56 protein-coding genes (1 of these 56 cut by a window edge) are annotated in these 55523 nt (G+C 62.7%); 18 read left to right on the top strand and 38 right to left on the bottom strand.

The features are described 5' to 3' along the window. A protein-coding gene (locus NKJ09_RS13880) for a multidrug effflux MFS transporter (RefSeq protein WP_023676705.1) crosses the window boundary here: on the bottom strand, positions 1-1145 show its 5' portion. Its footprint begins 61 nt before the window's first position; the window shows 1145 of its 1206 coding nt (coding positions 1-1145); the start codon lies at positions 1143-1145; its stop codon lies off the left edge, out of view. A gap of 167 nt (positions 1146-1312) precedes the next feature. On the opposite strand from NKJ09_RS13880, the gene NKJ09_RS13885 reads away from it, so the two are divergent. The 4 genes from NKJ09_RS13885 (at position 1313) to NKJ09_RS13900 (ending at position 3128) form a co-directional block, all read left to right on the top strand. Then, positions 1313-1996: a TetR/AcrR family transcriptional regulator gene (locus NKJ09_RS13885; RefSeq protein ID WP_352495172.1), complete on the top strand. Its 684-nt coding sequence runs from the start codon at positions 1313-1315 to the stop codon at positions 1994-1996. A gap of 134 nt (positions 1997-2130) precedes the next feature. Next, a complete protein-coding gene (locus NKJ09_RS13890; RefSeq protein ID WP_023676707.1) occupies positions 2131-2667 on the top strand; it encodes an SspB family protein in 537 nt (178 codons plus the stop codon). A gap of 18 nt (positions 2668-2685) precedes the next feature. Then, positions 2686-2889, top strand: coding sequence for a DUF4169 family protein (locus tag NKJ09_RS13895; protein WP_023720822.1), 204 nt, complete (start codon positions 2686-2688; stop codon positions 2887-2889). A 17-nt stretch (positions 2890-2906) separates the two neighbouring features. Further along, positions 2907-3128, top strand: a complete 222-nt coding sequence (locus tag NKJ09_RS13900; protein WP_023720823.1) for a ribbon-helix-helix domain-containing protein — start codon at positions 2907-2909, stop codon at positions 3126-3128. 3 nt (positions 3129-3131) lie between these two features. On the opposite strand, the gene NKJ09_RS13905 is transcribed toward NKJ09_RS13900, so the two are convergent. Continuing rightward, positions 3132-3404: a CBS domain-containing protein gene (locus NKJ09_RS13905; RefSeq protein WP_245278655.1), complete on the bottom strand. Its 273-nt coding sequence runs from the start codon at positions 3402-3404 to the stop codon at positions 3132-3134. Here NKJ09_RS13905 and NKJ09_RS13910 point away from each other — a divergent pair. After that, on the top strand, positions 3288-3533 hold the full coding sequence (locus NKJ09_RS13910; RefSeq protein ID WP_023720825.1) for a winged helix DNA-binding protein: 246 nt from the start codon (positions 3288-3290) through the stop codon (positions 3531-3533). The genes NKJ09_RS13905 and NKJ09_RS13910 overlap by 117 nt on opposite strands. 11 nt (positions 3534-3544) lie before the next feature. On the opposite strand, the gene NKJ09_RS13915 is transcribed toward NKJ09_RS13910, so the two are convergent. The 3 genes from NKJ09_RS13915 to NKJ09_RS13925 form a co-directional block, all read right to left on the bottom strand. Further along, positions 3545-7699, bottom strand: coding sequence for an AsmA family protein (locus tag NKJ09_RS13915; RefSeq protein WP_352515710.1), 4155 nt, complete (start codon positions 7697-7699; stop codon positions 3545-3547). 115 nt (positions 7700-7814) lie between these two features. Then, complete coding sequence (locus NKJ09_RS13920) at positions 7815-8336, bottom strand: hypothetical protein (protein WP_352515711.1); 522 nt, start codon at positions 8334-8336, stop codon at positions 7815-7817. Between the two features lie 104 nt (positions 8337-8440). Beyond that, positions 8441-9853, bottom strand: a complete 1413-nt coding sequence (locus NKJ09_RS13925; RefSeq protein WP_352495169.1) for an FAD-binding oxidoreductase — start codon at positions 9851-9853, stop codon at positions 8441-8443. A 119-nt stretch (positions 9854-9972) separates the two neighbouring features. On the opposite strand from NKJ09_RS13925, the gene NKJ09_RS13930 reads away from it, so the two are divergent. Further along, positions 9973-10458 (top strand): thioesterase family protein, encoded by a 486-nt coding sequence (locus NKJ09_RS13930; protein WP_352495168.1) that lies wholly within the window; start codon positions 9973-9975, stop codon positions 10456-10458. A gap of 147 nt (positions 10459-10605) precedes the next feature. After that, positions 10606-10803 (top strand): hypothetical protein, encoded by a 198-nt coding sequence (locus NKJ09_RS13935; protein ID WP_023676715.1) that lies wholly within the window; start codon positions 10606-10608, stop codon positions 10801-10803. A gap of 226 nt (positions 10804-11029) precedes the next feature. Here NKJ09_RS13935 and NKJ09_RS13940 read toward each other — a convergent pair whose 3' ends face one another. The 6 genes from NKJ09_RS13940 to ettA form a co-directional block, all read right to left on the bottom strand. Beyond that, entirely contained in the window at positions 11030-11647 is a 618-nt protein-coding gene (locus NKJ09_RS13940) for an MOSC domain-containing protein (protein WP_352495167.1), read from the bottom strand. A 141-nt stretch (positions 11648-11788) separates the two neighbouring features. Continuing rightward, complete coding sequence (locus NKJ09_RS13945) at positions 11789-12910, bottom strand: beta-ketoacyl-ACP synthase III (RefSeq protein ID WP_352495166.1); 1122 nt, start codon at positions 12908-12910, stop codon at positions 11789-11791. 121 nt (positions 12911-13031) lie between these two features. Then, on the bottom strand, positions 13032-13367 hold the full coding sequence (locus NKJ09_RS13950; protein ID WP_352495165.1) for a hypothetical protein: 336 nt from the start codon (positions 13365-13367) through the stop codon (positions 13032-13034). Positions 13368-13482: 115 nt separating this feature from the next. After that, entirely contained in the window at positions 13483-14280 is a 798-nt protein-coding gene (tam, locus tag NKJ09_RS13955) for a trans-aconitate 2-methyltransferase (protein ID WP_352495164.1), read from the bottom strand. A gap of 252 nt (positions 14281-14532) precedes the next feature. Next, positions 14533-14781 (bottom strand): DUF6290 family protein, encoded by a 249-nt coding sequence (locus NKJ09_RS13960; protein ID WP_352495163.1) that lies wholly within the window; start codon positions 14779-14781, stop codon positions 14533-14535. 59 nt (positions 14782-14840) lie between these two features. After that, the gene (ettA, locus tag NKJ09_RS13965; protein WP_023720834.1) at positions 14841-16490 is read right to left on the bottom strand and encodes an energy-dependent translational throttle protein EttA; all 1650 of its coding nucleotides are present in this window, start codon (positions 16488-16490) and stop codon (positions 14841-14843) included. A gap of 241 nt (positions 16491-16731) precedes the next feature. Between ettA and NKJ09_RS13970 the strand changes: the two genes are divergently transcribed. Beyond that, positions 16732-18027: a GGDEF domain-containing protein gene (locus NKJ09_RS13970; RefSeq protein ID WP_352515712.1), complete on the top strand. Its 1296-nt coding sequence runs from the start codon at positions 16732-16734 to the stop codon at positions 18025-18027. Positions 18028-18055: 28 nt separating this feature from the next. Here the strand turns inward: NKJ09_RS13970 and NKJ09_RS13975 are convergent, their stop codons facing one another. The 4 genes from NKJ09_RS13975 to NKJ09_RS13990 form a co-directional block, all read right to left on the bottom strand. Further along, on the bottom strand, positions 18056-18670 hold the full coding sequence (locus tag NKJ09_RS13975; protein ID WP_352495161.1) for a hypothetical protein: 615 nt from the start codon (positions 18668-18670) through the stop codon (positions 18056-18058). A 74-nt stretch (positions 18671-18744) separates the two neighbouring features. After that, the gene (locus tag NKJ09_RS13980) at positions 18745-19758 is read right to left on the bottom strand and encodes a ribonuclease T2 family protein (protein WP_352495160.1); all 1014 of its coding nucleotides are present in this window, start codon (positions 19756-19758) and stop codon (positions 18745-18747) included. Positions 19759-19876: 118 nt separating this feature from the next. Next, entirely contained in the window at positions 19877-20326 is a 450-nt protein-coding gene (locus NKJ09_RS13985) for a MarR family winged helix-turn-helix transcriptional regulator (protein WP_352482959.1), read from the bottom strand. After that, positions 20323-21108: an alpha/beta fold hydrolase gene (locus tag NKJ09_RS13990; RefSeq protein ID WP_023720840.1), complete on the bottom strand. Its 786-nt coding sequence runs from the start codon at positions 21106-21108 to the stop codon at positions 20323-20325. The genes NKJ09_RS13985 and NKJ09_RS13990 overlap by 4 nt, the downstream gene beginning before the upstream one ends. Before the next feature lie 265 nt (positions 21109-21373). On the opposite strand from NKJ09_RS13990, the gene NKJ09_RS13995 reads away from it, so the two are divergent. The 3 genes from NKJ09_RS13995 to NKJ09_RS14005 all read left to right on the top strand — a co-directional run bounded on the left by NKJ09_RS13995 (position 21374) and on the right by NKJ09_RS14005 (position 25209). Beyond that, positions 21374-22309, top strand: coding sequence for an alpha/beta fold hydrolase (locus NKJ09_RS13995; RefSeq protein WP_352495159.1), 936 nt, complete (start codon positions 21374-21376; stop codon positions 22307-22309). 78 nt (positions 22310-22387) lie between these two features. Continuing rightward, positions 22388-23563: a CaiB/BaiF CoA transferase family protein gene (locus NKJ09_RS14000; protein WP_352495158.1), complete on the top strand. Its 1176-nt coding sequence runs from the start codon at positions 22388-22390 to the stop codon at positions 23561-23563. Next, on the top strand, positions 23560-25209 hold the full coding sequence (locus tag NKJ09_RS14005; RefSeq protein WP_023720843.1) for a thiamine pyrophosphate-binding protein: 1650 nt from the start codon (positions 23560-23562) through the stop codon (positions 25207-25209). Before NKJ09_RS14000 ends, NKJ09_RS14005 begins: the two co-directional genes overlap by 4 nt. A gap of 40 nt (positions 25210-25249) precedes the next feature. Here NKJ09_RS14005 and NKJ09_RS14010 read toward each other — a convergent pair whose 3' ends face one another. From NKJ09_RS14010 to NKJ09_RS14035, 6 genes are all read right to left on the bottom strand, one after another. Next, positions 25250-25693, bottom strand: coding sequence for a CHRD domain-containing protein (locus NKJ09_RS14010; RefSeq protein WP_352495157.1), 444 nt, complete (start codon positions 25691-25693; stop codon positions 25250-25252). A 152-nt stretch (positions 25694-25845) separates the two neighbouring features. Beyond that, a complete protein-coding gene (locus NKJ09_RS14015; RefSeq protein WP_023675876.1) occupies positions 25846-26817 on the bottom strand; it encodes an ABC transporter substrate-binding protein in 972 nt (323 codons plus the stop codon). 40 nt (positions 26818-26857) lie between these two features. Then, positions 26858-27994 carry an ABC transporter permease gene (locus NKJ09_RS14020; protein ID WP_031194513.1) on the bottom strand — a complete coding sequence of 379 codons (1137 nt, stop codon included), beginning with the start codon at positions 27992-27994 and terminating at the stop codon, positions 26858-26860. Further along, a complete protein-coding gene (locus NKJ09_RS14025; RefSeq protein WP_352495156.1) occupies positions 27991-28869 on the bottom strand; it encodes an ABC transporter permease in 879 nt (292 codons plus the stop codon). Before NKJ09_RS14025 ends, NKJ09_RS14020 begins: the two co-directional genes overlap by 4 nt. Beyond that, the gene (locus tag NKJ09_RS14030) at positions 28870-29400 is read right to left on the bottom strand and encodes a DUF559 domain-containing protein (protein ID WP_156948160.1); all 531 of its coding nucleotides are present in this window, start codon (positions 29398-29400) and stop codon (positions 28870-28872) included. After that, positions 29390-30181 (bottom strand): ABC transporter ATP-binding protein, encoded by a 792-nt coding sequence (locus NKJ09_RS14035; protein ID WP_023720849.1) that lies wholly within the window; start codon positions 30179-30181, stop codon positions 29390-29392. The genes NKJ09_RS14030 and NKJ09_RS14035 overlap by 11 nt, the downstream gene beginning before the upstream one ends. 161 nt (positions 30182-30342) lie before the next feature. Between NKJ09_RS14035 and NKJ09_RS14040 the strand changes: the two genes are divergently transcribed. Next, complete coding sequence (locus NKJ09_RS14040; protein WP_023720850.1) at positions 30343-30747, top strand: cupin domain-containing protein; 405 nt, start codon at positions 30343-30345, stop codon at positions 30745-30747. Positions 30748-30782: 35 nt separating this feature from the next. Here NKJ09_RS14040 and NKJ09_RS14045 read toward each other — a convergent pair whose 3' ends face one another. The 5 genes from NKJ09_RS14045 to aptA all read right to left on the bottom strand — a co-directional run bounded on the left by NKJ09_RS14045 (position 30783) and on the right by aptA (position 35730). Further along, entirely contained in the window at positions 30783-31121 is a 339-nt protein-coding gene (locus tag NKJ09_RS14045) for a hypothetical protein (RefSeq protein ID WP_031194515.1), read from the bottom strand. A 29-nt stretch (positions 31122-31150) separates the two neighbouring features. After that, positions 31151-32602 carry a dihydropyrimidinase gene (hydA, locus tag NKJ09_RS14050; RefSeq protein ID WP_352495155.1) on the bottom strand — a complete coding sequence of 484 codons (1452 nt, stop codon included), beginning with the start codon at positions 32600-32602 and terminating at the stop codon, positions 31151-31153. Positions 32603-32636: 34 nt separating this feature from the next. Continuing rightward, entirely contained in the window at positions 32637-33086 is a 450-nt protein-coding gene (locus tag NKJ09_RS14055; RefSeq protein WP_352495154.1) for a contact-dependent growth inhibition system immunity protein, read from the bottom strand. Beyond that, on the bottom strand, positions 33083-34333 hold the full coding sequence (locus tag NKJ09_RS14060) for a Zn-dependent hydrolase (protein WP_352482945.1): 1251 nt from the start codon (positions 34331-34333) through the stop codon (positions 33083-33085). The genes NKJ09_RS14055 and NKJ09_RS14060 overlap by 4 nt, the downstream gene beginning before the upstream one ends. Before the next feature lie 68 nt (positions 34334-34401). Then, complete coding sequence (aptA, locus tag NKJ09_RS14065) at positions 34402-35730, bottom strand: omega-aminotransferase AptA (RefSeq protein ID WP_352495153.1); 1329 nt, start codon at positions 35728-35730, stop codon at positions 34402-34404. Between the two features lie 243 nt (positions 35731-35973). Here aptA and NKJ09_RS14070 point away from each other — a divergent pair, with 243 nt between their 5' ends. Next, positions 35974-36615, top strand: a complete 642-nt coding sequence (locus tag NKJ09_RS14070) for a TetR family transcriptional regulator C-terminal domain-containing protein (RefSeq protein ID WP_352482943.1) — start codon at positions 35974-35976, stop codon at positions 36613-36615. Positions 36616-36625: 10 nt separating this feature from the next. Here NKJ09_RS14070 and NKJ09_RS14075 read toward each other — a convergent pair whose 3' ends face one another. Next, positions 36626-37498, bottom strand: coding sequence for a helix-turn-helix transcriptional regulator (locus NKJ09_RS14075; RefSeq protein WP_023720857.1), 873 nt, complete (start codon positions 37496-37498; stop codon positions 36626-36628). A 105-nt stretch (positions 37499-37603) separates the two neighbouring features. Here NKJ09_RS14075 and NKJ09_RS14080 point away from each other — a divergent pair, with 105 nt between their 5' ends. Both NKJ09_RS14080 and NKJ09_RS14085 read left to right on the top strand, forming a co-directional pair. After that, positions 37604-38455, top strand: a complete 852-nt coding sequence (locus NKJ09_RS14080; protein ID WP_352495152.1) for an SDR family NAD(P)-dependent oxidoreductase — start codon at positions 37604-37606, stop codon at positions 38453-38455. Further along, positions 38452-39174, top strand: a complete 723-nt coding sequence (locus NKJ09_RS14085; RefSeq protein WP_352495151.1) for an SDR family oxidoreductase — start codon at positions 38452-38454, stop codon at positions 39172-39174. Before NKJ09_RS14080 ends, NKJ09_RS14085 begins: the two co-directional genes overlap by 4 nt. A 28-nt stretch (positions 39175-39202) precedes the next feature. On the opposite strand, the gene NKJ09_RS14090 is transcribed toward NKJ09_RS14085, so the two are convergent. The 5 genes from NKJ09_RS14090 to NKJ09_RS14110 form a co-directional block, all read right to left on the bottom strand. Continuing rightward, positions 39203-39580 (bottom strand): DoxX family protein, encoded by a 378-nt coding sequence (locus NKJ09_RS14090; protein ID WP_023720860.1) that lies wholly within the window; start codon positions 39578-39580, stop codon positions 39203-39205. A gap of 59 nt (positions 39581-39639) precedes the next feature. Next, positions 39640-40098, bottom strand: coding sequence for a carboxymuconolactone decarboxylase family protein (locus NKJ09_RS14095; protein WP_352495150.1), 459 nt, complete (start codon positions 40096-40098; stop codon positions 39640-39642). Between the two features lie 13 nt (positions 40099-40111). Further along, entirely contained in the window at positions 40112-40630 is a 519-nt protein-coding gene (locus NKJ09_RS14100) for an RrF2 family transcriptional regulator (protein WP_352495149.1), read from the bottom strand. Positions 40631-40733: 103 nt separating this feature from the next. After that, on the bottom strand, positions 40734-42047 hold the full coding sequence (gene preA, locus NKJ09_RS14105) for an NAD-dependent dihydropyrimidine dehydrogenase subunit PreA (protein ID WP_352495148.1): 1314 nt from the start codon (positions 42045-42047) through the stop codon (positions 40734-40736). Positions 42048-42049: 2 nt separating this feature from the next. Next, a complete protein-coding gene (locus tag NKJ09_RS14110) occupies positions 42050-43414 on the bottom strand; it encodes an NAD(P)-dependent oxidoreductase (RefSeq protein ID WP_352495147.1) in 1365 nt (454 codons plus the stop codon). Positions 43415-43825: 411 nt separating this feature from the next. On the opposite strand from NKJ09_RS14110, the gene NKJ09_RS14115 reads away from it, so the two are divergent. Beyond that, positions 43826-44602, top strand: coding sequence for a VOC family protein (locus tag NKJ09_RS14115; protein WP_352495146.1), 777 nt, complete (start codon positions 43826-43828; stop codon positions 44600-44602). 117 nt (positions 44603-44719) lie between these two features. Here NKJ09_RS14115 and NKJ09_RS14120 read toward each other — a convergent pair whose 3' ends face one another. Beyond that, a complete protein-coding gene (locus NKJ09_RS14120; protein ID WP_023720866.1) occupies positions 44720-45208 on the bottom strand; it encodes a hypothetical protein in 489 nt (162 codons plus the stop codon). Between the two features lie 194 nt (positions 45209-45402). Between NKJ09_RS14120 and NKJ09_RS14125 the strand changes: the two genes are divergently transcribed. Continuing rightward, positions 45403-45795 (top strand): DoxX family protein, encoded by a 393-nt coding sequence (locus NKJ09_RS14125; RefSeq protein ID WP_023720867.1) that lies wholly within the window; start codon positions 45403-45405, stop codon positions 45793-45795. A 4-nt stretch (positions 45796-45799) separates the two neighbouring features. On the opposite strand, the gene NKJ09_RS14130 is transcribed toward NKJ09_RS14125, so the two are convergent. Both NKJ09_RS14130 and NKJ09_RS14135 read right to left on the bottom strand, forming a co-directional pair. Then, positions 45800-48241, bottom strand: a complete 2442-nt coding sequence (locus NKJ09_RS14130; RefSeq protein ID WP_352495145.1) for a GcvT family protein — start codon at positions 48239-48241, stop codon at positions 45800-45802. 79 nt (positions 48242-48320) lie between these two features. Next, on the bottom strand, positions 48321-49859 hold the full coding sequence (locus NKJ09_RS14135; protein ID WP_352495144.1) for a trimethylamine methyltransferase family protein: 1539 nt from the start codon (positions 49857-49859) through the stop codon (positions 48321-48323). A gap of 218 nt (positions 49860-50077) precedes the next feature. On the opposite strand from NKJ09_RS14135, the gene NKJ09_RS14140 reads away from it, so the two are divergent. Continuing rightward, the gene (locus tag NKJ09_RS14140; RefSeq protein WP_352495143.1) at positions 50078-50668 is read left to right on the top strand and encodes a transglycosylase SLT domain-containing protein; all 591 of its coding nucleotides are present in this window, start codon (positions 50078-50080) and stop codon (positions 50666-50668) included. A gap of 15 nt (positions 50669-50683) precedes the next feature. Here NKJ09_RS14140 and NKJ09_RS14145 read toward each other — a convergent pair whose 3' ends face one another. The 3 genes from NKJ09_RS14145 to NKJ09_RS14155 all read right to left on the bottom strand — a co-directional run bounded on the left by NKJ09_RS14145 (position 50684) and on the right by NKJ09_RS14155 (position 55391). Then, positions 50684-53107 (bottom strand): dipeptide ABC transporter ATP-binding protein, encoded by a 2424-nt coding sequence (locus NKJ09_RS14145; protein WP_352495142.1) that lies wholly within the window; start codon positions 53105-53107, stop codon positions 50684-50686. A 79-nt stretch (positions 53108-53186) separates the two neighbouring features. Then, the gene (locus NKJ09_RS14150; RefSeq protein ID WP_352482929.1) at positions 53187-54344 is read right to left on the bottom strand and encodes an ABC transporter permease; all 1158 of its coding nucleotides are present in this window, start codon (positions 54342-54344) and stop codon (positions 53187-53189) included. Between the two features lie 12 nt (positions 54345-54356). Then, positions 54357-55391, bottom strand: coding sequence for an ABC transporter permease (locus tag NKJ09_RS14155; RefSeq protein WP_023720873.1), 1035 nt, complete (start codon positions 55389-55391; stop codon positions 54357-54359). Positions 55392-55523: the final 132 nt, after the last annotated feature.

The raw sequence follows: 55523 nt of genomic DNA on the forward strand, positions 1-55523 counted from the left end.
AAGGAGATCGCCGCGCACAGCGTGATGCCCGCCACCATTGGCAGCGGCGTGCCGTCAAAGAACACGCCGGCGACACCCATGGCGACCGCGCCGATGGCGAAGTGCAGCGTGCCCATCAGCGCCGACGCCGTGCCGGCGATCTCACCATGCTCTTCCATGGCCAGCACCGACGTCGTCGGGATAACCAGGCCGAGGAAACCGTAGCCGATGAACAGCAGCGCCGCCATTACGTCGAGCCGGTCGACACCCGATGCCATCACCGCAAACAGCACCACCATCGTCGTCGCATAGCCGGTCACGGCGACGCGCACCACGCGCTGCAGCCCGAACCGCTCCGATAGCAACCCGGTCAGCTGCGACATGCCGATGAAGGCAACCGCATTGATCGAGAAGAACACGCTGTAAACCGAAGGGGACAGGCCATAATGGTCGATCAGGATGAAGGACGAGCTCGACAGATAGACAAAGAAGCTCGCAATGCCGAAGCCGGCGATGGCCGTCAGGCCAAGGAAGTTGCGGTCGCCCATCAGGAAGCGGTAGCCGGAAAGTGCCGTCCCGAAGGACGAACCGGCGCGCTCTTCGACCGGCCGCGTCTCCTTGAGAGAGGTCGCCAGCAGGATGGTGGCGAGCACGGCCGCGCCCGTCACCGTCCAGAACACGGCGCGCCAGCCGAAGTTCTCGATGATCTGGCTACCGGTCAGCGGCGCCAGGATCGGCGACACCGAAAACACCAGCATCAGCAGCGACATCAACTTGGCGGCCTCGGTGCCGGTATGCAGGTCGCGAACGATCGCGCGCGGCACGGCCATGCCGGCGCTGGCGCCGAGCCCTTGCAGGAAACGGAAGGCGATCAGCCATTCGATCGAGGGAGCCAGCGCCGAGCCGACGCCGCCGACCATGAACAGCGCCAGGCCGCCGTAGAGCGGCAGCTTGCGGCCGACCATGTCGGAGATCGGTCCGACGACGATCTGGCCGAAGCCCATGGAAAGAAAGAAGATCAGCAGGCTCATCTGCACCGCGGCAGTGCCGGCATGCAGATCCTCGCCTATTGACGGCAGGGCCGGAAGATACATGTCGATGGCAAACGGGCCGATCGCGGACAATAGGCCGAGCACGACCGCAATGCGGAGGAATTTGGCGTTCATGATAGCAGGCTCTTTCGAATTCTGGTTGCCGCCGAGGACCGGCGCGTAACCCTAGGACGTTCCATCCCATGGAGTTCCGACTCTTCTGCGGAACGAAACTCCCTTCGTGCAGTCCACAAATTTAGACAGGCTTGTCTAATTCGTCAACCACCTCTATATAGTTTTGCATGAAGGCCAACGTTTCTCCTGACATTTTCCCGCCACGGGGCCATGAGGCCAAGCGGATGTCGATTGTCGATGCCGCCACCTCGGTCTTCTGCCGCGAAAGCTTCGCCGGTGCCAATATCGACATGATTGCCGCCGAGGCCGGCGTCTCCCGCCAGACCATCTACAATCATCACGGCGACAAGGAAAAACTCTTCGTTGCCATCGTCCGCGACCTCACCGAACGTTGCAACGCCGGCATCTTTGCCACGATTTCCACTTTTCCCGATCAGCCGAAGGATCTCGAAGCCGACCTCATCGCCTTTGCTGTGCGGATGAATCACAACTGCATCTGCAACCGCGACGGCAAATTCCTGCGCAAGCTGATCCAGACCGAGGGCGGGCGCTATCCCGAGTTGTTCGCCGAATGGCGCGAAGAAGGACCGGGCAGGACATGGCCGGCGATCGCCGCCCGTTTCGCCCGCCTCGCTCATGCCGGCTTCCTTGATATCGACGATCCCGATGTCGCAGCGCGCCAGTTCATGGCGCTTGCCAATGCCGAGTTGCAGACGACGTTCATGCTCGGCGGCGCACCAACCGAGGACGAGGTGGTGCAGTCAGCGACAAATGGCGTGCGCACCTTCCTGCGCGCCTTCGGCAAGCGGCAGCCTGTGGCTCGTAAGCAGGGCGCGCTCGCCAGCGCTTGACGGTCAAAGCCGTTTGACGATCAAATCGTCGCCAATGGGCTTCGCTTCCGCACGCAGGCGATCTATATCCGGTTTACGCCGCGCTCAAGCTTGATTACAGCTATCAGGACGATTCAACGGAAGCCGACAGCCACATGGCCGACGACCACATCCGCTACGACATTTTGGCCCAGGAGGCGTTGCGCGGCGTCATGCGCAAGGTCCTGGCCGAGGTCGCGCGCACCGGTCTCCCAGGCAACCATCACTTCTTCATCACATTTCTCACCGGCGCGCCGGGCGTGCGCGTATCTTCGCGGCTGCGCGAACGCTATCCCGAACAGATGACCATCGTTATTCAGTTCCAATATTGGGACCTGAAGGTGAGCGACACCGGCTTCGAGGTCGGGCTGTCGTTTTCCGACGTGCCGGAGAAACTGGAAATCCCGTTCTCGGCCGTACGCGGCTTTTACGATCCGTCCGTCAACTTCGAGCTCGAATTCGACGTCAAGACGGATACCCCGGCTGAACAGGAGACAAAGGCCAAGCCTGCTCCCGAGCCGCTGGCCATCGTCGCCGAGAAAAAGCCTGAGACGAAGAAGAAAACCGCTGAGGCGGAAAAGAAGCCTGCCGCGGCCGACGCCGGCGCCAAGGGGGCCGACGTGGTGTCGCTCGACGCCTTCCGCAAGAAGTGACCCGACGGGCGGCGTGACATGGCCGAGATCGTCAATCTCCGTCAGGCACGCAAGCAGAAGGCGCGAGCCGAGAAGGAGCGCCTGGCCGAACAGAACCGGGCGCTGCATGGCCGTTCCAAAACCAGCCGGGATCGCGACCGCCTGATCGCCGACAAGGCCGACAAATTCGTCGCCAGTCATCGCCGGGAAAAATCGGGCGATTCGGACAAATCCGATGCTTGAAGTGTGAGGGCGGTCGCGTGAGCCCGGTCGAAAAGCGCTCGGTCACCATTCGCGGCCACCGCACCAGCTATTCGCTCGAAAAGCCTTTTTACGACGACCTGGTCGCCATCGCGGCCGCGCGAAAATTGACGCTCGCCGCGCTTGTCGCCGAAATCGACGAGAGCCGCCCGCGCGATGCGAACCTCTCCTCGGCGCTCAGGCTCTATGTGCTGGACTGGGCCAAGCGCCGCAAGTTGTAGCCTTCAGGCAACGCTATTTTGTTTCCTGCGCCGGATACGGAAGCCCAGCAAAGCCGAGCGGTCGCGTTCTTCGGCCTGCTTCTTCGATCTGACACGCATCAGGTCCTTCCAGCCGACATAGCCCACCAGCCGCGCATTTTCTCGCGTGACGACGGGCAAATGGGACACGTTCGCCATCAGCAGCTTGTCGGAGGGGCCCTCGAGATACTCATCCGGATAGGCAACCGTCTTTGCGAAGCCGGGCTCGTCGCGAGGGACCACTACGAGGAGGACCACCGCCGCGTGCTGCTGCGGCTGACCGACCGCGCCGACGACAGTCTCGCCGATCTGTCAGCCGCTCATCTCGACGAACTCGGGCGGATCGAGCCGATGCTGAAGCGCTTGCTTGCTGGACGCGGCGCATAAGGGATGCGCCGTCACCCGCCATTCAGCGATTTTAGCAGATCGTCGATCGACGAGGGATCGAACTTGAGCTTTGGCGGGGGCGGCACTGAGGGTGGCACGTTATTTGCGGCCGGTGGCGCACGTTCTGCTTTCTGCGCTTGCTCCGCCGCGGCCTTGCGTTCGGCGTCGAGCTTTGCCTTCTCTTCCGAGGCGATCCGCAACGCCTCTTCCGCCCTCTGGCGTTGCTGTTCTTCGGCCTGCGCTGCTTCCTCGGCAGCCTGTTGCGCCGCCTCGGCTTTGGCTTCGGCATCCGCTTTGGCCTTTGCAGCCGCCTCGGCTTTCGCCCTGGCCTCGGCTTCGGCCTTCGCCGCTGCATCCGCTTTCGCCTTGGCTACAGCCTGCGCCCTGGCCTCCGCTTCGGCTTGGGCCTGCGCCTCAGCTTCGGCCTTTGCCTTGGCGTCCGCTTCAGCCTTCGCCTTGGCTTCAGCCTGCGCCCTGGCCTCCGCTTCGGCTTGGGCCTGAGCCTCGGCTTCGGCCTGTGCCTTAGCGTCCGCTTCAGCCTTCGCCTTGGCTTCAGCCTGCGCCCTCGCCTCCGCTTCGGCTTGGGCCTGCGCCTCAGCTTCGGCCTTTGCCTTGGCGTCGGCCTCGGCCTTCAGCCGCGCTGCTTCCTGTTGCCTGCGCAGTTCCTCCGCCGCTCTTTCACGCTCGGTTTGCAGGGCAGCGTAGTAGCGCACCTCACGCCGCAGCCTTTGTTTCTCGAGCAGCGCGGCTTGCATGGCTTCGACCCGCTGCTGCTCCTTTTCCAGCGCACGCTGGGTCAGGAACTGTGCCAGTGGCTCGCTGTCGAACTGCCGTTTGATGGCGCCGAACGGACCGTCGACGCTGAAATTCAAAATTGGTTCGGAGCCGACCAGCGCCTCGTCGCCGGGTCGGTAGGCGATCTCGCCCTTGGCATCGACGGTGCTGGTATTCAGATCGGCGGTGATGTCGGCGGACAGCGTCGCGCCCGGGCTTTCGAATTTGACCGGTGGCGCCCTCAGCGTGCCGCCGGCGATGGTGAAGGCAATATCGGTGTCCTGCGCCGGAAAACTTCCCGCCGCGGCGATCTGCGGCACGAAGCCGGCAGTCTTCGACGCGTCGATATCGCGCCCTATCGCGTCGGCCTTGGCGATGAATGCGCCAAAGGCATCGGGATTGAAGCCGGCAATAGTCATGCCCTTCAGCGTCGCCGTGCCGGAACCGGACAGCGCCGCGACCATCGCGTCGACCGATTTGCCGCTGGTCGAAAGCGCCGTCGAGAAATCGCCGCTTCCGCTGAAACCGGCCTCCGGCAGCACGGCTGCCAGATCGGAGCCGGCGAGTTTCATCTGACCGGAGAAAAGCCCGGTGCCGTCATTGTTCTTGAGCTCGAACAGGCCACTCAACTCGCCGCCGAGGAATTTTGCCTTGAGGTCGGAAACACGAATGCCCTCCTGGTCGAGCTGCAGCGAAAGCGCAGCGTCATAGGCGGTGGCAAGCGGGCCGGCGGCAAGCGACGCCGCCGTCAGATCGAGATCGGCGGTAAATGGCAAACTGGATTTCTGGCTGAACGGTGCCGTCGGCCAGGCCCCGTCATTGACGAGGAAGGCCTGGTCGCCGAACAGCATCATCGCCATCGGATCGAGGTCCAGCTCGTCCAGCGACAGCGCGCCGGCAAGATGCGGCAGCCCCTCCTTGACGTCGATATTTACGTCACCGGAAACCGCCGCTTCGTTGACGGCGCCGTTGAGGCCGCTCAGCACCAAAAGACCATTGCCGTAGTCGGCATCGGCAGCAAGCGACGTCGACATGCCGGTCCCCATGCCAGGCAGGCCGACGCCGGTCGTCATCAGCCATGGCTCGATGTCGGCCGTTTCCAGGCTGACCTTGCCCTTGGCGGCCGCGCCCTGAGGCGTGTCGGCAACTGTCCCGTCGAAACCAGCTTTGAAGTCGTTGCCGGCCAGGCTGAAGCGTGTCGCCAGGCCGCCGCCAAGTGTGCCTTTGGCCGAGACGTCGGTGGTCGCCTCGCCGAGCATGCCGAGTGGCAGCGCCGGCAACCCGTAAAGCGCCAGAAGTGCGGTGGCGTCGGCGTTCCGGGCATTGAAGGTCAACGTCACCGGCGCTTCGAGGGGCCGGTCGAGCGCCCCTTTGCCGGACAGCGACGCCGAAAAGGCCGAACCACCGGCCCTGCCCTGTGCGCTCATTGCCAGTCCAGTCGTACCGTCGCCATTGTCTGCGGCACTCGTGACGGCGTCGATACGCGCATCCTGGAACAGCTCCGGATAGGCAGCGGCGCGCGCCGCCAGCCCCTTCAGCACCGCATTGTCCGGATAATGCCGGACGGCGACGTCGATCAGCGGCTTGAGGTCGACGGCGACCACCGAGGCGTCGAGCTTGCCGGTCGGGCTCGCTGGGAAGTCCTTGATCCGGCCGGTGGCGCTGATAGAGGCGCCGGCAAGTCCGCCGACCGACAGGCGGTCGATCTCAAGCAGCCCGTCGCGCAATCTAAGCGCGGTGTCGACGCTATCGGCGGTCAACCCACCTGCGCTGACCGGCCCGGCCTTGATCTGGAAATCGAGGTCGCGGTCGGAAAAGCGGTTGGCGCCCTTGTCGCTGACGAAGATCGAGGCGAAGGCGGCGAGCCCATCGACGTCGAGTTCGCCACCTTCCAGTTGCATCAGCACCGATGGCCTTGTGTCTTCGGGCTGGGTGGAATCGATGCGGCCGGAGAACTTCGCCTTGCCGAGGATGAGTTCGAGATCGCTGAAGGCCTGGTGTTTTTCACTCAAATCTACTTTTGCCTTGAAGCCAGCGGCCGGCAAGCGGCGGATCGCCTCGTCGACGTCCTTCGACAGCCAGGCGGCAAAGCCGGAGGGCTGCGCCACGGCCAGAAGCAGCGATCCGGTGAATCCAAAATGATCCTCGACGCTGACCATGCCATTGGCTTCCAGCTTGGCGCGGCCGGGCAGCGTGGCGGCCAGCGATTTTACCGCCCAGCCGCCCTCGGCCGGTTCGGCGGACAGATGCACGTCGCGAATCGTCGTGTCGCCTGCCACCACCGCCGGCAGTTTCACCTCGACCGTGCCCGGTATGGTCGGCTTCGGCAGATCGAGCAGCGCCTGCTCCAGCGCCGCCACCCGCTCGGACAGCGTCAATCCGGCACTGGCCGCCGCCCCCACTGCCTCGTCGAACTGCACCTGCGCGCCATTGGCCTCGATCGAGAAATGCGGCTTCAGCCCAAGGTCGACCGCAGCCTTGCCATCGGCGGTGTAGGGATTGTCGAGCGGTCCGGTCTCGAAGCGGAATTCGTCGACGCCGAGCTCCTGGTGGTCGAGCGAAAACTTGCCGTTCAGCCTGAACCCCGGATCCGGCTTGCCGGCGCTGACTTTCACTGCCTCGCCGTCGGTGCCGCGCAACTGCGCTACAGTCTGGTCTGCGCCCGATATCTTGAACTGGCCCGAATAGACCGCGGCGCCCTCGACGAGGCCCACATTGCCGTCGGTCTCGATGACCAGCGGATAGTCATCCGGACCGGCTTTGAGCCTGAGCCGCATTTGCCCGTCCGGTTCGGCCTTGCCGGTGGAAGCGGCGATCGTGGTCCGCAACCCGTCCAGCGACAGCGAACCGTCCAGCCGCCAGGGTCCGGCCAGAGACTTGGCCGAGATCGTCGAGTTGATCTCGGAAATAAGATGGCTACGGCCGCCGGCGGCGTGGCTGAGCGCGATCTGTCCTTCCGTCACCGTCAGCTTCTCGATGGAGATCTGGCCGGGATCGAACGGCGAGGACGGCCGTATCGTCCAGTCGACCGTGCCGTCGGCGGCGATGTCGATCGTCGCCTTCGGCCGCACCAGGCGCATGTCGAAGATCAGCACCTCGCCGCGCAGGAATGGCGCGAGTTCTGCATCCATCGAAAAGGTTTCGACGGTCATCGCCGGCTGGCCGTTGGGGCCACCGGCGACGGCGACGTTGGAAAAGGTCACCGAGGGAAACGGCAGCAGCCTTGCCGTTGCATCGCCTCGCACGGTCACCTTGCGGCCAAGAACGGCGCTCGCCTCGCGTTCGAAATCGGCACGGTAACCCGTCCAGTCGACAAAGTACGGCACCACCAGCGCCGCACACAGCACCAGCACGAGAAGCCCACCGAAGATCACGAACAGGCGTGCGAGCATGAACTCCGAAGCGGTTGATTGAAAATCAGCCGCACTCTACCCGCATCAGCGTGTCGATAAAGAGGCAATTCCCGCCAGACAGGCGTCCAGGGCAAAAGAAGGCGGCCAAGAAAACTCAGCGCGCGTCGCGCTTTGCCTGCGCCACCTTTGCCGCCTGCCGCTGCCGGCCGAGTTCCATCGGCCGGATCAGATTCTCGGGCCGCCGGCTCACGATCGCGCGCATGCCTTTGTGCGCGGTGCGCGTGTTGAACTCGGGACCGTCTGCCGCAGCGCCCTGCTTCATGGACAGCGCCTTGCGTGCATTCTCGACCAGCGAAACACGCGCTGCCAACTGGCGGCGGCGTTCGGCCTCGCCATTGAGCCGCCGCATGGTCATCGCCAGAACCGCCAGCTTCAACTGCGAACCTTCATCGGCCTTCGAGGCGCCGGCGCCCTTTGGCGCACCCTTGCCGCGCATTTCGCGGCGGCGGCGATGCGCCTCGGTCTGGGCCTTGTCGCGCCGTTCCCTTAGGAGCTTGACCAGGTTGGCGAGTTCGGCGTCGGCAAGATGCTGTACCGCTGGATGGTGCGACTTCTCGACGAGAGCATGTTCGTCGGCGCTCAGCGCCCGAGCCTCTTCCTTGCGTGAAATCGCCATGACACCATTCCTCCGTCTGTGACGCCTGCCTGCCTCTCAGGTCCTTGGAGTCTCGGTCCAAATGGTGGTGCGGTCAAGCCAGGGACCATCTGGATCTTCTTCCACTATTCGGCCGGCAATATCTTGCCCGGGTTCATGATATTCAGCGGGTCGAGCGCCTGCTTGATCGTGCGCATGATGTCGACGCCATGACCGAGCTCATGCCGCAGGAAGCCGATCTTGCCCTGCCCTATGCCATGCTCACCAGTGCAGGTGCCGTCCATGGCGATGGCGCGCATATTGAGCCGCGCCACGAATTTTTCCGCCAATGCGATCTCCTTCGGGTCGTCCACGTCCATCAGCACCAATACATGGAAATTGCCGTCGCCGGCATGGCCGACGATCGGTGCGATCAGGCCCATCTCGGCGATATCCGCCTCGGTCTCGGTGACACATTCGGCAAAGCGCGAGATCGGCACGCAGACATCGGTCGACAGGCCCTTGGCGCCCGGCCGCAGCGTCAGCGATGACCAGTAGGCATCGTGCCTGGCTTTCCACAATTTTGTCCGCTCTTCGGCGATGCTGGTCCACAGGAACGGGCCGCCGCCATTTTCCTCGGCGATCATGCCGAAAGCCTCGGCCTGTTCGGCAACGCCGGCATCGCTGCCGTGGAACTCGACGAACAGGCAGGGGCTCTCCGGATAGTCGAGCTTCGAATAGGTCTTCATCGCTCGCATCTGCAGCGCATTGACCAATTCGATGCGCGCCACCGGAATGCCCATCTGGATGGTCGCGATCACCGCGTTGCAGGCCGCCTCGACGCTGGGAAACGGGCAGACGCCGCCCGAAATCGCCTGCGGAATGCCCTGCAGCTTCAAGGTCAGCTGGGTGATGATGCCAAGCGTACCTTCCGAGCCGATCAGCAGCCGCGTCAGATCATAGCCGGCCGAGCTTTTCTTGGCGCGCTTTCCGGTCGTAACCGCTTCGCCGTCGGCCATCACCGCCGTCAGTGACAGGACGTTGTCGCGCATCGTGCCGTAGCGCACGGCGTTGGTGCCCGACGCCCGTGTCGCCGCCATGCCGCCGAGCGAAGCGTTGGCGCCCGGGTCGATCGGAAAGAACAGGCCGGTGTCGCGCAGATGCCGGTTGAGGTCCTCGCGCGTCACGCCGGGCTCGACGGTGCAATCGAGGTCCTGCGGATTGACTGCAACGATACGGTTCATGCGTGACGTATCGAGCGAGATGCCGCCGCCCGGCGCATTGGTATGGCCTTCCAGCGAAGAGCCGACGCCAAAGGCGATCACCGGCACGCGATGTGCAGCGCACGCACGCACGATCTCCTGCACCTCCTCCGTCGTCTCGGCAAAGGCGACACCGTCCGGCGCCTGCGTCGGGATATAGGTCGTGGTGTGCGCGTGCTGGGCGCGGATCGCCTGGCCGGTCTGGAAGCGCTCGCCGAGCCGCTGCTTGAGGATGCCGAGCACGGCGGCAATGCCTTCCTCGTTGCGTTCGACCGGGTTGAGGTCGCTTAGAGCCATCGATTCCTCCGCGAATGGACCAGCGTCCACCCTTGTTCTGCATCTAGGGATGCGTAGTCTCACCGACCACGCTCTGTCCAGTCCACGCTCATCCCGGCATGACGAGAAGGAAGTTTCCGATGCCCATCCCCGCCCCTTTCGTCTCTCGCGCCATGGACATCGAGAAGGCCTGGATCGACTACAACGGCCATCTGAACATGGCCTATTACAACGTGCTGTTCGACCGTTGCTCCGACGAAGCCTTCGAGATGATGGGAATGGGGATGGACTATGTGAGGGAACGGCGGCTGACCATCTACACCGCGGAAGTCCATGTCTGCTACGTCCAGGAGCTGCATCTCGACCACAAGGTCACGGTCTCGTTCCAGCTCCTCGACCATGACGACAAGCGGCTGAGGGCCTATCAGGAAATCCGCCATGTCGACGGCTGGCTTGCCGCCACGTCCGAAACGCTGTCGCTGCATGTCGACATGGCTGGCCCGAAGGTGGCGCCCTTCCCCGCCGACGTCCTTGCCAGGGTGGAAGCGATGCGCGCCGCCCATGCCGCCCTGCCGATGCCGGAGCGCGCCGGCCGCTCGATCGGTATTCGTCGTAAGCCGGCTTGAACCGCAACCCAACCGCCGTTAACCTTACCGAGGTTTTAACGTGAACAAGCCGAATTGAGACGTTGAACGACTCAGCGCGGCGTTGGAAAACCATCCGCATCGAGTTGCGATACGGGCGGCGGAGCAGCAGCGGTTCGGGGAACGTGCATGAAAACCGACATCAAGGTCGAGGCGGACAGGCTGGCGGCTGACCCACGCATCACCGACTATGATTTCTGGCGCTCGCTGAAGAACCTCAACAACGAGATCTTCCACATCGCCAACAACAACGAGCCGATCCCCTTCGCCATGATCCGCTGGCGCGCCATCCTTAAGCAGGCGCGGATGAAACGCGGCCACGCCTGAAACTGTTATGATAACACCGAGCTTGCGGCACAAGAATACAGCGTTGCTTACGACAACGAATGGTCGCCAGGCAGCAAGCCACCGAATTCCGGCATCTATCGTTGCAAGAATTGCGGTGAAGAAATTGCGGCGAACAAAGAAAACGGCCAAACAAGGCGATGGATTGGAAGCTGTTTCAGCAGCCAACTACAAACAGACAATCCCTGATCCTCTAAGATTTTAGTCTTCAGGCCCGGTAAATCCACTGTTCTGGCACGCGCACCGAAATCTCCTCGCCGGCCGTGATCGTGCCGGGCTTCTCGACCCAGGCGACGAGGCCGCGCAAACGCTTCGCCGCTTTCGCGAACAGCAGCGCGCCGGCCTCGTGATCGGCCATCCCGGCATTTTCGGCGACCGATCGCCCGGCGATGCGGCAAGGCCCGTTCTGCGCGTCGATCTTGACAGTCGCGCCGCCTTTGAAGAACAGCAGCGCGCCGGACGGCAGCATCGAGAGGTGCGGCAGGCCTTCGATCAGGAGATTGGCGCCGATCCATTCCGGCTTGATCTCGGCGATGCCCATCCGTTCGGCAACGATTGCCAGTTCGTCCGCCGCGACGATCGACAATTGCCGTTCGTTGCGCATTTCGGTGCCGCGCGGATACCAGGGTTCCCGTCCGCCGGAGCGCCGCGTCGTGCCGGCGTGGAAATCGCCTTCAATGCCGTCGAAGCCAAGCTGCAACTTATCCACCGCCCGTGTCTCGAAATGATCGAATGGTGCGAGATAGAGCGAGGCCACCCTGGCGGTGAGCTTTCGCGCCGGGACGATCTCGACCGGAGTTTCGGCTTCGGGAAAAAGATCCAGCATGGGTTCGTTCCTCGCGTGATACGCGCAATTAGCCGCGGTCAGCTCATCGGGTCCAGTCGAAAGCGCTGATGCTCCGATCAAGCGGACTGATGCGACTCTGCTCGGCGCGTTCCGATGCTGGTTCCGTTCGCGCCGAAATGGTCAAAGCATGCGCAATAGCGCGCCGCCGATCGAGTAGCCGGCGCCGAAGGCGCAGAGCAGGCCGTAGTCGCCGGCCTTCATGTCGGCATGGTTCTCCGACAGGGCGATGATGGCACCGGCGGCGGCAGTATTACCGAGGCGCTCCAGCACCATCGGCGCGCGGTCATGGTCGACGTCATGGCCGAACGACAATTTCAGGATCATGGCATTCATCCGCGCATTCGCCTGATGCAGCCAGAAGCGCCGGATCGCTTGCGGTGTCAGCCCGTGTTCGGCCAGGAATTCGACGATGAACTTGTGGCCGGCGACGGTGACTTCCTTGAACACCTTGTTGCCGATCTGCTTGATCAGATTGCCTTCCAGATCGATCATGTACGGATCGTCCTGGGTGGCGCGGGTATAGTAACCGAGATTGGTGCGGATGCTGTTCGACATCTGCGTCCAGGCACGCGTGTCGAGCACCTCGAAACGCCCCGACCGCTTCTCGCCCTGGGCGAGCCCTTCGACGATCATCGACACGGACGCGTCGCCGAAGATGAAATGCGTCTGCCGGTCGCGAAAATTGAGGTGGCCCGTGATGATCTCCGGCGTCGTCACCAGTACGCGTTTATGCGCCCCTGCCCGCACCAGATTGACCGCAATGTGCAATGCGACCGCCGCCGAAGAGCAGCCAAGCCCCATGTCGAAGCCGGCGCCTCTCGTGCCCAGCGCCTGCTGCATTTCGATGGCGATAGCCGGATAGGGCCGCTGATGGTGCGAGGCCGAGCAGATCACCAGGTCGATGTCCCCAGGCTTCAGCCCGGCATGATCGAGCGCCTTGCTGGCCGAGGCGATGCCGAACTCGGCCTCCAGCGACAGCGCATCGTCGGGCCGCGCCGGGAAGCGCGGCGCCATGCGGGTCGGGTCGAGGATGCCTTCCCGTTCGATGACATGGCGGGTCTGGACGCCCGAGGCGTGGACGATGAAGGCACTGTCCGATTTCTGCAGCAGCGGCTCGCCCGAGACCTCGCGCCGGACGTTCTCCATGTCCACCCAAGTGTTGAAGCTGGCGACGAGCTCCTCATTGGTGATCGACGCGTCGGGGATTTCAACGCCGATGCCGCTGATGATGACGCGATGCATTTCCAGTTCGTCCCGTGCGCAGGCGTTGCGGCTTCATGTCGACGCCGCAAAAGCTCGGCGCAACCTCTTTTTGCACCTAGCCAGTTTATGCCGGCTTAAATCAAGTCCCTGGAACGGGTCTTTACCAGGCGCAGAGCTTGGTATTGGTCTGCGGGTTGTTCCAGCAGGCACCGTCATCATTGCTGCGCACGAATTGTCCGGGCAGCGGCACGTTGCGCTGGCCGAGATTGACATAGCCGTAGGCAAAACCCGGGTCGTCGATCTCCAGGACGTAAGTCGGATAGCCCGGCGCCGAGATGCGAAAGCTGCCGGCATCATCCAGCGCCCGATAGCTGCAGGAGAAATACCCGTCATCGCTGGTGAAGCAGCGCGCTCGCTTGGCCTGCGCCGATATCGAAAAGGCAAGCACAGCGGCCGCACAAATGCTGCCGCCGAAAATGAGCGTTTTCAGTGTCATCATCCACCCCCCATGGCCCATGAGGGCCGCCGTCCCTGCCCCAGCGAGATGCGCATGACGGCGAAAGCCGGTCAAGCATCCGCTGCTGGCTGTTTTTGGGTGTAGCTAAGAGTTTCTAAGCAGAACGCCGCGCCACGATGAAGACACGGGGAAAGCGCAGCAACACCTTGCCGCTTGCCGTTTTCGGATAGGCTTCGGCGATCCTGGCCGTGTAGCGCTTCAGGAAAAGCTGCCGCTCGCCTTCGTCGAGCGGATCGAGGAACGGCTTCAGCCCCGTCGACTTCACCCATTCGACGATCGCCTCGGCATCGGCCAGCGGATGGTTGTAGATCGTGTGCCAGATATCGAGCCGATCCGAGAATGGCGACAAAAGGTCGTAATAGAACGCGACAGGCGGCAGCGGCGCGCGGGCCGCACGCTCGAACTTTTCAGTGAACGGCATCTCGGCCGCGGTCTCCCGCATCAGCCGGTGCGAAGGCTCGCCCATATTGTCCGGCATCTGCACGGCAAGCGCGCCGCCGGGCGCCAAAAATCCTATCAGCCGCTGGAAGACAGCCGGATGCTCCGGTAGCCACTGAAACACTGCATTGGCGAAGATCACGTCGACCGGTTCGGCCGGCTGCCACGTCGCCGCGTCCGCCAAGGCAAAGGTGACGCCGGGCAGGCGCGCCTTCGCCTTCTCGATCATGTCGGGCGAGGTATCGAAGCCGCTGATCTGTGCCTGCGGCCAGCGCTCGACCAGCAATTCGGTCGAATTGCCCGGCCCACAGCCAATGTCCACCACCCGGCGCGGTTCCGGCACTGGCACCTGCGCTAGGAGGTCGCGCGCCGGCCGCGTGCGCTCATCCTCGAATTTCAGGTAGAGTGCGGCGGACCAGTCGGGTTTTGCCTTTGCCGCTATGCTGTTATTCATCGATAGATCTCGCGACGGTTGCCTATCTCCCGATCAGCACGACGAGCCGGCTGTCCTGAAACTGGGCAATGATTCTGTAGTCGCCGAGGCGAAACCGCCAAGCTTCCTTGGTCCCAGTCAGCCGTTTGGCGAGTGCTCTTGGATTGGGGTGCACAGAAACTCTTTGATACAGGAATTCTAGGACACGGCGCTAGTCCTTCGGTGAAAGCCCTTCAATGTCTTTTTCGGCTCGCGTAAACTCGACCTGCCAACTCATTCAGCGGCAGGTTTCTTGTGCCGCTCCTCGACTTCGCGAAGTTCAAGCTTCCGGATCACCTCTTCCAACGGAATGCGTACGCCGTCGTCATCCCTCAGGCGTTCCTCCGCAATCCTGGCATCCTGCCAATCCTCAATGGTTTCGAGGATCGCTTCAACTGCGACCTGATCGATCGTACGGCCGCTGGCCCTGGCAATATCGGCCAGCAGCTTCTCGGCTTTTTGCGGCAATTTGACCGTGATCATGGGCAACTCCATCCGATCAATTTAGGCCAAACGACGATCGCCCGCAACGGATCGAGACCCTACCTCGTCAGCCGCTTATACGTCATGCGGTGCGGATTGACGGCATCGGGCCCAAGCCGGCGGATCTTGTCCTGCTCGTAGTCCTCGAAATTGCCTTCGAACCATTCGACATGGCTGTCGCCCTCGAAGGCGAGGATGTGCGTCGCCAGACGATCGAGGAACATGCGATCGTGCGAGATGATGACGGCGCAGCCGGCGAAGCTCTCGAGCGCGTCTTCAAGTGCGGCCAGCGTTTCGGTATCGAGATCGTTGGTCGGCTCGTCGAGCAGCAGCACATTGCCGCCGGTCTTCAGCATCTTTGCCAGATGCACGCGGTTGCGCTGTCCGCCGGACAGGTTGCCGACCTTCTGCTGCTGATCGCCGCCGCGGAAATTGAACGACGCGCAATAGGCGCGGGTGTTGGCTTCGAACTTGCCGAGCTTGACCACTTCGGCGCCGCCCGAGATCTCTTCCCAGACGGTCTTGGTCGGGTCGAGTGCGTCGCGGCTCTGGTCGACATAACCGAGCTTGACCGTCTCGCCGACGCGGATGGTGCCGGCATCGGGCTTTTCCTGGCCGGTGATCATGCGGAACAGCGTCGTCTTGCCGGCGCCGTTCGGGCCAATGACGCCGACGATGCCGCCGGGCGGCAGCTTGAATTCGAGATCGTCGATCAAAAGCGTGTCGCCAAAGCCCTTCGACAGGTCCTCGACCTCGATCACCACATTGCCGAGCCGCTCGCCATGCGGAATGACGATCTGCGTATCGCTCGGACGCCGCTTGTCGGCCGCATCCAGCAGATCCTGGAACGCCTGGATACGGGCCTTCGACTTGGTCTGCCGGGCTTTCGGGCTGGACTGGATCCACTCGCGCTCGCGGCCGATTGCCCGCTGGCGCGCATCGTCCTCGCGGCCTTCCTGCTTGAGCCGCTTGGCCTTGGCTTCGAGATATTTGGTGTAGTTGCCTTCGTACGGGATACCGCGGCCGCGATCGAGCTCGAGGATCCAGCCGGTGACATTGTCGAGGAAGTAGCGGTCGTGGGTGATGATCATCACCGCGCCCGGATAGGCGCGCAGATGCTTTTCCAGCCACGCCGTCGTCTCGGCGTCGAGATGGTTGGTCGGCTCGTCGAGCAGCAGAAGGTCGGGCTGGCGCAGCAAGAGCTGGCAGAGCGCGACGCGACGGCGTTCGCCGCCCGACAGCTTGGTGACATCGGCCTCCTTGGGCGGGCAGCCGAGTGCCTCCATCGCCATCTCGACCTGCTGCTCGAGATCCCACAGATTGAGCCGGTCCATCTCGTCTTGCAGCTTGGCCGACTCGTCCGCCGTCTCGTCGGAATAGTTCATCATCAATTCGTTGTAGCGCTCGATGATCGCGGTCTTGGCGGCAACGCCTTCCATGACGTTTTCGAACACATTCTTGTTCGGATCGAGCGCCGGCTCCTGCGCCAGGTAACCGACGGTCGCGCCTTCGGCCAGCCAGGCCTCGCCGCTCCACTCCTTGTCGATGCCGGCCATGATCTTGAGAATCGTCGACTTGCCGGCGCCGTTGGGGCCGAGGATGCCGATCTTGGCGTCCGGGTAGAAGGACAGATGAATGTTCTCGAGCACCTTCTTGGTGCCGTAGGCCTTGTTGAGGCCGGCCATGTGATAGATGAACTGGCGTGCCACGCGCGCTTTCCCTGAAAAGTCGACTGATGTCGGATTGAATGGAAGTTGGGGGCTATGTAAGCGATGCGGCCCCGAACGGCAAACAGTTTTGGCCCCAGGCGGATTTGGTCGCACCGTAATCGCTTAGCCGCTTCATTTCGTGCCGGCGCCCGGGCGAAAGCTCGGGTTAACCATTCCGCGTCAAAACAGTGTTGGATGGGAAATCGCTGGCAGCCGCGATTTCGGGGAGAGAGATCGGGCCGTGCTGAACAGTTTCCTGCTTTTTGCCGAAGCGGTTCTCTATTTCGGCATCATGGTCACGCTTTTCCGGTTCAGGGGCCGCATCGGCCTCGGCGTCTTTGTCTGCACGCTTGGCGTTATGCATTTCCTGGAAACCTACCTCGCCAGCGTCTTCTACGTCGCGCTGCCGTTCGGCATGGTGTCGCCGGGTTCGGCTGTGCTGTTTTCCGGCAAGCTGGTCATGCTTCTCCTGCTCTACATCAAAGAGGACGCGGCAACCGTCCGCCAGCCCATCTACGGCCTGCTGCTCGGCAATGCCCTGATGATCGGGCTCGTGCTGATCCTGCGCTTGCACGACATCGCACCGCTGCCCGACGGCAAGCTTCCCGACATCGGCTTCATCGACGAGATGGGCTGGCTGATGGTGTGGGGCACTTCGCTGCTGTTCGTCGACGCCATCCTGATCATCCTGCTCTATGAAAAGCTCGGCAAATATCTGCGCAAGGCGCTTTTCACGCGCATCCTGGTCTCCGTCGCGTGCGTGCTCACCTTCGACCAGGCAGGCTTTTTCACGGCGCTGCATTTCGTCACCGGGGCGCCGGTCGCGGTGTTCTTCGGCGGCTGGTTCGCCAAGGTGGCAGCGGCCTTGGTCTACAGCACCATGCTGGTCGCCTACATCAGATGGTTCGAGGCGCGGCAGGTGCCGGCGCCGCGCGGGCTTTCCGACATTTTCGACACGCTGACCTATCGCGAGCGCTATGAGGCGCTGATCGAGCACGTCGGTCGCGACGGCCTCACCGGCCTACTGCACAGGGGTCGCTTCGACAGCGATGGCGAGGCCTCCGTGGCAACCAGCCTACGGACCGCCAAGCCGCTCAGCCTGCTGATCATCGATGTCGACCACTTCAAATCGATCAATGACCGCTTCGGCCACGCCGAGGGGGACAAGGTGCTGAAAGCCCTGGCGATTTTGCTTGGCGAACTTGTCGGGACCGAAGATCAATTGTTCAGGATCGGCGGTGAGGAATTCGCCATCCTCTGCTGGCGTCCACAGCCGCTCGCCAGACTGCTGGGCGAAACCGTCAGGCAAGCGGTCAAGACGTCTGCGAGCACCAGCCGGTTCGACATCACCGTCAGCGCCGGCATCTCGACGGTCAGCGAGACGACGCGTTGCCTTGCCGATCTCTTTGCGCTGGCCGACCAGCGTCTCTACAAGGCCAAATCGACCGGACGCGATCGCGTTGTCGGCGAACCGGGTGGCAACGAAGCAGACGGGCGCAACACATGGAACAGGCCGGAGCGCAGCGCCGGCGCGTAACTCTCACTCTGGTCTCGGATTGGCGCAATCAGGATTGTTTGCGCCGCTGCCATGCGCCGATCGCAACCGAAACCGCCATCAACCCGATCGCCAGCCATTTCATTGCCGCGATGACCGGGCCGGCATCGATGTCGTAGGCGATGAACAGAAGAATGCCCGGCACCAGCAGGCCGCAAAGCACGAGCGTGATCCGGTTGATCTGCCATGACACTTTTGCCGCAAGCATCTGGTCGCCGGGCACGGAGACAAGCGCGGCCCGCATTGCCTTCGGCGCGACCAGCGCGGTCGAGAGACGCAGCGAAATCGGCAAGCCGATGCCGATGATCAGCAAGGCGCATGCCGCCAGGAGCAGCGAAAACTTGAGCGCACTGGTTTCGGGTGGTACCGGGAACAGCAGCGTCGCCAGCGGCAGGAAGACACAGAAGGTCCCGAGCGCGGCGATGGCGATGAAGATCGCCGCGTTGACCAGCGTGAACAATTGGTAGGTGCCGCCGCCGATCGGTTTGGCCAGCGTGGTCATGCGCGCCCACTCCACTTCGGTGTAGGAAAAGCCCGGCCATTCCATATGGCCGTCTCGGATCGCCGTCATGCCCCTGGCCCAGAACGCCAGCCGCGCCAGCGCCCCGTTCGTCATGCCACTCATCGCCACCCCCTACGAATGTGTGCCTTCAAGACCATACCACCCCCGGCGCAAGGCGACAGTCGCGTTCGGCCTGTTTACTGGAACCCGACGGCGTCGACGGTACCCTTCGGACAACCCACCTTGGCTGTCGGTGCCGAGGCAAGCAGCAGCGCACCGAGCGAAGAGTTCGAAGCGATCGGGCCGGCCAGGCCGAGCGTCAGCTCGTCGATCAGCCGCCTGCCGCTCGAAGGATCGACCACGCAGGATACGCGGACCCGCTCGCCCGCGCCTTTGCCGAAGGCGCTGTCGAAGGTGCTGCGGATCTGATCGGACGTCAGCTGCTTGCCGACGTTCCTGGTGAAGAGATCGCGCACCGGCGACGCGTTCACCGCTTGCATCAGGTTCAAAGCGTCGGAGAAATACTCCTGCTGGCTCTTGCCGTAGCAGGTGCCGTGCTTGATCCATTCATGCCTTTCGAGGGCGGATGCGGTGCCCGGCATCACCTGGTCGAGTTCCGATCGCGTATTCGGGTCCAGCGTGACCGGCGGCAAATCCCGCCAATGTGCCGGATCGTCGTTCGCCTTGTCGCTTGCCGCGACCTGGCAATAGAAATTTCCATTCGGTTGCGGCCACAGCCCATGCAAGGTGAAGTGGGTCGCGTCGAAACCGGCGGCGGTCTGCGCCCGGCATTCGGTCTTGCTGGATTTGGTCTCACAGAAAGCCGGCTGCCAGCTCAGCGCGAAGACATATTCCGGCTTTCCGGACGCCGATGGCTTGTTCGGCTCGGCAGGCGCCGGTGCAGCCGGTATCGTCGACGCGCTGCCGCCCGAAACGTGACCGCAGCTGATCTTAACCCAGCGGCGCTCCGGATCGGCGCCCGGAACGCGGATGAGATAGTGCGTGGGCGCGTCCTTGTTGCCGGCCAGCAGATCGTAACTCTGGCCAGCCGCGGTCGAGACGTTGCGGGGATTCTTGCCGCTCTTGATCGCCTGCGTTGCCGGACAGGCGGCATCGGCGACGAAAGAGCCGGTCATCTTCACATCGGCCCGCGCCGCGCTTGCGCCAGCAAACGCAAGAAACACCGCCCCCCATATCGCCCAAATCCGCATTCCGGCACTCCTCGTATTCACGCCGCAAGCTAGAACTTGCGACATGTCAGAATTGCGATTTCTTTCGTCGGCCGTAAAAACAATCGCCAGCGCATTGAGACGGTTCCCGTGTGGTCGATCAGGATCCGCCCGCCTCCACGCGTTCTGTCAAGGTGCGCAGCAGATCAAGCGAGGCTTTTAGCGCGTCGGCGTCCATACCCTCCGAAACGCGGTTCGCCCAAACATGCTGGCGTGTGCCGATATTCTTGACCGCTGCCCGGCCGGCATCGGTTATCGACAACAGCTTGGCGCGGCGATGCGCTGGGTTGTCGGCATAGGCGGCAAGCCCCTCCGCAGCCAGTATGTCGGCCAGCCGCTGTACGCTCTGACGGGCGAGACCCATGTCGCGGGCGACGTCGGCCACGGATTTCGGCTCCTTCAAAACCGCACCCAAAACCTGCCAGCGCGCTGCCGTCAGCCCGGTTGGAGCGGCCAGCCGGTCGGCCGCATCCAGAAAACTGCCGTTCATCCTGAACACGGCAAGCACGAGTTCCGTGAACACATTTGCCGCTTCGGTCCTGGTCGTCATTTCTGGCCGGCCTCGATGGTCGCGACGAAATTATTGACGGCTTCGGCTACGACCTCGGGCTTGTCAAGCATCACCCAATGGCCGCTGCCCGCCACGATCTGGCGCGGAATGTCCGTGCGCAGCCGGTAGAGCGCGGCTGGAGTGTCACTGGCCTCGGTAGCCAATACGAACATAGGCCCGCGATACGCATTGAGTGCCGGCTCCGGGTTCCATTCGGCCAGTGCCTTGCCGACACCTGCCCTCGCCGCCGGATCGACCACTGCCACATCGGCCAGAACACGCTGGCGAACAGCCGCGTTAGGGCCGGCAATCGACGTGTAATAGGCGTTCAGGACATCGCGGCCTTGCGGACCGGCCAGATCGCGGACAAAGCCGTCGCGAATCGCCTGCGGCAGCGCACGAGGATTGGTCGCCGGGTCGACGAGCAAGACACCTGCGACCCGGTCGGCATGGCTGGCGGCATAAGCGAGCGCCACACCACCGCCGCCGCTGTGCGCGACAATGAGAAACCGCTTCAGGCCAAACGCGTCGGCCACGGCACCGACATCCATTGCACGGCCGTCATAGCCATAGTCACCGTCCTGCGCCGGCGCGGAGGCGCCATGGCCGCGAAAATCGAAGGCTACCGCCTCGCGGCCTTCGACGGAGAGCTGCATCACCCGGTCCCAGTGGGAAGCGCGGCTGCAATCTCCATGCAGGAACAGGATCGGCAGGCCATTGCCGGCGTTGATCCTATAAGTGGCAAGCTGGCCTTGCGGGCCTGGAACGGTGGACGTCATCATGGGTCATCTCCCTGGTTTCCTGACTGAACGCAGCAATCCCTGGCAACAGGGTGGCCGTCGTGAAGGCGAAGCCCGCCAGCAAGATTGCACGCCGCGAAATGGCCCCGGTGGTTTTCATAGTCATACCCCCAATCTGCTGGCCAATTGACAGTATGCTGTCATGTAATCATATTGACAGCATACTGTCAACTAGCGTCGAATGGGTACCCTACGTCTCTTGACGTCGATCGCTGCGTCGCCCAACAGTCGCCGAGGGGAGCGAGACATGCCATTTGACAAGCAGAGGATGCTGGCATCGCCGACCGGCGCCGAGCTCAACCTTTATGTGAAACACGCCACAGGCCAGCCGCGCGCCATTGTCCAGATCAATCACGGGTTGGCCGAGCACGCGGCGCGCTATGCCCGCTTCGCCGATTTCCTCGGCGCGCGCGGCTACCAGGTCTACGCGCACGACCACCGTGGCCACGGCGTCACCAAGGCGCCCGACGCGCCACCTGGCAGGTTCGCCGATGCGGATGGAAGTGCCAAGGTCATCGCCGATGTCGCTGCCGTCCATGATCTGATCGCCAGGGAACAGCCCGGCCTGCCGGTCATCGCCTTCGGTCACTCCTTGGGCGCGTCGGTCGCGCTGAACTTTGTCCTCCGCAACTCGGCGCGCATCCATGCCGCCGCGATCTGGAACGGCAATTTCTCTGCCGGACTGCTCGGCCAAATCGCGCTGGGCATGCTTGCCTGGGAAAAGTTCCGGCTTGGCTCAGACGTGCCGTCGCGCATGCTGCCCCGGCTGACGTTCCGGGCTTGGGGCAAGGCAGTGCCCGATCGCCGGACGCCCTTCGACTGGCTGTCGCGCGATGCCGCCGAAGTCGAGAAATACATCGCCGACCCGCTCTGCGGCTGGGACGCATCGGTGTCGATGTGGCAGGACATCGTCAAGATGACGCTGCATTGCGGCCGCGACCGCAATTTTTCCGGCGTGCGGCGCGACCTGTTCGTCAATCTGGTCGGAGGCGAGCAGGATCCGGCCTCGGACGGCGGCAAGGCGGTCAGCCATCTTGCCGTCCGGATGCACATGATGGGTTTTTCGAATCTCGTTTCAAAGGTTTACGCCGAAACCCGCCACGAAAGCCTGAACGAGATCAACCGAGACATCATAATGGAGGATTTTGCCGCCTGGGCCGACCGCGTGCTGAGGGTGCCGTAACGGTTGGCCCATCGCAAGGGCCGTGACAGCGGCGCGCGGGGTTGATAGAGGCTGCGCTTTCGATCAACCAGGTGATCCATGACTGAGCCTCCGCTCAAAGGCATCCGCGTCATCGAACTCGCACGCATCCTTGCCGGGCCATGGGCCGGGCAGTTGCTTGCCGACCTCGGCGCCGACGTGATCAAGGTCGAGAGCCCGGACGGCGGCGACGACACCCGCAAATGGGGACCGCCCTTCGTCATCGGCCATGACGGCGAGAACCTTTCGGCCGCTTATTACCATTCCTGCAACCGCGGCAAGCGCTCCATCGCCATCGATTTCTCGACGCCCGAGGGCGCCGAGACGGTGCGCCGGCTGGTCGCGACATCGGATGTGCTGATCGAAAACTTCAAGGTCGGCGGGCTTAAGAAATACGGCCTCGACTATGACAGCCTGAGGAAAATCAACCCACGGCTGATCTATTGCTCGATCACCGGTTTTGGCCAGTCGGGACCGTATGCGCCGCGCGCCGGTTATGATTTCATCATCCAGGGCATGGCCGGCATGATGTCGATCACCGGCGAAGCCGGCCGCGAACCGCAGAAGGCGGGCGTGGCTATTTCAGATGTCTTCACCGGGCTTTATTCGGTCGTTGCCATCCAGGCGGCACTTCGCCACGCCGAGAAGACCGGCGAAGGCCAGCATATCGACATGGCGCTCTACGACACCCAGATCTCAACGCTCGGCAACCAGAACCTCAACTATCTCGTCTCCGGACAATCGCCGGTGCAGATGGGCAATGCGCATATGAACATCGCGCCCTACGAGGTGGTGCCGGTGAAAGATGGCCACATCATCCTGGCGGTCGGCAATGACGGCCAATTCGCAAAGTTTTGCGCTGCCGTCGGCCTCGATGAGCTGGCTTCGAACCCTGACTTCGCCACCAATCCCGCCCGCGTCGCCAACCGGGCAAAGCTGCGCGAGCACATGGTCGAGGCGCTGAAGGTCTTCGATCGCGACCCGCTGCTGGCCAAGCTGGAGACAGCCGGCGTGCCGGCCAGCCCGATCAACAATATCGGCCAGATGTTTGCCGACCCGCAGACCATCGCGCGCGGCATGCGGCTCGACCTCGATGACGGCCATGGCAATCTCTTGCCCTCGGTGCGCGCGCCGATGGTCATGTCCGGCACGCCGCTGGTCTATGAACGGCCGTCGCCGCGTCTCGGCGAACACACCGAAGAAATCCTTGCCGAACTGGAGAGGTCAGGAAAATGAAGACCGGCGGACAACTCATCGTCGATGCGCTCGAAGCCAACGGAACGGACCGTATCTATTGCGTGCCCGGCGAATCCTATCTGGCGGTGCTCGACGCGCTGCATGATTCGCCAATCCGCACCATCGTCTGCCGCCAGGAGGGCGGTGCCGCAATGATGGCCGACTGCCATGGCCGCCTGACCGGCAGGCCCGGCATCTGCTTCGTCACCCGCGGCCCAGGCGCCACCAATGCCTCGGCCGGCATCCACATCGCCATGCAGGATTCGGTCCCCCTCATCCTGTTCATCGGCCAGGTCGCCAGCCACGCCAAGGGGCGCGAGGCCTTCCAGGAGGTCGACTATGTCAGGTTCTTCGGCGATATCGCCAAATGGGTGGTCGAGATCGACGACGCCGCGCGCATCCCCGAATTCGTCACACGGGCATTTGCAGTGGCGACGTCCGGCCGCCCGGGCCCGGTCGTCATCTCGCTGCCCGAGGACATGCTGACCAGCCTTGCCGAGGCACCGGAAGCCCGGCATTACACCCCTGTCGAGACGCGGCCTGGCGAAGCCGAGCTCGACGCGCTGGACGAGCTGCTCAACAAGGCAAAGCGGCCGTTCGTCATCCTTGGCGGTACGCGCTGGGATGCGCAGGCCGTTGCACGGATGCGGACGATAGCCGAAGCCTGGTCGCTGCCGGTCGGCTGCTCCTTCCGCCGCCAGATGCTGTTCGACCATCTCCACGCGAACTATGCCGGCGATGTCGGCATCGGCATCAATCCCAAAGTGGCAACCGCCATCAAGCAGGCCGACCTTGTGCTGCTGATCGGCGGCCGCATGGGCGAGATGCCGTCATCCGACTACACGCTGCTGAAGAGCCCCTACCCCGACCAGACGCTGGTCCATATCCATGCCGACGCCGGCGAGCTCGGCCGCGTCTACCGGCCGGCGCTGGCGATCAATACCTCGCCTGCCGCTTTCGTCGAAGCCTTTGCCAAACGCAAGCCGGCCGCAACGCCGGTGTGGGCGGCGGAGGCAGCGAAGCTGCACACCGCCTATCTCGACTGGTCGACGCCTCCGGAGAGCGGCCCCGGCGCCGTGCAGATGGGGCCGATCATGAATTATCTCGAAACGATGCTGCCGGACGACGCCATCCTCACCAATGGCGCCGGCAACTACGCCACCTGGGTGCATCGCTACCATCGCTTCCGGCGTTTCGGCACGCAGGCAGCACCCACATCCGGCTCGATGGGTTACGGCACGCCGGCGGCCGTCGCCGCCAAACAGCTTTTCCCCGACCGCGACGTGATCGCCTTTGCCGGTGACGGCTGTTTCCTGATGAACGGGCAGGAATTCGCCACCGCCGTGCAATACGGGCTGCCGATCATCGTCATAGTCGTCAACAACGGCATTTACGGCACCATCCGCATGCATCAGGAGCGCGAATATCCGGGCCGTGTCGTCGCCACCGATCTGAAAAACCCCGACTTTGCTGCTTTGGCCCGTGCCTATGGCGGCCATGGCGAGACGGTGGAAAAGACCGCCGACTTCGCGGCGGCCTTCGAGCGCGCCCGTGCTAGCGGCAAGCCGTCGATCGTCGAGATCAGGCTCGACCCCGAAGCCATCACGCCGACCCGCACGATGACCCAGATTCGCGACAAGGCCTGACAAACAGGGTGGTTGCCCTGTTTTTGTCGTCTTGATGTGCCTATTTGACCTTTTCGATCTGGCCGCGGATCTCGCCGTCGGCGTGGGCCGCGGTGTGGATGTTGACGTAATATTTGCCCGCCTCAAGATCGGTGGCCTGGGCATCGGTCAATGTCGCCGAACCCTTGATCGGGCTCTTCAGCTTGCCTTCGAACGGCACCACTGGATCGGCGTTTTGACCCTCTGCCGCCGGGCCGTGAATGTGTGCGGCCTTCGCCGGCCCGCTGAGGCCGGAATATCTCACCGTCCAGCTGAGTTTCTTGGTGGCGGTGTTGAATCTGAGCGTGGCGGTGCCCTTGCCCTTCGTGGTGACGGGCGGGTTCTGCTGAGCACCATCGAGCGTCGCCGTCATCTTTATAGTTTCGGCCAGGGCCGGTGAAGCAGAGAAGATGGCTGCAGAAATGGCCAGCGCCGAAAGCATCGGCGTGAAGGACTGGATGCGCATGGAAACCTCCGTTGTGACACCCTTGAGGCGGATGCACCGGCACAACGATTTTGCGAGCGGATGTTTCCACCGGTAACGTTCATTTTACATCCCACTAAAAAGGGGCGGTCGCCCGCCCCTTTCGGTTTCCAACGGAGCCGGTTTGACAGCCCCTATTTGATGGCCTTGTCGGTGATCGCGGTCGTGTAGGCGCCGGTAGGCTCCTTGCTGATGATCTTCTGGTCGAGCAGCGCCTTCGCGGTGCGCTCGTACGTCGCCGGATCGAGCTTGCCATCGGCATTGTCGATCAGCTTGGCGACTTCGCCCATCATCCGCTTCTGGTGGTTCTCGTCCTGGCCGCCATTGTCCATGACGATGCCGGCCGCCTCGTCGGAATTGTCGACGGCGTATTTCCAACCCTTCATCGAAGCGCGCACGAAACGCACCATCTTGTCCTCGAAGGCCGGATCCTTGAGCTTGTCCTCCAATGCATAGAGCCCGTCTTCGAGCAGATCGTTGCCCATGGCGGAATAGTTGAAGACAGTCAGCTCTTCCGGCTTGTAGCCGGCGTCGATGAGCTGCCAGTATTCGTTATAGGTCATGACCGAAATGCAATCCGCCTGCTTCTGGATCAGCGGCTGCACGTCAAAGCTCTGCTTGAGCACGGTGACGCCGTCCGGCCCGCCGTCGGTCTTGAGGCCAAGCTTGTTCATCCACGCATAGAACGGATACTCGTTGCCGAAGAACCAGACGCCGAGCGTGTGGCCCTTGAAGTCGGCTTCCGTCTTGATCGGGCCGTCCTTCGGGCAGACCAGCTCCATGCCGGCCTTCTTGAACGGCTGGGCGATGTTGACCAGCGGCACGCCCTTTTCGCGTGCAGCCAGCGCGCCGCCCATCCAATCGACGATGACGTCGGCGCCGCCGCCGGCAATGACCTGCTCGGGTGCGATGTCCGGGCCGCCGGGCTTGATGTCGACGTCGAGGCCTTCGGCGTCATAGAAGCCCTTGGCCTTGGCGACATAATAGCCGGCGAACTGTGCCTGCGTGACCCATTTCAGCTGCAGCGTCACCTTATCCGCGGCCATCGCCTGAAACGCGGCAAGCGACATCGCGCCGGCCAGCATCGAAACAACAAGTCTTTTCATGTTTTTACCCTCTGAAGTTAGCGCCCTAAACCCACCGCCCCTATCCACCACGGACAGAGGGATGCCAAAACGTGATTGCTCTCTCGAAAAGAGCGACCACGCCATAAAAGACCGAACCCGCAAGTGCTGCAACTGCGATTTCGGCCCACACCATGTCGATGTTCATCCGCCCGACTTCCGTCGAAATGCGGAATCCCATGCCGACCACCGGCGTGCCGAAGAACTCGGCGACGATGGCGCCGATCAGCGCCAGCGTCGAATTGATCTTCAACGCATTGAAGATGAACGGTGCCGCCGCCGGCAGCCGCAGCTTGAACAGCGTCTGCCAGTAGCTCGAGGCATAGGTGCGCATCAGGTCGCGCTCCATATGGCCGGAGGCGGTAAGCCCGGCGACGGTGTTCACCAGCATCGGGAAGAAGGTCATGATTATGACCACGGCTGCCTTGGATTGCCAGTCGAAGCCGAACCACATGACCATGATCGGCGCGACGCCGATGATCGGCAGCGCCGACACCATATTGCCGATCGGCAAAAGCCCGCGCCGCAGGAACGGCACACGGTCGGCGGCGATGGCAACGAGGAAGCCGGCGCTGCTGCCCACGACATAGCCGAAGATCACCGCCTTGAAGATGGTCTGCCTGACATCGGCCCCCAGCACCGGCAGCGAGCCGACGATGCGTGCACCGATGGCGCTTGGCGGCGGCAACAGGATGAAGGGAATGCCGGCGCCACGCGTCACCGCCTCCCAGATGATCAGGATCCAAGCGCCGAAGATGGCTGGAATGATCAGGCGCAAGGCGGTTGACGCCCAGCGCGACGTCGGGCGAACCGACGACAAGACCGTTACGCAGCGCCAGGCCAAAAACCACGCCGCGACGAGCAGCAGATAGAAGGAGCCACGAGCGCTGCCCTCATTGCCGGTTATGCCGGCGAGCAACATCCACGCCGCGCCGTGCGCGCCAAGGAACAGCAACACCACCCCGATCATCGGTGGAAAGTTGTCGGCCTCGATTGCCATGAGCAGCAAAATGAAAATCAAAACCGTAGTCGCCATGCCGTAACCGGGCGTAGCACTGACGAGCGGCCAAAGAAGCAGCGCGCCGACAAGCAGGATAAGCGCGGCATATCCTTGCCAGGATCGGGGGGTGATTGAGGAAAGGCTCAGGAGCGAGCTCATGCCGGCCTCCCGCCCATGGCGCGGTCAACAAGGCGCCCAGCAATGCCGACCAGCATAACCAGCAGCGCCGCCACCACCGAGCCGGCGACCAGCGCCGACCAGATGTCGATCGTCTGGCTGTAGTAGGCGCCGGCGAGCAATTTGGCCCCGATGCCGGCGATGGCGCCGGTCGGCAGCTCGCCGACAATGGCGCCGACGAGGCTGGCGGCCACCGCCACCTTCATCGAGGTGAACAGGAACGGCACCGAGGCCGGCACCCGCAATTTCCAGAAGGTCTGCGAGGGACTGGCATTATAGGTATGCATCAGGTCGAGATGGGTGAGCTCGGGCGAGCGCAGCCCCTTCACCATGCCAACCGCCACCGGGAAGAACGACAGATAGGTCGAGATCAGCGCTTTCGGGATCAGCCCGGTGATGCCGACCGCCGCCAGCACGACAATGATCATCGGCGCCACCGCCAGGATCGGAATGGTCTGCGAGGCGATGATCCACGGCATCATGCTGCGGTCGAGCGTCGCCACATGCACGATGCCGACGGCGATGACGATGCCGAGCGCCGTGCCGAAGGCAAAGCCGAGCAGCGTCGACGACAGCGTCACCCAGGCATTGTAGACAAGGCTGCGGTTCGAGGTGATGCTGCGCAAAAAGGTGTTTTCGAAAAAATTCACCGCCACCTGGTGTGGCGCCGGTAGCGTCGGCTTCGGTTGTGCCAGCGTCTTGCCGATGAATTCCACAATGCCCGGTGTCAAATTGGCGCGGCGGTCGAGATCGCGCTGGAACGGCGCGTTGAGGACAACGGCCATGACGTACCAGACGACGACCACGCCCAGGAGGATCGAGGTCACGGGAACGATCTTGTCGCGAAACGAGTCCATCTAGCGATCCTCGGGCGCTTGGCGCCCTCCTCTCCCCAACGGGGAGAGGGTGGCCGGAGCGAAGCGGAGGCCGGGTGAGGGGGTAGAAATCTTTCCGTCGAGGCAAGCCAATATCGTATCAAGGACCGCTCGACGTTCGGCCAGAACTTCATGGTTCCAGAACCGAAGAACGGAATAGCCATAGCCATTCAGCCAAGCAGTTCTCGCCGTATCGGTTGGAGAATCCGCATGCTGACTGCCGTCGACTTCAACAATCAGACCCTTCTCGCGACAAACGAAGTCCGCGATGAAAAGGCCAAGCGGCACCTGCCTCACAAATTTGTAGCCGTTGAGATGACGTCCTCTCAGTTCCCCCCAAAGCCGGTACTCAGCCTCGGTCTCGTCAAACCGGAGCTTTCGGGCACGAGCGGTTGCCCCAACATTTCTTTTAGTTGGATCTGTTGGCGCCGCCCCCTCACCCGACCTCCGCTTCGCTCCGGCCACCCTCTCCCCGTCGGGGAGAGGAGGACCCTCATCCCGCTCAATCATCATAGCTGTGCCCTGCCCTCAGCCCGTCGCGCACCCGTGCCGCGATGGCCAGGAACTCCGGCGTCTCGCGGATATCGAGCGGCCGCTTCTTCGGCAGCGTCGATTCTATGACATCGCTGACACGCCCCGGGCGCGGCGACATGACGATGATGCGCGTCGACAGATAGACCGCCTCGGGGATCGAATGGGTGACGAAGCAGATGGTCTTGTTGGTCCGCTCCCAAAGCTCCAGCAGTTGTTCGTTGAGGTGGTCGCGCACGATCTCGTCCAGCGCGCCGAACGGTTCGTCCATCAACAAAAGGTCGGCATCGAAGGCGAGCGCCCGTGCGATCGAGGCGCGCTGCTGCATGCCGCCCGAAAGCTGCCAGGGGTATTTCTTCTCGAAGCCGCTGAGGTTGACGAGGTCGAGGGTTCGCTTGATGCGCGCCGCCTGCTCCGCCCTGGACAGGCCCATGATCTCCAGCGGCAGCGCCACATTGCGCTCGATCGTGCGCCACGGATAAAGTGCGGCCGCCTGGAAGACATAGCCATAGGCGCGGCGCTGGCGCGCCTGCTCGGGCGTCATGCCGTTGACGGAAATGGCTCCCGATGTCGGCTTCTCCAGATCGGCGATGACGCGCAGCAAGGTCGTCTTGCCGCAGCCGGAGGGCCCGATGAAGGACACGAATTCGCCCTTGCCGATGGTCAGGTCGACATTCGACAGCGCCTGCACCGGACCGTCATTGGTCTGGAAGGTCAGGCCAAGCTTGCTTGCCGAAACAACGGCTGGCGATGCTCCCGTCATCGGCCGTAGCCTGTCGCTTCCGGCCACTGCGCCACCGGCCGGAATCCGATTGATTTTACCCCGATGTTGCTTTCCACTCGCCCAGTCCTACTCGCGCCAGTTCTACGCGCCCCAGTTCTACGTGCCCTTGTCCCATCAGATAGACGCCCGGAGTTGCCCCGATGTCGCCCAAACCGACGTGCCATCTTATCCGCCCTGAAAGCTCTTATGAAGGCAAGCAGGGCCTGAGCTATTTCGCCGGTATCGCCGCCGAAACAGTCGGCTCCTCCGGTATCTGCATGCATCTGCTGACCATGCCTCCGGGCGCCCGCGCCAAGGCGCATATGCACGAAAACCATGAAACCGCGATCTATGTGCTCTCCGGCGAAGTCCATACCTGGTATGGCGACCGGCTCGAACAGCATATCGTGGTCAAGGCCGGCGATCTTTTCTATATTCCCCCCGGTGTGCCGCATCTGCCGGCCAATCTGAGCGACAGCCCCGCCTCGGCGGTTATTGCCCGCACCGATCCCAACGAACAGGAAAGCGTCGTCCTGCTGCCGGAACTGGACGGGTTGGTCGCCTGAGGACTGGGTCGAGGCGGCGGCCGTCATCGGCACCGTCACGAACATGATTTCAGCGGCCCTATCTCCTCAAGGCCGGGAATGGTCACGAAGAAACCGTCCCCTCCTTTGTTGATGACCTTGACGACATCTGTGGTCGTCCCCTCCTCGCCCTCGGCGAAACAGGTGGAGCTCAACAACTGGGTGCCAGGCGTCGTCGTCAATGGCTGTGCGAACTCGCAGCCGCTGCCATAGGTTTCGACGCCCTCGGCGGTCAGCACGACATAATCGTCGCGGTCCTGATAACCGAGCCGTACACCAGCGCAACCGACCTCATTGCCAAAGGAGCCGGCAAGGACGTCCGCCGCCGGCCCGGAGGCAAGGATCACCGCGGCCATTGAGATGATCGCTCCGTGGCTCGCCAAGCTCAAACGCCCGTCGCCGGGATGCCTGTACGCTCCACCTTGCGCGGCGCGGAAATTTCCTTCCAGGTCGACAGTGCCCGGTTGACCGCCGCGTTCGGCTCGCGAGCGACGAACTCGCCATGGCCGGGCTTTGCCTTAACCTCGTTTTCCTCGATCGACAGTTCGCCGCGCGAGAAGACGTAGCGTGGCAGGCCGGTCACCTCGAAACCTTCGAAGACGTTGTAGTCGATGACCGACTGCTGCTTCTTGGCCGTGATTTTCTTCTTGCGCTTCGGGTCCCAGACAAGGATGTCGGCGTCCGCGCCTTCGACGATGGCGCCCTTCTTCGGGTACATGTTGAGGATCTTGGCGATGTTGGTCGAGGTCACCGCGACGAACTCGTTCATCGTCAGCCGGCCGGTGGTGACGCCGGTCGTCCACAGCACCGGCAAACGATCCTCGAGCCCGCCCGTGCCATTCGGGATCTTGGTGAAGTCGCCGACGCCGTTGCGCTTCTGCTTGGTGGTGAAGGCACAATGGTCGGTCGCCACCACTTGCAGTGACCCAGCCTGCAGGCCGGCCCACAGCGAATCCTGATGCCATTTGTTGCGGAAGGGCGGGCTCATAACGCGCCGCGCCGCATGGTCCCAGTCCTTGTTGAAATATTCGCTCTCGTCCAGCGTCAGGTGCTGGACCAGCGGCTCGCCGAATACCCGCATGCCTTTCTGGCGCGCCCGGCGGATGGCCTCGTGGGCCTGCTCGCAGGAGACATGCACGACATAGAGCGGCACGCCGGCCATGTCGGCGATCATGATGGCACGATTGGTCGCCTCGCCTTCGACTTCCGGCGGGCGCGAATAGGCGTGTCCCTCCGGACCACTATTGCCCGCCGCCAGCAGCTTCTGCGACAGTGCCGCCACCACGTCGCCATTCTCGGCATGGACCAGCGGCAGCGCGCCAAGATCGGCACAGCGCTGGAACGACGAATACAGCTCGTCGTCATCGACCATCAGCGCACCCTTGTAGGCCATGAAATGCTTGAACGAGGTAATGCCCCTGTCAACGACGGTGGCCATCTCGTCGAACACCTGCTTGCCCCACCAGGTGATCGCCATGTGGAAGGAATAATCGCAGGAAGCCTTCGAAGTCTTGTTGTCCCACATCTGCAAGGCCTCGAGCAGCGACTGCTGCGGCGCCGGCAGGCAGAAATCGACGACCATCGTCGTGCCGCCGGCGAGCGCGGCGCGGGTGCCGCTCTCGAAATCATCGGCCGAATAGGTGCCCATGAACGGCATTTCGAGGTGGGTATGCGGGTCGATGCCGCCCGGCATGACATAGCAGCCGCTGGCGTCGAACTCATGGTCGCCATGCAGATCCGGCCCGATGCCGACGATCTTGCCGTGCCTGAACAGCACATCGGCTTTCCACGTCCGGTCGGCGGTGACAATGGTGCCATTCTTGATGACTTTGGACATTTTCTTGTTCCCCTATATGTCCGCGTTGGCAAGCTTAAGCTTTCTTCGATCTTGCGATTCCCGCGTCCTGACCGCTCAAAATTTCCCAGGCGGAATCGAATTGTGGCCGATGCTTGCCGATGTCTGACATGGTTTGGTCAAGCGATCGCAGGATCCCGTCAAGCTCAATCCAAAGATCCTGGTTTTCCATCCAGAACTCCGGAGAAATCTTGAGGCAGTTCATAAGTAGATCGCCATCGTGGAACGTCACTGCGATCAACGGGTTTTCAGTCAGTATGGATATCGCTTTGGGGACCACATATTCCAGCCCGAATCCTTGGCTGACCAGCAGCCTTATTTGCTCCCCCGTAAGGTTCCGCAGCGGCGTTGCCAACGCGATGCTGCATTGTTCGACGAGAGAGGTTTGAAATGGAGGCTGATCTGCCTTCCAGCCCAGAAGCACGTTAAGCGTCCGATCTTCGTCAAGATTGCGACGCGGCTTCATTCGACAATCACTGCCGTATCGACCACCGCGTGGAACAGCACATCGGCGCCGGCCGTTGCCCATTCCTTGGTGATCTCCTCGGCCTCGTTGTGGCTGAGCCCGTCGACGCAGGGACACATCACCATCGCCGTCGGTGCGACGCGGTTGATCCAGCAGGCGTCGTGGCCGGCGCCGGAGACGATGTTGCGATGCGTATATCCCAGGCGCTCCGCCGCATCCCGCACAGCCTTGACGCAGCCCGCGTCGAAGGTGACCGGATCGAAATGACCGACCTGATCGATTTGATATTTGATGTCGAGCGCCTCGCAGATCGTGTCGATGCCTTCGCGGATGCGGCCGTCCATGGCGTCCAGCACCTCCTTTTCCGGCGAGCGGATGTCGATGGTGAAGACGGTGCGTCCGGCGATGATGTTGCGCGAGTTCGGATAGACCTCCATATGGCCGACCGCGCCGACGGCGTCCGGCTGGTAGTCCATGGCGATCTCGTGCACCAATTCGATCACCCGCGCCATGCCGAGCCCGGCATTGCGCCGCTTCGGCATCGGCGTAGAGCCGGTATGCGCCTCCCTGCCGGTCAGCGTCACCTGCAGCCATTTCAGTCCCTGGCCATGGGTGACGACGCCAATGTCGATGCCCTCGTCCTCGAGGATCGGGCCCTGCTCGATATGCAATTCGAAGAAGGCGTGGATCTTGCGCTCGCCGACCTTTTCGGTGCCCTTCCAGCCGATCCGTTCGAGCTCCTCGCCGAATTTCTTGCCGTCCTTGTCGACATGCGAATAGATTTCGGCCTGATCGAGCACGCCGGCGAATACCCCGGACGCCATCATCGCCGGCGCAAAGCGCGCGCCTTCCTCGTTGGTCCAGTTGGTGACGACGATCGGGTGCTTGGTCTTGATGCCGAGATCGTCGAGCGAGCGCACAACCTCCAGGCCGCCGAGCACGCCGAGCACGCCGTCGTACTTGCCGCCGGTCGGCTGCGTATCGAGATGGCTGCCGACATACACCGGCGGCAGGCTGGGGTCGGTGCCTTCGCGACGGGCAAACATCGTACCCATCTCGTCGACGCCCATTTCGAGCCCCGCCTCATCGCACCAGCGCTTGAACAGGTGCCGCCCTTCGCCATCCTCGTTGGTAACGGTCTGGCGATTATTGCCGCCGGCAATGCCGGGGCCGATCTTCGCCATCTCCATTATCGAATCCCACAAACGGTCTGAATTGATTCGCAGATTCTCGCCGGGGGCGGCCATTCAAGTTCCTCTCATTTACTCACATTAGGACGACGGTTCCCGTCGTCGCCCTACATGTTGGGGAGCATCTAGTCCACCGCCCTCAGCACTTCGCGCACATGGTCGATCAATTCGTTGATCTGGCCCTTGGTGATGATGAGCGGTGGCGACAGAGCGATGATGTCGCCGGTGGTGCGGATCAGCGCACCGCGGTCGAACGCCTTGACGAAAGCCGAGAAGGCGCGCTTCGTCGGCTGGCCTGCGATCGGCGCCAGCTCGATCGCGCCGATCAGGCCGATGTTGCGGATGTCGATGACGTTCGGTTCGCCCTTCAGCGAGTGCAGCGCGTCCTCCCAGTACGGCGCCAATTCCTCGCCGCGCGTCAGCAGCCCCTCTTCCTTGTAGGTGTCGAGTGTGCCCAGCGCCGCCGCGCAGGCGATCGGATTGCCCGAATAGGTGTAGCCGTGGAAGAACTCAATCATATGCTCGGGCCCGGTCATGAAGGCGTCGTGGATTTCCTTCTTGACGAACACCGCGCCCATCGGGATGACGCCATTGGAGACGCCCTTGGCCGTCGTCATGATATCCGGGGTGACACCGAAATAGTCGGCGGCAAACGGCGTGCCGAGGCGGCCAAAACCGGTGATGACCTCGTCGAAGATCAGCAAGATGCCGTGCTTGGTGCAGATCTCGCGCAGCTTCTGCAGATAGCCCTTCGGCGGCAGGATGACGCCGGTGGAACCGGCAACCGGTTCGACGATGACTGCGGCGATGGTCGACGCGTCGTGCAGGGCGACGATGCGTTCCAGCTCGTTGGCCAGTTCCGCGCCATGCTCGGGCACGCCTTTCGTGAAGGAGTTCTTTTCCGGCAAATGCGTGTGTGGCATGTGATCTACGCCGCCGAGCAGCGTGCCAAACATCTTGCGGTTGGTGACGATGCCGCCGACCGAGATGCCGCCGAAATTGACGCCGTGATAGCCGCGCTCGCGGCCGATCAGCCGGGTGCGCGAGCCCTCGCCTTTTACGCGGTGATAGGCGATCGCCATCTTCAGCGCCGTCTCGACTGATTCCGAGCCGGAATTGGTGAAGAACACATGGTCCATGCCCTTCGGGGCGATGTCGACCAGGCGATTGGCCAGCTCGAACACGATCGGGTGGCCCATCTGGAAGGCCGGCGCATAGTCGAGCTCTGCCGCTTGGCTCTGGATCGCCTCGGTGATCTTCGGGCGGCAGTGGCCGGCATTGACGCACCACAGGCCGGCGGTGCCGTCGAGAACCTTGCGCCCGTCGCTGGTCGTGTAATGCATGTCCTTGGCCGACACCATCATGCGCGGCGCCTGCTTGAACTGCCGGTTTGCCGTGAACGGCATCCAGAATGCGCTGAGATCGTTCGGCGTGACTTTCAGCCGGTTGGACATGACCAAGACTTCCCCTTGTAACCTGTTTCGGTGCGGCTAACGCTTGGTCTTTCCAACACTTGGTCTTTGCTGCGTTTTCGTGCTACGCAAATTTTTGACCGGTTGGACAAACGTTAGCACCGCCTTATCAGCGGTCAAGGGATTACTAGCGGAAATGCGGCTTTCGAAGTGCGCTCCACAGGGCGGGGAAAAACTGGTCCAGAGAATTGGTCCAGACGCTCCTCACAGCGAAGGTTGTTCGAGGTGACGGGGGCGGTCGAAAGCTCCGCTCCACGCCGCACCCGCATCCAGCTGGAAAAGCGCGAGCTCATTCTGGAGGCGGCGCTCGAAGTCTTCTCCACCAACGGTTTTCGCGGTTCGACCATCGACCAGATCGCCGAAGCCGCCGGCATGTCGAAGCCGAACCTGCTCTATTATTTCCGCCGCAAGGAGGACATCCACGAGACGCTGATGCAACGGCTTCTCGACACCTGGCTGGCGCCGCTGCGCGAACTCGACGACATTGGCGATCCGCTGACCGAACTGCGCAACTACATCAGGCGCAAGCTCGAAATGGCGCGCGATTTCCCGCGCGAGAGCCGGCTATTCGCTAATGAGATCCTGCAGGGCGCGCCGCGCATCATGCCGATGCTGGAAGGTGAGTTGAAGACGCTGGTCGACGAGAAAGCCAACGTCATCAAGGGCTGGATGCGCGCCGGCAAGATTGCCCGCACCGACCCCTGGCACCTGATCTTCTCGATCTGGGCGACGACGCAGCATTATGCCGATTTCGACGTCCAGGTCCGCGCCGTGCTCGGCCCCGACCGCGGCGGCGACGGCCGCTTCGAGGATGCCGCAAGGTTTCTCGAGCAACTGTTCATCGACGGGCTGAAGCCGAAAGACTAGCCTTGATGGTTCACGCGCTGCGCCGCGCGGCCGGCAGCGCATCGAGCAGCTTCTGCAGCTTGGCGATCGAGTTCTGCTCGGCGAGCGGCGTGTAGACGATCAGCTTCATGTCCGAGCCGTCGTCGATCGACAGGCTCATATGTTCGAACGCCATGGCGCCCGCTATCGGATGCCTGACATGCTTCACACCCGATAGGTTGCGGGCCACATCGCGCAGCGGCCACCAGGCGCGGAACTCCGGGCTTGAACGCGTCATCAGCGCAATCAACCGCTCGAAATCCGGATCGCCGACATACTTCGCGCTTTCCGCCCGGAATGACGCCAGCACGGCGCGCGCCAGTTCCTCCCAGTCGACGAGCAGGCGCCGATGCTGCGGGCTGGTGAAAACCATATGGACGATGTTGCGGGCATCGCCCTCCAGCAGGCCATAATCGCCGAACACGGCTGCCGCCGCCGGGTTCCAGGCCAGCACATCCCAGCGCCGCCCGACGACATAGGCCGGCTGCAGGACCAGACTCTGCAGCATGTGCAGCAAGGGGCCGTCGATCTTTTCCGGCGCGTCGACGCGACGCTCCGGCTGCGGCCGGCCGGCGAGAATAAACAGATGCCGTTGCTCAGCCGCGTCCAGGCGCAGCGCCTGGCTGAGTGCGGTCAGCACTTCCACCGACGGCCGAACGTCGCGGCCCTGCTCCAGCCAGGTGTACCAGGTCGTGCCGACGCCGGCGATCATCGCCACCTCCTCGCGCCGCAGCCCGGGCGTGCGCCGGCGTAAGCCGGTCGAGATGCCGGTGGCCGAAGGCGTCAGCCTTTCGCGCCGCGAACGCAGGAAGGCGCCGAGCTCGCGGCGGCGGCTGTCTTCGGCGGAATGCGCGGTGGAATCCATGGCCACTGTTATAGCAGTATCGATACCAGGATAAAGTTTGAACTGTTTGGCAAGTGGCTGGTGCCCCATCTTTCCATTCAGAGCGATGAGATGGAGGCTCTGAACATGGAACTGAAAGACAAGACAATCCTCATCACCGGTTCGACCGACGGCGTCGGCCGCGTCGTCGCGCAAAGGCTCGGCGCCGGCGGCGCCCGCATCCTGGTGCATGGCCGCGACGCGACGAGGGGCAAGGCGGTCGTGGCCGAGATCGAAGCCACCGGCGGCGAGGCCGAGCTGCTCGTCGCCGATCTCTCCTCCTTGGCGGAAGTCCGCCGCCTCGCCGAGGCCGTGCGCGCAAGGACCAAGCGGCTCGACGTCCTCATCAACAATGCCGGCGTCGGCACCGCCGGCCCCAACGCGAAACGGCAGGTCAGCGCCGACGGCTACGAACTGCGCTTTGCCGTAAACTATCTCGCCGGCTTCCTGCTCACCACGGAGCTGCTGCCGCTGCTCAAGGCCAGCGCGCCGGCGCGCATCGTCAACGTCGCCTCGGCAGGCCAGCAGGCGATCGATTTCGATGACGTCATGCTTACCCGCTCCTATGACGGCGTCCGTGCCTACTGCCAGAGCAAGCTGGCGCAGATCATGTTCACCATCGATCTGGCGGAGCAGCTGAACGGCACCGGCGTCACGGTCAACAGCCTGCATCCGGCAAGCTACATGAACACCACGATGGTGCGGCAGGCGGGCGTCACACCCTGGAGCTCGGTCGAAACCGGCGCCGAAGCCATCATCAACCTCGCCGCATCGCCGGCGCTCGAAGGGCGGAGCGGCCTCTATTTCGACGGCCAGAGGGAATCCCGCGCCGATGCGCAAGCCTATGACGCTAAGGCGAGGCAGCAGTTGCGCGAATTGAGCCTCGGCCTTGTCGGGCTCGCACCCGCTTCCGCAACATCGAAGAAAGAAAATTCATGATCGAGAAAACCAGTCACACCGTGGTCGTCGGCGGCTCCTCCGGCATCGGCCTCGCCACCGCGAAAAAGCTGCTTGGTCCGGGCATGAAGGTGACGATCACCGGGCGCAACCGGGAAAGGCTCGACAACGCAGGGCAAAGCCTTGGCGGCGCGGTCGGAAAAGCTGCCTTCGATGCCGCGAAGCCGGACGAGGTTCGCCGGTTTTTCAGCGATCTCGGCCCTTTCGATCACCTGGTGCTGGCCGCGAGCGGCGGCAAGGGGCTCGGCCCGTTCGAAACGCTTGACCTGACCGACATCGGCGGCGGCGTCGACGAGAAGGTCCGGCCCCAGCTCTCCTGCCTGCAGGCCGCCTTGCCGACGCTGAACAAGAGCGGCTCGGTGACTTTCATCTCGGCGGTGTCGGCGCAATTGTCGGCGCCGGGTGTCGCCGGCATCGCCGCCGTCAACGGCATGCTGCTGACCGTGGTGCCGATCCTGGCAATGGAGCTGAAGCCGTTACGCGTCAATGTCGTGGCGCCGGGCGTCATTGACACGCCCTGGTGGGATTTTTTGCCTGATGAACAGCGCCATGCGGTGTTTGCCGATTATGCAGGCAAGACGCCGGTCGGCCGCATCGGCCGCGCCGAGGACGTTGCTGAGGCGATCGCGTTCCTGGTTTCGAACAGCTTCGTCACCGGCCAGATCCTGACCTGCGACGGCGGCTTGCGGTATGCGGCGTAACGCGGCTACATCTACGCGGCAATCGCTTTCAAAGCGACTGCGCGATCAGCGCCAGAAATCCTCCGGTCAGCGCGACGTTGCCGACAAAGCCATTGATGCGGGACGCGCGCTCGGGACCCTGATGATCCCAGAAATTATGGAACATCGGCGTAGCAACGACAAGGAACAACACCAGGCACAGAGCGGCGGCAGCGGTCCAGATGCCCGCGATCACCAGTGCTCCGGTGACGGTCTGCAGGACGATCCCCAGCCAGAGCACCAGCCGCGCCTGCGGCACGCCGCGCGTCGTCATCAATTGGGTCAGGAACGCCGCGTTTTGGATGTTGCGCAGGCCGGCAAAGACAAAGGCGCCGCCGAGCAGCAGGCGGGCCGCGAATAGAATCTCACTATCAAAGCTTGAAAACATGCTGTTGGTCCTTGGGCAGAAAAGAGGCGCGCGACGCAGGCCGCGCGCCTGGTCCATGCTCAAGCGGCCATGACCGCCGGCATCGGATGGATTGCATGGAACGGAACGCAAAGTCGGTTCCAGGTGTTGATCATGCCGAGTGCAACCGACAGCTTGACCAACTCCTGCTCCGAAAAATGCTCGAGCGTCCTTGCGTAGAGTTCGTCCGAAACACCGTTGTCGGCGATCCTGGTCAGCGCGTCGGTCCAGGCAAAGGCTGCGCGTTCGCGCTCTGAAAATAGCGGCGATTCCTTCCAGGCGGAGACGAGATAGAGCCGCTGCTCGCTCTCGCCGTCGTGGCGCGCCTCGCGGCTGTGCATCTCGACGCAATACGAGCAGCCGTTGATCTGCGACGCCCTGAGCTTGATCAGATGCAACAGGCTTTTTTCGAGCCCGCATTCGTCGACTGCCTTGTTGAGCACCGACACCGCCTTCATGATCTCCGGCGCCGCGCCGAAAAATTGCAGCCTCTCTTTCATCGTTTTTAGCCTTTCATGCTTGCTTGGTTGAACTTGATTTCTGCGGACGCTGACGGCGCTCGACGAAGGCGCAGTTGGCGGCGACCGAACGGGGATCGGCATCGGCCGTGTATTCTGCAACGATGTCGGACAGCCGGGCGTCGGCGAGCGCTGCGCGGTAGGCACGCTCGGCCTTCAGCATCGCCACCTTGATGCCGCAGGGTTTGACATAAACCGAGGCATCGAGCCTGGCGGGGCCGCGCTGGCGGATTTCGGCGCAGCGAAAGGCCGGTTCTCGCCCTTCGACGGCCAACACGATATCGAGCAGCGTAATGCGTTCCGCCGGCCGCGCCAGCCGGTAGCCGCCGGACGGCCCCGGAACCGATTCCAGAATGCCCGACACCGTCAGCATGTTGAGATGCTTGAGGAGATAGCTCGGCGACAGCCCGAACGCTTCCGCCATGGCAGCACCCGGCATGGTCGCGGCGCCATCAACGCCAGCAAGCATCGCGGCGCAGTGGATGGCCGCTTCGACGCCCTCACCCAGCTTCATTTCGCTCTCCTAGTCATGGATATAGATTATCGTGGATAATCTTTGTCCGCAATAGGGAAATTAAAAAAGCGGCGCCCGTGAACGCCGCTTTTTTTTCGCAATGCTATTCCGCCGCCACCTTGGCCATCGGGTTGTTCGGATGCGTCGTCCAGTTGGCGTAGATCGGTGACACCGGCTTGCCGGTGCGCTGGTCCATCACGCCGACCGCCAGCGGCTCCATGGTGATGCAGTTCTCGACCGGGCAGACATTGACGCAGAGATTGCAGCCGACGCATTCGGCCTCGATCACCTCGAAATGCCTGACGCCGTCCACCATGCTGGTGATCGCCTGGTGCGAGGTGTCCTCGCAGGCGATGTGGCAGCGGCCGCATTTGATACAGGCGTCCTGGTCGATATGCGCCTTGGCGATATAGTTGAGGTTGAGATACTGCCAGTCGGTGACGTTGGGCGTGGCGCGGCCGACGATGTCGTCGAGCGAGGCATGGCCCTTCTCGTCCATCCAGTTTTCCAGGCCGGCGATCATCTCCTGCACGATCTTGAAGCCATAGGTCATTGCCGCCGTGCACACCTGCACATTGCCGGCGCCGAGCGCCATGAACTCGGCGGCGTCGCGCCAGGTGGTGATGCCGCCGATACCGGAGATCGGCAGGCCATGCGTTTCCGGGTCGCGCGCGATCTCGGCCACCATGTTCATCGCGATCGGCTTCACCGCCGGACCGCAATAGCCGCCATGCGAACCCTTACCGTCGATCGTCGGCTCCGGTGCGAAATTGTCGAGATTGACGCCGGTGATCGAATTGATGGTGTTGATCAGCGACACCGCGTCGGTGCCGCCGGCAAGGGCAGCGCGTGCCGGCTTGCGTATGTCGGTGATGTTGGGCGTCAGCTTGGTGATGACCGGCATGCGGGTGTTGGCCTTGCACCAGCGCACCACCATTTCGATGTATTCCGGCACCTGGCCGACCGCCGCACCCATGCCGCGTTCCGACATGCCGTGCGGGCAGCCGAAATTGAGCTCGATACCATCAGCGCCGGTCTCCTCGACCACCGGCAGGATAGCCTTCCAGGCATGCTCCTCGCACGGCACCATCAGCGAGACGACGATCGCCCGGTCGGGCCAATCCATCTTGACCTGCTTGATCTCGCGCAAATTGACCTGCAGGTCACGATCGGTGATCAGCTCGATATTGTTCAGGCCAAGCAGGCGACGATCGGCGCCCCAGATCGCGCCGTAGCGCGGGCCATTAACGTTGACCACCGGCGGACCCTCTTCGCCGAGCGTCTTCCAGACAACGCCGCCCCAGCCCGCCTTGAAGGCGCGGATGACGTTGTAGGCCTTGTCGGTCGGCGGCGCCGAGGCCAGCCAGAACGGGTTCGGCGATTTGATGCCGACGAAATTATTGCGGATGTCTGCCATGCTCATGCCTTCCCGTTCGAGGCAAGTGCCCGATGAATGCTTTCCGCCGCGTCGCGGCCTTGCGCGACGGCCGAGACGGTCAGGTCGTCGCCGCCAAAGATGCAGTCGCCGCCGGCCCAGACGTTTGGCAGCGAGGTGCGGCCTTCGGCGTCGACCTTGATGCGGCCGGCTTCCAGGTCAAGCAAAGCCCCGCTGCCGTTGAGCGCAGCCGGGACAAAACTCTGGCCGATCGCCTTGAACACCTGGTCGGCGGTCAGTGTCAGCCGCTCGCCGGTGCCGACGAGCCGGTCGCCGTCCATCGCGGTGTATTCGAGCTCGATCGCCGACACCTTGCCGCCATCGGCAATGACCCGCTTCGGCTGCAGCCAGTGCCGGATGATGACGCCGTTGGCAGCGGCCAGGTCCTGCTCGAATTCGGAGGCGTTCATGTGCTCCGGGCCGCGCCGATAGCAGATCGTCACCTCTTCGGCCCCGAGCAGCTTCGATTGCACCGCCGCGTCGATCGCCGTCATGCCGCCGCCGATGACGACAACACGCCGGCCGACCGGCAGGCTGGCCAGATCACTGGCCTGACGGAGCTCGGCAATGAACTCGACAGCATTGGTGACGCCTTGCGCCTCCTCGCCATCCGCTCGCAAGGCATTGACGCCGGCAAGCCCCATGCCGAGGAACACCGCGTCGTAATTCCGGGTCAGGTCCGACAGCTGGTAATCACGGCCGAGCGCCTTGCCGTTCTGGATGTCGATGCCGCCGATCGACGTGACATAGTCCACCTCGGCTTGGGCGAAATTGTCGACGCTCTTATAGGCCGCGATACCGTATTCATTAAGGCCGCCGGCCTTCGGGCGGGCTTCCAGGATGGTCACGTCGTGGCCGTAGCGGGCGAGCCGATGCGCGGCCGCTAGCCCGGCCGGACCGGCGCCGACCACGGCGACGGTCTTGCCGGTCGGTTCGGGGCGCTTGTAGAACTGCTTGTTTTCGGCCATGGCGACATCGGTGGCGTAGCGCTGCAGGCGACCAATCTGCACCGGCTTGCCTTCGGCCACTTCGCGCACGCAGACCTCTTCGCACAGCGTTTCGGTCGGGCAGACGCGGGCGCACATGCCGCCCAAAATGTTCTGTTCGAAAATCGTCTTGGCCGAGCCGATCGGATTGCCCGTCGAAATCTGGCGGATGAACAGCGGGATGTCGATCGAGGTCGGGCATGCATTCATGCACGGCGCGTCATAGCAGAAATAGCAGCGGTCGGATTCGACCAGCGCCTCGTGATGATCGAGCGGCGGATGCAGGTCGGCAAAATTGTCGGCATATTGTTCCGGCGAAAGCCGCCCGCCGGCAATGCCTTGCTTGAACTGGCCTTCTGCCATCGTCAGTTCCCCATGTTCTTGTTTTGGGGAAGGCTAGCACGTTTTATTTTTTTATCAATTGGTCAATTTTCGGCCAAGCGACTGAAAAGCTTCAACAAACATGATTGTAATAATCATGTTTTTCCAAACGGCCATATACGTCACGAAGCAGGTACGGAACCGCATTCAGGAGCGTTGCCATGGAGCAACCTGATCTCGTCGCACAGCGCGACAAGTTCGGAAGTGAGCGACATCCGGCGCATGGATCAACAACCCCTCGTTGACTGCAAGCAAAGTCGAAAACCACAGGGCGCGCAACCCGGTAACATTTCCGGTTTGCCGTCATCTTTTTTGGTTGGCTGTCGGATTTTCGTCGTGAAGATCGTCCTAGAATGGATCGCGCATGATCGAAAAACCGCAAGGAGCACGACAATGCCACAGTCCCCCACGCCCTTCTTCTGGTACGAGCTGATGACCACCGATCTCGACGCCGCCGAGGCGTTCTACACCGCCGTGGTAGGCTGGCGGGGGCAGCCTTTCGACGGGGCGCCGGGCATGCCGCGCTATATCGTCATGAATGTCGGCGAGCGCGGCGTCGGCGGGCTGATGACGCTGCCCGATGACGCGCGCAAGATGGGAATGCCGCCGGCCTGGATCGGTTATATCCTCACCAGGGATGTCGATGCCACAACGGCCTCCCTCAAGAAGGCTGGTGGCGCGGTTCACCGCGAGCCAGACGACATTCCGGGCGTTGGCCGCTTCGCCGTCGTTGCCGATCCGCAAGGCGCGATGTTCAACTTCCTGCAGCCCAGCGGTCCCGACCAGCCGCCGCTACCATTGGCGACACCCGGCAACATCGGCTGGCATGAGCTCTACACATCAGACTGGAAGGCGGCGTCCGATTTCTATTCCAGTCAGTTCGGCTGGGAGAAGGGCGACGCCATGGATATGGGTCCGATGGGCGTCTACCAGCTTTTCGCCTTCGGCGGCGAGCCCGTTGGCGGCATAATGAACAAGCCCGAGCAGATCCCGATGCCGGTCTGGCAGTTCTATTTCAACGTGCCCGGCATCGACGCGGCAGCCAAGCGCGTCACCGACAATGGCGGCAAGATCCTGATGGGTCCGATGGAGGTCCCCGGCGGCAGCTGGATCGTGCAGTGCACAGACCCGCAAGGCGCCCATTTCGCGCTAATGGCACCGGTGCGGTAGCAACGTCGCGTCGCGATTGGCGAAACCGGCAGCAAAAACCGATCTCCCCCCTCGTGGGGGAGATGTCCGGCAGGACAGAGAGGGGCGCTGTCCCTCCAACCTTACGCTCTTTGAGAACTATTCCGGCGTCAGCACGGAAACTTTGAGATCGGGCTTCTTGGCGCCGCTGAGCTGGATGGTCGCCGGGCCGGCGGCTAGCTTGAAGCGCACGCTCTTGCGGATCCCCGGACAGGTTTTTATACCACTGAAAGCCGCCGACTTCACGGCTTTACCGTCCTGAACGACATCGATCCAAGCCTCATCAGACAGGCTGATCTGGAGCTCTCCCTCCGGGGGCACGGCCACGCTCGCCATCGCGCCGAATGTACCGGCTGCCGGCGCGCGTTCCGGCGGAACGGTGAAGCTGATCGTGCCGACCGGCGCCAACGCCACATCTGCAGCCTCGCCGACCGAAAGGTCAGCGCCGGACTGCGCGGCGGGCGCCGCCGCAAACAGGGCCTCCTCGCGCGTCACCGGCCATTTGAAGGCAGCACAGCCGGCATCGTCGGCCGTGGCGACGCTGGTGCCTGCAAGGATGGCGAATAGGCTGACGACGACTTTTCTCATGGCAAACGGAACCCACATGGTTTGGAGTGTCTGGATATCACTACAACTATAGCATTTAAAATACACGAGAGAAAAATATTAAAAGAACGAGGAACATTTCCAATCACTGATTGTGGCTGGCGGGCCATGCGAAGTGAATGGTCCCCTGTCGGGCGATGATCTATGGCCGGTTCGGGGGTAAAATGGAGTCTTAGATGAAGCTTTTCGACGGTCTTGTCAGATATCAGCTGCAGGCTCTGGCCGCATTGCGCTTCGTGACGGCACTGCAATTCATCGAACATGGTACGCAAAAGCTGTTCAATTTCCCCGTCGGCGACCATGCCGGCGCCCTGAGCGGGCTATCGCTGACCGCGGCCATCCTGGAATTCGCCGGTGGCATCCTGCTGGTATTGGGGCTTTTCACTAGGCCGGTGGCATTCCTTCTCAGCGGTGAGATGGCGATCGCCTATTTCATGGCGCACATGCCGCGCGACTTCTTCCCGGTCAACAATGGTGGCGATGCGGCAATATCGTTCTGCTTCATCTTCCTCTATCTGGTATTCGCCGGCGCCGGCGCATTGGCGCTGGATAACCGCCGCAGCGCCTGAAACCTCACCCACGCATCCGCTCGAAGTTCGCGTCGAACAGTGGGACCGGCTGCATGCGCGCAACATGGCGTTTGCCCAGAAGCTCGATCTCAAAACCGTCGACTTCGTCGGCAATCTCTTTCGGCACATAGCCGATAGCGACGGATTTTTTCGAATGATGCGCATAGCCGCCCGACGTGACCCAGCCGCGCACGGCGCCGCCATGCCAGATTGGTTCGTCGCCGATGACGTCGGCATCGACAGCATCGACGACAAAGGCCCGCAGCCGCAGTCTGCCGCCTTGCTTGCGCTCTGCCAGCGCCGCCTGCTTGCCGATGAAATCGGCCTCCTTGGCATAGGCGACGAAGCGATCGAGGCCGGCCTCCAGCGGCCCATAGATCGGCCGGTATTCGCGCGCCCATGAGCCGTAATTCTTTTCCAGCCGCAATGCGTTGAGCGCTCGCGAGCCGAACAGGCCGATGCCGAATTCTTCGCCCGCCGCCATCAGCGCCTGATAGGCGGCGCGCTGATATTCCGGCGCCACCCAGATCTCGTAGCCGAGATCGCCGGTGTAGCTGACACGCCCGACCAGACACGGCGCCATGCCGATGTCCATCTTGCTGATGGCCATGAACGGAAAGGCCGTATCCGACACATCAGATCGTGTGACCTTTTCAAGAAGGTTCCGCGTGCTCGGCCCGGCGATCGATAAGCCGGTGAGTTTTGCTCCCAGCGCTTCGATACTGACCGAGCCGTCCTTCGGCAGATGCGCTTCGAACCAGCGCATATGGTACTGCTCGGCGACGCCGGAGCCGGCCAGGAACCAGCCGTCCCTTTCCGAATTTGGGCTGCTGAGATTGGCTAGCGTGAAATCGCCAATCAGCCTGCCGTCTTCCTTCAGCATCGGCGCCAGCGTCATGCGGCCGGGCCTTGGCAGCTTGCAGGCAAGCAGGCGGTCGAGCCAGGCTGCAGCGCCCTCGCCCGTCACCTTGTATTTGGCGAAGCTCGAAATCTCCGACAGGCCAACGCCTTCTCGAACGGTCTTGACCTCATTTGCGACATGCTCGAAATCGCTCGAGCGCCGCCACGAGAACTCGTCCCTCACGCCTTCCGGCGCATACCATAGCGGCACTTCCAGCCCATAGGCGACGCCCCATTGCGCGCCTTTGGCCGACAGGAGATCATAGACCGGTGTGGTCTTGAGCGGCCGTCCAGCGGGCAGTTCCTCGTTGGGGAAGCGGATCGAAAACCGCCGCGAATAGTTTTCGCGCACCTTGGCGTTGGTATAGGCCATCGTGGCCCAGTCACCGTAGCGCGACACATCCATCGCCCAGATGTCGGCGCCGGGATCGCCCTCGATCATCCAGTTCGACAGCGCCAGCCCGACGCCGCCCCCCTGTGAGAACCCGGCCATGACACCACAGGCCACCCAGAACCCCGGCAGGCCGCGCACCGGCCCGACCAGCGGATTGCCGTCCGGCGCGAAGGTGAAGGGCCCGTTGATGATCTGCTTGATACCGGTGTTCTGGAAGGCCGGGAAATGCCGGAAGCCGACCTCCAGCGATGGCGCGATGCGGTCGATGTCGGGCTCGAGCAACTCGTGGCCGAAGTTCCACGGCGTCTGGAACTCGGACCATGGCTTGTTGGCCTTTTCGTAAGTACCCATCAGCATGCCGCCGCGCTCCTGACGCAGATAGAGCTCGCCATCAAAGTCGACTGCATGGATGATTTCCGTGCCGGTCTTCTGGTTCCAGGCGGCGACTTCCGGCATGTCCTCGGTGATCAGGTACATGTGCTCCATCGCCAGCACCGGCAGCTCCAGCCCGACCATGCGGCCGACCTCGCGCGCCCACAGGCCGCCGGCGTTGACGACATGCTCGGCCACCACCTCGCCCTTGTTGGTAATGACGCGCCACAGCCCGTCGGCGCGCCGCACGATGTCCTCGACCTTGGTGAAGCGCTCAACCTCGGCCCCAAGCTTCCTCGCGGCCTTGGCGTAGGCGTGGGTAACGCCGGATGGATCGAGATGGCCATCCTCCTTGTTGCGGACGGCACCGACGAACTGCTTGGGATCGAGCAGAGGCATCAGTTCGGCGGCTTCGGCCGGCGATATCTCCTCGAGCTCGATGCCGAGATAGCGGCCCTTGGCGACAACGCCGCGCAGCCAGTCGAGCCGCGCCTCGGTCGCCGCCAGCAGCACACCGCCGGTCAGATGCACGCCGGTCGCCTGGCCGGACAGTTCCTCAATCTCCTTGTAGAGCGAGATCGTGTATTTCTGCAGCTTGGCGACATTGGGATCGCCGTTGATCGTGTGCATGCCGCCGGCCGCGTGCCAGGTCGAGCCGGAGGTCAATTCATCGCGCTCCAGGAGCACGATGTCGGTCCAGCCGTGCCGGGCCAGATGGAACAGCACGGAGCACCCGACGACGCCACCGCCAATAACCACGACCTTTGCATGTGATTTCATGGGATTCTCGTCATTTCAAAGAGTTGGATGGGTTTCATGATTCTGGAAGAGAAGAAGATGAATCCGAGAAGAGTGGTGCTTAAGGCTCGCTCTGCCCGATCGCTTCCTTGCGCTTGGCTAGGTACGCCTCCAGCGCCTCGCGCCTGGAGATTTCCATCACCGGCTCGGCGTAGTCCTCCAGCGCCTTCTTCCACAGCCTGGTCGCACGCGACGTGGCGTCGAGCCCACCGGCCTCCTGCCAGGCCTCGTAGTTCTGCCAGTTGGACAGTATCGGCTGGTAGAAGGCCGTGGCGTAGCGCTCCAGCGTGTGTGGCTCGCCGAAGAAGTGGCCGCCGGTCGGAACCGCACCCAGAGCCTCGACGGCAAGCTCGGCCTCGTTGACTTCGATCGGGCGCAAAAACTCCATCATGTGCTGGATCATCTCGACGTCGATGATGAACTTTTCGAACGATGCAGTTAGTCCGCCCTCCTGCCAGCCGGCGGCGTGATAGACGAGGTTGCCGTGGCCTAGCACCGCGCCCCACAGCGCCATCAGCGTCTCATAGGCGCCTTGCGCGTCGGCGGCATTGGAGGCTGAGCCCGGTGTCGTGCGATAAGGCAGCTTGTAACGCCGCGCCAACTGTCCGGACGCGATGTTCGCCTTGGTATTTTCAGGCGTGCCGAAGGCCGGCGCGCCCGATTTCATATCGACATTGGAGGTGAAGGCGCCATACATCACCGGCGCGCCGCGACGGACGAGCTGCGTCAGCACAACGCCAAACAGCGCCTCGGCATTCTGCTGGGCGAGCGCGCCGGCAAGCGTCACCGGGCTCATCGCTCCCATCAGCGTGAACGGCGTCACCGCCACCGACTGGCCGAACTCGGCCATCGTCATCAGCCCCTCGGCCATCATCTCGTCGAAGCGGCGCGGCGAGTTGACCGAAATGATCGTGGTGACCCCGGGATCGTCGCGCATCTCGTCAAGCGTCAGTCCGCGCGCGATTGCCATCATCTTGATGCCGTCGAGCGCCCTGCCACGGCCGATGGCCGAGACGTGAAAGCTTTTGTCCGTCAGCGTCAGATTGGCGAAATAGGTGTCGAGATGACGGGAATTCGCCGGCAATTCCACCGGCGCGCAGACCTGGTTGCCGAGCATGTGGATGCAGTTGAAATGCTGCGCCAGGCGGACGAGATCGGAATAATCGCGCAAATTGCCGGCACGGCGGCCGCGCTCCATGTCGTGCACATTGGGCGGCCCGGCGACGAGCGTAAAGTTGATGGTATTGCCGCCGAGGTGGACGGCATGGGCGGGATTGCGCGGCGTCAGAGTGTAGCTGGACTGTGTCGTCTTCAGCGCTTCCTCGATCATGCCGCGATCGATGCGGACGTTCATCGAGGCATGATCGACCTTGGCCCCGGCCTTCTCGAACAGCGACAGCGCCCGCGGGCTCATCACCTCGATGCCGAAATTCTCCAGGATATGCATAGAGGCTTCATGGATCGCCTCGATCTGGTCGGCCGAGAGCATCGCCATCGGCGGATAAGGGTTTGTCACCCGCCTGAGCGGCAGTTGCGGGATGGCGGTCGGTCCCCTGTTGCTCGTTCGCTCGGCGCCGCGCTTGCGTCTTGGTTCGCTCATGCGGCGCATCAAAGCGCCGGCACGAGGATCGAGCTGTCAAGAATCCGCCACCTGCGGGCGTGATTTTAGCCAAGGCGCCATTCCGGGAATTGCATATCGGTAAAAGCGACAACAAACGTCGGAATCTTCATACTTCCTCAGCGCCTGCCAAAGCGGCCGACGAGCCGTTAAGGAACGCCGCAAGATTCCTTTTATGTTTTCGGCCTAATGCTCTTCCAATGCGTAGGTCGAGTTTTAGTAAAATTGTAGCGATTGCCGTGCCGCTGACGCTTTCGGCATGCGCGACGCCGCCGAACCACATCAACGATGTCTGCGCCGTTTTCGACCAGAACGACGGCTGGTTCGACAACTGGCAGGCGGCGGCACAGCGCGCCGAGCAGAAATATGGGGTGCCGGTCCCCGTGCTGATGGCGACGGTGCGCAAGGAATCCGGCTTCAAGAGCAACGCCAGGCCGCCGCGCACCAAGCTGCTGGGCTTCATTCCCTGGAAACATATCTCCAGTGCCACCGGCTTCTCGCAGGCGCTCGACGGCACCTGGGCGCAATACCAGAACGAGACCGGCAGTTGGGCGGCGCGCCGCACCAGGTTTGCCGATGCCGTCGATTTTGTCGGCTGGTATCATTCCAAGACCGCCGACACGCTCGGCGTCGCCCGCAACGACACCTACAATCTGTATCTCGCCTACTATCTTGGCTGGAATGCCTATAAGCGCGGCAATCGCGGCGGCGCCGACGTGCAGCGCTATGCGCACGCCACCGAACAGATGGCGCAGGACTACGCCGCGCAGCTACGGCAATGCGCGCCCTAGCATATCAACGGTATTTCAGCCGCCCTTGGGTTTGCGCGGCTTGCGCGTGGCGTTCTCAGCTTGGCGGCCGTCGCCGACTGTCGGCGGCGTGATTGGTGCCACCGCGCTATCGGCAGAGCTTGAGATGCCGCCGGTCTCTGAAACCTCGTCGCGAACCTCGTGACGGCGGGCTTTGGCGACCGCTTCGGCATTCTCCGCTGCCTGACCCTCGGCATCGGCTTCAACGCTGCCAGTCTTGCCATGCGGGCGCTTGGGCGGATCTCCAGCAAAGCCCGGGCCAACACCGTGGTTTGCATCATCCGGCACGCCCTCATTCGCCGCGTGTTCCTTGTCGAATTTAATCACCGGCTCCATTTTTGCCAGCACGTCGTCGGCCAGCCAGCACAGGCTCATATGACCGTCGCCGAGATTTTTGACCGGCGGCACCGTAGTTTCGCAAAGATTGTCCGGCACAAGTTTCTTGTAGCCGCAGCGCGTCTGGAACGGGCAGCCCGAGGGCGGGTTCATCGCCGACGGAATGTCGCCTTCGAGCACGATATGCCTTTTCACCACGCTGGTATCGGCAATCGGGATCGCCGACAGCAGCGCCTCGGTATAGGGGTGATAGGGCGGCGAAAATATCTGGTCGGTCGTGCCTTGCTCGACGATATAGCCGAGATACATGACGATGACGCGGTCGGCGATGTAGCGCACCACCGACAGATCGTGGCTGATGAACAGCATCGTGGTCTTGTTCTTGCGCTGGATGTCCATCAAGAGTTCGGTCACCGCCGCCTGGACGGACACATCCAGCGCCGAGACCGGCTCGTCGGCCACCACCACCTTGGCGTCGCCGGCAAAGGCCCGCGCCACGCCGATGCGCTGTTTCTGGCCACCTGAAAGCTGGCGCGGCTTGCGCGTCTCGAATGCCCTTGGCAGCTTCACCAGATCGAGCAGTTCCAGCATCCGCTTGCGGCGGTCGGCCACCGTGTCGCCGACATTGAACTTTTCCAGCGTACGGATGATCTGCGAACCGACCGAATGGCTGGGATTGAGTGTGTCGAACGGATTTTGGAACACCATCTGGATCGACGACACGGTGTCGACGCTGCGCTTCTCGATCCCGGTCGACTGGATTTCCTTGTTGCCCAGCTTCACGCGGCCGGAGCTTGCCGTTTCGAGGCCGAGCAACACCTTGGCCAGGGTCGATTTTCCGCAGCCGGATTCGCCAACGATAGCGACGGTCTCGGATTCGCGCGCCATGAAAGAGATCGTCTCGTTGGCCTTGACGACACGTCCTTCGCTCGAGCCGAACACTTCGCTGCCGCCGACTTTGTAGTACTTCCTGAGGTCTTCGATCTGGAGCACCGGCGCACCGGGCACCACGCGCTCGTTGACTTTCTTGGCGCCAGGCGGCAGCGCCTCCCAGTCGATCTCGTTGAAGCGTACGCAGCGCGAGAAATGCCCGTCATGGCCTTCGACCGCGATCATCGGAATTTCGGCGGCGTTGCAGACGCCCTCGACGAAATGGTGGCAGCGCGGGCCGAAATTGCAGCCCTTCGGCCGCTCGTGCGGCAGCGGCAACTGCCCCGGAATGGATATCAGAGGCCGCGAATTCTTGTCGGCGCCCGGCAACGGGATCGAGCGGAACAGGCCTTGCGTGTAGGGATGGCGCATCCGGTCGAAGACGTCCTTGATCTTGCCCGTCTCCACCGCTTCGCCCGAATACATCACCGTGATGCGGTCGCAGGTCTCCAGGATCAGGCCGAGATTGTGCGACACGAAGATCATCGAGGTCCCGAACTTCTCGCCCAGCCCCTTGACCAGATCGACGATACCGGCCTCAACCGTCACGTCGAGCGCTGTCGTCGGCTCGTCGAGCAGAAGCAGCGCAGGCTTCGACAGCAGCGCCATGGCAATGACGATGCGCTGCTGCTGGCCGCCGGAAAGCTGGTGCGGGTAGGAACGCATCATGCGCTCGGGATCCGGCAGCTTCACCGCGCGCACCATTTCCAAAGCGCGTTTATGGGCTTCGTCCTTCGACACCTTGTCGTGGATCAGTGGCACTTCCATCAGCTGCTGGCCGACCTTCATCGCCGGGTTCAGACTGGCCATAGGCTCCTGGTAGATCATCGCGATCTTGTTGCCGCGGATGGCGCGCAGTTCCTCGTCGGACAGTTCTCCCATGTCCTTGCCCTGGAACTTGATCTTTCCGCCGACGATCTTTCCGATGTTGGAGAGGTCGCGCATGATGCCGAGCGACACGGTCGACTTGCCGCAGCCGGATTCGCCGACGATGCCCATCGCCTCGCCGGGCATGACCGTGCAGGAAAAATCCATGACGGCCGGGATCTCGCCCTTGCGGGTGAAGAAGGAGATCGACAGGTTCTCGATCTCGATGATCGGCCCACTGGTCGGCCCATTGGTCGGCTTGGCGGGATTTCGAACTGCCTCATTCATGGGTCGCTCCAATCCTTGTTCTGCAGGCATGTCGGGCCGAACCCGGCATCGATCTTTCCCGGTTCAATCTTTCCCGGCATCAATCCTTCATCGACTGTTCGCGCAACGAATCCGCCAGGAGGTTGAGGCCGAGCACGAACGACATCAATGCGATCGTCGGCGGCAGCGCCGGGTGGATGAACGAGCGCAGCAGCCGGCTGGCATCCTTGATCGCCGTGCCCCAGTCCGGGCTTTCCGGCGCCAGTCCCAGCCCGAAATAGCCGAGCGTGCCGAGCAGGATCGTGGTGTAGCCGATGCGCAGGCAGGCGTCGACGATAAGCGGCCCGCGCGCATTGGGCAATATCTCCCACAGCATGATGTACCAGGGCGATTCACCGCGCGTCTGCGCCGCCGCAACATAGTCGCGCGTTTTGATATCCATGACCAGGCCGCGCACGATGCGGAACACGCCCGGGCTGGAGGCGAACACCACTGCCACGAAGATGTTGAGCTGGTTAGGATCGATGTGGATGATCTTGAACGGATCGGCGTCGAAGACAAGGCCGGCATAGATCCAGCCGCCAACGACCAACGTCAAGCCAAGCAGGATATAGAGGCGGTCGGGGCGGTTCTTATAGCGCGTCCAGAACAGCACACTGAAGAAGATGATCGGAAACAGGAAGAACAGCCCGGCCATCGCGTAGGGGATCGGCGTGTCCATGATGCCTGGCGTCACCAGCAGGTAGAACAGCAGGATCACCGGGAAGGCCAGCACAAGGTTTGCGAGGAAGGACAGCACCGTATCGATCCTGCCGCCGTAATAGCCAGCCGGCAAGCCGAGCGTGATGCCGACCATCAGCGCAAAGCCGGTTGCCGCCGGCGCGATGATCAGCACGATCTGGCTGCCATAGACCATGCGGGAGAACACGTCGCGGGCGAGCTTGTCGCCGCCGAAATAGTATACAAGTTTCGACGCCGGCTCGATCGCGCCCGGCAGCGCGTCCTTCATGATCGGCACCTGGGCGAGCGGATCGAAGGGCGCGACGGTCGATGCGAAGATCGCCGTGAACAGCCAGAACAGGCAGATGCCGACGCCGACGATGCCGACGCCGCTGTCGAAAAGCTGGCCGTAAAGGCCAAGCTTCTTCTTGTAGCCGAAGCTCGCCCCCATCACCAGGGCGAGAGCGATCCAGACCGGCCAGAAGCGGGTAAGCACGCCGAGTACGACGTTGAAGGCGCTGAGATATTCGACCTGCATCCGCCCGGTCTCCTATTGAACTCTGATGCGCGGATTGAGGAACGCGTAGCCGACATCGGAGATGAGCTGTGTGATCAGGACGATAAACACCGAGACCAGCGAGCAGCCGAGCAGAAGATCGATGTCGTTGTTGCCGGCCGCCTCGACCAGCGTGTAGCCGAACCCCTGGTATCGGAACATCACCTCGACGATGACGACGCCGGTGAGCAGCCAGGGGAACTGCAGCATGATGACCGTGAACGGTGCGATCAGCGCGTTGCGCAGAGCGTGCTTTACCACCACGCTGCCGAAGGAGAGGCCCTTCAGCCGGGCGGTTCGGATATATTGCTGCGTCATCACCTCGACCATCGAGGCGCGGGTCATGCGGGCGATGTAGCCGATGCCGTAGATCGCCAGCGTCATCACCGGCAAGGTGAAATTGTAGAAGGTGATGCCCTGGCTGGCCGAGGCCGCCGAGCCGTTCAGCACGCCGAGCCAGGAGGCGAAGATGACGGTGAAGATGACGCCCGAAACATATTCGGGCGTCGCCGTCGAGGCGATCGAAGCCACCGACAATGTGCGGTCGGTGCGTGAGCCCTCGCGCATGCCGGCAAGAATGCCGATCAGGAGCGAGACCGGCACCATAACCGCAAGCACGCAGAGCATCAGGATGCCGGTGGCGCTGAGCGCCGGAAAGAGTTTCGAGGCGACCGTCGTCTTGAATTTGGTCGAGCAGCCGAAATCGCCTTGCAGGATGCCGGAAAATGTCGGCACGACCGGATCGTTGCAGAAGGAGAAACGCTGCGCTGGCTTGCCTGTCGCCGGGTCGGTCACCGGCTGCTTGGGCACGACGCCCAGCCATTGTCCGTAGCGGACAAAGAAATTCTGCCGATAGCCATGATTGACCAGCCAAGCCTCGAGCTGCTCGGCCGATGTGTGCATTTCGGTTTGGCTGATCGCGAGCTTCTTCAGATTGGGCCCGAGATTGACCAGGAAGAAGACGATCATCGTCAGGCACAGCATCGTCAATGCCATGGTGCCGAGACGCCTGATAACGAAAGAAAGCATGGCGGTCCCCTGCCGGTCGGGTTGGGGGGTGGAACCGGTTTGCAAGCCGTGCCCTGCCGCCAGCGGCAGAACAAGCCTTCAGACCAGTCCCAGATGCAATACCCTTTTTATTGCAGACCCCGGCCGAAGAGT

Source organism: Mesorhizobium sp. M0189 (genome assembly GCF_040322135.1).
GTDB lineage: Bacteria > Pseudomonadota > Alphaproteobacteria > Rhizobiales > Rhizobiaceae > Mesorhizobium.

Bases quoted from the DNA above. Each gene is read 5' to 3' on its own strand.
- NKJ09_RS13910 (WP_023720825.1), top strand. From the start codon at position 3,288: ATGGGACACGTTCGCCATCAGCAGCTTGTCGGAGGGGCCCTCGAGATA.
- NKJ09_RS14060 (WP_352482945.1), bottom strand. From the start codon at position 34,333: ATGGCCGCCCCCGGCGAGAATCTGCGAATCAATTCAGACCGTTTGTGG.
- NKJ09_RS14145 (WP_352495142.1), bottom strand. From the start codon at position 53,107: ATGAATGAGGCAGTTCGAAATCCCGCCAAGCCGACCAATGGGCCGACC.
- NKJ09_RS14125 (WP_023720867.1), top strand. From the start codon at position 45,403: ATGAAGCTTTTCGACGGTCTTGTCAGATATCAGCTGCAGGCTCTGGCC.
- NKJ09_RS13985 (WP_352482959.1), bottom strand. From the start codon at position 20,326: ATGACGACCAGGACCGAAGCGGCAAATGTGTTCACGGAACTCGTGCTT.
- NKJ09_RS14015 (WP_023675876.1), bottom strand. From the start codon at position 26,817: ATGAAAAGACTTGTTGTTTCGATGCTGGCCGGCGCGATGTCGCTTGCC.
- NKJ09_RS13930 (WP_352495168.1), top strand. From the start codon at position 9,973: ATGCCCATCCCCGCCCCTTTCGTCTCTCGCGCCATGGACATCGAGAAG.
- NKJ09_RS13975 (WP_352495161.1), bottom strand. From the start codon at position 18,670: ATGAGTGGCATGACGAACGGGGCGCTGGCGCGGCTGGCGTTCTGGGCC.
- NKJ09_RS13940 (WP_352495167.1), bottom strand. From the start codon at position 11,647: ATGCTGGATCTTTTTCCCGAAGCCGAAACTCCGGTCGAGATCGTCCCG.
- tam (WP_352495164.1), bottom strand. From the start codon at position 14,280: ATGAATAACAGCATAGCGGCAAAGGCAAAACCCGACTGGTCCGCCGCA.
- NKJ09_RS13980 (WP_352495160.1), bottom strand. From the start codon at position 19,758: ATGCGGATTTGGGCGATATGGGGGGCGGTGTTTCTTGCGTTTGCTGGC.
- NKJ09_RS14080 (WP_352495152.1), top strand. From the start codon at position 37,604: ATGGAACTGAAAGACAAGACAATCCTCATCACCGGTTCGACCGACGGC.
- NKJ09_RS14130 (WP_352495145.1), bottom strand. From the start codon at position 48,241: ATGAAATCACATGCAAAGGTCGTGGTTATTGGCGGTGGCGTCGTCGGG.
- NKJ09_RS14095 (WP_352495150.1), bottom strand. From the start codon at position 40,098: ATGAAAGAGAGGCTGCAATTTTTCGGCGCGGCGCCGGAGATCATGAAG.
- NKJ09_RS14055 (WP_352495154.1), bottom strand. From the start codon at position 33,086: ATGAAGCCGCGTCGCAATCTTGACGAAGATCGGACGCTTAACGTGCTT.
- NKJ09_RS14115 (WP_352495146.1), top strand. From the start codon at position 43,826: ATGCCACAGTCCCCCACGCCCTTCTTCTGGTACGAGCTGATGACCACC.
- NKJ09_RS14090 (WP_023720860.1), bottom strand. From the start codon at position 39,580: ATGTTTTCAAGCTTTGATAGTGAGATTCTATTCGCGGCCCGCCTGCTG.
- NKJ09_RS14040 (WP_023720850.1), top strand. From the start codon at position 30,343: ATGTCGCCCAAACCGACGTGCCATCTTATCCGCCCTGAAAGCTCTTAT.
- NKJ09_RS14075 (WP_023720857.1), bottom strand. From the start codon at position 37,498: ATGGATTCCACCGCGCATTCCGCCGAAGACAGCCGCCGCCGCGAGCTC.
- NKJ09_RS13890 (WP_023676707.1), top strand. From the start codon at position 2,131: ATGGCCGACGACCACATCCGCTACGACATTTTGGCCCAGGAGGCGTTG.
- NKJ09_RS14155 (WP_023720873.1), bottom strand. From the start codon at position 55,391: ATGCTTTCTTTCGTTATCAGGCGTCTCGGCACCATGGCATTGACGATG.
- NKJ09_RS13960 (WP_352495163.1), bottom strand. From the start codon at position 14,781: ATGATCACGGTCAAATTGCCGCAAAAAGCCGAGAAGCTGCTGGCCGAT.
- NKJ09_RS13990 (WP_023720840.1), bottom strand. From the start codon at position 21,108: ATGATGACGTCCACCGTTCCAGGCCCGCAAGGCCAGCTTGCCACTTAT.
- NKJ09_RS14085 (WP_352495151.1), top strand. From the start codon at position 38,452: ATGATCGAGAAAACCAGTCACACCGTGGTCGTCGGCGGCTCCTCCGGC.
- NKJ09_RS14010 (WP_352495157.1), bottom strand. From the start codon at position 25,693: ATGCGCATCCAGTCCTTCACGCCGATGCTTTCGGCGCTGGCCATTTCT.
- NKJ09_RS13950 (WP_352495165.1), bottom strand. From the start codon at position 13,367: ATGACACTGAAAACGCTCATTTTCGGCGGCAGCATTTGTGCGGCCGCT.
- NKJ09_RS13885 (WP_352495172.1), top strand. From the start codon at position 1,313: ATGAAGGCCAACGTTTCTCCTGACATTTTCCCGCCACGGGGCCATGAG.
- NKJ09_RS14005 (WP_023720843.1), top strand. From the start codon at position 23,560: ATGAAGACCGGCGGACAACTCATCGTCGATGCGCTCGAAGCCAACGGA.
- NKJ09_RS13935 (WP_023676715.1), top strand. From the start codon at position 10,606: ATGAAAACCGACATCAAGGTCGAGGCGGACAGGCTGGCGGCTGACCCA.
- NKJ09_RS14100 (WP_352495149.1), bottom strand. From the start codon at position 40,630: ATGAAGCTGGGTGAGGGCGTCGAAGCGGCCATCCACTGCGCCGCGATG.
- NKJ09_RS14135 (WP_352495144.1), bottom strand. From the start codon at position 49,859: ATGAGCGAACCAAGACGCAAGCGCGGCGCCGAGCGAACGAGCAACAGG.
- NKJ09_RS14150 (WP_352482929.1), bottom strand. From the start codon at position 54,344: ATGCAGGTCGAATATCTCAGCGCCTTCAACGTCGTACTCGGCGTGCTT.
- NKJ09_RS14045 (WP_031194515.1), bottom strand. From the start codon at position 31,121: ATGGCCGCGGTGATCCTTGCCTCCGGGCCGGCGGCGGACGTCCTTGCC.
- NKJ09_RS14120 (WP_023720866.1), bottom strand. From the start codon at position 45,208: ATGAGAAAAGTCGTCGTCAGCCTATTCGCCATCCTTGCAGGCACCAGC.
- NKJ09_RS13945 (WP_352495166.1), bottom strand. From the start codon at position 12,910: ATGCATCGCGTCATCATCAGCGGCATCGGCGTTGAAATCCCCGACGCG.
- NKJ09_RS14030 (WP_156948160.1), bottom strand. From the start codon at position 29,400: ATGATGATTGAGCGGGATGAGGGTCCTCCTCTCCCCGACGGGGAGAGG.
- aptA (WP_352495153.1), bottom strand. From the start codon at position 35,730: ATGTCCAACCGGCTGAAAGTCACGCCGAACGATCTCAGCGCATTCTGG.
- NKJ09_RS14020 (WP_031194513.1), bottom strand. From the start codon at position 27,994: ATGAGCTCGCTCCTGAGCCTTTCCTCAATCACCCCCCGATCCTGGCAA.
- NKJ09_RS14140 (WP_352495143.1), top strand. From the start codon at position 50,078: ATGCGTAGGTCGAGTTTTAGTAAAATTGTAGCGATTGCCGTGCCGCTG.
- NKJ09_RS13920 (WP_352515711.1), bottom strand. From the start codon at position 8,336: ATGGCGATTTCACGCAAGGAAGAGGCTCGGGCGCTGAGCGCCGACGAA.
- preA (WP_352495148.1), bottom strand. From the start codon at position 42,047: ATGGCAGACATCCGCAATAATTTCGTCGGCATCAAATCGCCGAACCCG.
- NKJ09_RS13915 (WP_352515710.1), bottom strand. From the start codon at position 7,699: ATGCTCGCACGCCTGTTCGTGATCTTCGGTGGGCTTCTCGTGCTGGTG.
- hydA (WP_352495155.1), bottom strand. From the start codon at position 32,602: ATGTCCAAAGTCATCAAGAATGGCACCATTGTCACCGCCGACCGGACG.
- NKJ09_RS14035 (WP_023720849.1), bottom strand. From the start codon at position 30,181: ATGACGGGAGCATCGCCAGCCGTTGTTTCGGCAAGCAAGCTTGGCCTG.
- NKJ09_RS14110 (WP_352495147.1), bottom strand. From the start codon at position 43,414: ATGGCAGAAGGCCAGTTCAAGCAAGGCATTGCCGGCGGGCGGCTTTCG.
- NKJ09_RS14000 (WP_352495158.1), top strand. From the start codon at position 22,388: ATGACTGAGCCTCCGCTCAAAGGCATCCGCGTCATCGAACTCGCACGC.
- NKJ09_RS13895 (WP_023720822.1), top strand. From the start codon at position 2,686: ATGGCCGAGATCGTCAATCTCCGTCAGGCACGCAAGCAGAAGGCGCGA.
- NKJ09_RS13925 (WP_352495169.1), bottom strand. From the start codon at position 9,853: ATGGCTCTAAGCGACCTCAACCCGGTCGAACGCAACGAGGAAGGCATT.
- NKJ09_RS13995 (WP_352495159.1), top strand. From the start codon at position 21,374: ATGCCATTTGACAAGCAGAGGATGCTGGCATCGCCGACCGGCGCCGAG.
- NKJ09_RS14025 (WP_352495156.1), bottom strand. From the start codon at position 28,869: ATGGACTCGTTTCGCGACAAGATCGTTCCCGTGACCTCGATCCTCCTG.